Origin of the sequence: Pseudomonas rustica (assembly GCF_049959085.1) — a bacterium.
Taxonomy (GTDB): Bacteria; Pseudomonadota; Gammaproteobacteria; order Pseudomonadales; family Pseudomonadaceae; genus Aquipseudomonas; species Aquipseudomonas rustica.
In genome coordinates, this window is record NZ_CP188200.1 from 57,957 (window position 1) to 102,500 (window position 44,544).

A 44,544-nucleotide genomic window follows, 5' to 3' on the forward strand; every position below is an offset into this window, starting at 1 on the left:
AACAAAACCCCGATGCCTTGCAACGCGCCGCTGCTGACTTTCCACCCCGGCGGCATAGTCACCAGACCACTGCTGAATACCGCACCGGCAATGGTCATGTAGCCAAACCAGTTGGTCGCCAGGCTCAGCCCGAGAATCTTGGCGATGTTGCCTTTACTCACGCCCAACCGTGAATACAGCCGATAACGCATGGCGATGCCGCCGACCCACGCGCTCAGGTTCAGATTGAACGCGTAGCTGATAATCCCCACCGGCAGAATCTGTTTCCAGGTCAGATCCTGACGAATGTAGGTGCGGCCGATCAGGTCGAAACTGGCGTACACCAGAAAGCTCAGCAGCGTCAGGCTGGCGGCAATGATCAGCGTGCGCACCTTGAAGTCGGCGAGGGTTTCCAGCACTTCTTTCCATTCGATGCGCGTGGCGAACATCGTCAGCAGCACGATCAGTGCGAGGAAAAACAGCAGCGTCAGCGGACGTTTCCAGCGGCTCCATTTCGAGTGCGTCGCTGGCGCCGCGTGACCGCTCGGGTGCGCTTCGGAATGGCTCATGAGCGGTTACCTCGAAACGGCTTGAGCCGCGGTTTGTGCGCCGGCAACCAACCCGCCATCGCCGGGAAATGCCGCAGAAAGTGGAACACCAGAAAGCCCACGGTCATGTGCCAGATACGTCCGCGCGGCGACTTGCTGGCGTCCATGGCTTTGCAGTGGTTTTGGCTGAGGTCTTCGAGGCGCTCGAACAAGTGCTGATTAAACGCGCGATCGCGGATCAGCACGTTGGCTTCCAGGTTCAGCGACAGACTCAGCGGATCGAGATTGCTCGAACCGACGGTGCTCCATTCTTCATCGACCAGCGCGACTTTGCCGTGTAGCGGACGCTGGCAATACTCATGAATCTGCACGCCAGCCTTGAGCAAATAATCGTAGGTCATGCGCGCCGCGAGTTTCGCCACCAGCATGTCTGGCTGGCCTTGCAGGATCAGCCGCACATCGACACCGCGCCGGGCGGCATTGCGCATTTCACGCAGCAAGCGGTAACCGGGGAAGAAGTAGGCGTTGGCGATCACTACACGGCGTTTGGCGCGGCGCAGCACTTGCAGATAAACGTCTTCGATATCAGTGCTGTGTTGGTCGTTGTCGCGGAACACCAGACGCACCTGACCGTCATGATCATCGAAGGCCATTTCCGCGCGACGCTGGCGCCGGCGTTGCCACCAGAACCGCGCGCGACCCGGGCGACCACTTTGCAACAGGGCGAAATGATGGATGTCGGCGACCGCCGGGCCCTGAATTTCCACCGAATAATCCTGCTTGGCTTCGGGGCCGAAATCGGCCAGATGATCGCCAGAAAAATTGATCCCGCCGATGAACGCGACCATGCCGTCGACTACGACGATTTTGCGGTGCAAGCGGCGGAACCAGTTGGTACGAATGCCGAGGCGTTTCGGCGCTGGATCGAAAATCTGCAAATGCACGCCGGCCTCGCTCAATGCGGCGAGATAACCGGTGGTCAACTCGCCACAACCGAAGCCGTCGAGGCTGACGGTGGTGCGCACGCCGCGCTTGGCCGCATCAATCAGAATCTCCTGCAGCTCGGCGCCGACCTTGTCTTCGAAAACGATGAAGGTCTCGAGAATGATTTCACTCTTCGCCGCACGCATTGCTTCAAACACACGCGGGAAATATTCCTCGCCGTTTTCCAGCAATTGCACATGGTTGCCGCCCTGCCAGCGGTACTCGACGTCGACCTGGCCGGGCTCGCGCACCGGCGGGGTAATGCTGATGGGTTCCACGGCGGATTTCTCCAGCGGCGCGCTGTTCATAGTTCGATCTCCACCGATAACGGTGCGTGGTCGGAAAGGTGAGACCAGGGCCGGTTGGCAAGGACTTTCGGCTGGCTGGCTTTGAGGTTACGGACATAAATACGGTCGAGGCGCAGCGTCGGCAGACGTGCGGGGAAACTGCGCGCCGGTTTGCCGTGGTGCTCGGCAAAGACTTCGCGCAGGCCGCAGGGTTTGAGCAACGCATCGGCGCGCTGGCGCCAGTCATTGAAGTCACCGGCGACGATCACCGGTGCGTCGTCGGGCAATTCGGCAAGACGTTCGCCAAGCAGCTTCAACTGGGCGTTGCGATGACTTTCGCGTAGACCCAGATGCACGCAAATTGCATGGATTTCGGCGCCGTCGCCGGGCAGACGCAGCACGCAATGCAGCAGACCACGGTTCTCGTGGCCGCTGATCGACACGTCGAGATTGTCGTGGCGGATGATCTGGAATTTCGACAACAACGCATTACCGTGATCGCCGTCCGGGTACACCGCGTTGCGCCCATAGGCGAATTGCGGCCAGAGGCTGTCGGCGAGGAATTCGTACTGCGGCATCGTCGGCCAATTGCTGTAGCGCTTGTGATGATGTTCGTGGGTGCCGTGGACTTCCTGCAGGAACACCACGTCGGCGGCGACGCTGCGTACTGCTTCGCGCAGTTCCGGGAGGATGAAACGCCGATTCAGTGCGGTAAAACCTTTGTGGGTATTGACCGTCAGCACGGTGAATGTGCGCACCGACGGCGCGACGACCGAGCCTTCATCGGTGAAGCCGACCGGTTCTGAAATACTCATGCCAGCACTCCTTCGCCAGCGGGTTCGCCGGGGGTGGTGGCGAGGTCTTTATCCAGCTCGAAACGGTGCAGCAGATCACGGGCGTCGTAGGGCGCGCGGACTTTGATGTCGTTGTCGAAATAGCAGAACACTTCGCGGGATTTGCGTGCGCGCGGCTTCAAGCGCGGGGCGATCAGATGGGCATCTTTCGGTTGCTCGCCGTGGTGCCAGGCGTCGATGCGCTCGGCCCAGCGCTTGAGGGCTGGCGCGGTGTAGCCGCTGGCGTAGAGTTCTTCGGCGCCGTGAAGGCGCAGGTAGACGAAGTCGCTGGTGAGGTCTTCGCGGTAGGGCCATTTATCGGCGGTGTCGGCGATTACCAGCGCGGTGTTGTACCGCTTCAGTAACCGCACAAATTCGGGATCGAGGAAGCTGTCGTTGCGGATTTCCACGGCATGGCGCAGCGGCTTTTTGCGCCAGGCTTTCATGCTCGCGTGGCCGTGCAGGTGGGAGTCGTGTTGGTGGGCGAGGGCGGCGGCCGCCTCGGTGTCGTGCGGCAATAGCGCGAGGAAATGTTCGAAACGCTCGGGCTCGAATTTGAAGTTCGGCGGGAATTGCCAAAGGATCGGCCCGAGTTTCTCCTTGAGTTCCAGAATCCCCGACGCGAAGAAATTCGCCAGCGGTTTTTCGATATCGCGCAAACGGCGGATATGGGTGATGAAGCGCGGGGCTTTGACGCTGAAGACGAAGTCGTCGGGTGTTTCGGCGTACCACTGCGCATAGCGTTCGGGGCGTTGCAGGGCGTAGAACGATCCGTTGATTTCGATGCTGTTGACCGCCCTCGACGCGAACTGCAGTTCGCGCTTTTGCGCCAGTCCCTTGGGGTAGAAGTCCCCGCGCCACGGTTCGTAGCGCCAGCCGGAAATACCGATGTGAATCGTCGCCATGCCACCCTCCCGTTGAAAGCCCTCGTGTTGCCGCTGTCTTTTGATGACTGCGGGCGGATCGGGAAAGTTTCGGCGGTATTACGGACGGTCAGCCAATAGGGGTGACCGAGCCTTTGTAGGAGCAGAGCTTGCTCGCGAAAGCGGCGGATCATCCAGCATCAATGTTCAATGAAAGGACGCCTTCGCGAGCAAGCTCTGCTCCTACAGAACCACAGGACACGGGCATAGGGGGAGGGGCTCGTGAACTTGCCGGCCAATTATCGATCAGTTCCTTACAGGTTCAGCCACGGGAGATCGGAGTTTTGGTCAAGTTCAGGATCGCCATTCTGCTGGGAGCATTGCTGTTTCTCGGTGCCAGTGAAATCGACGCCGCCGCGCTGCCGGGTGTTCCGGCCGCTGCCGAGGAACCGGCCAAACCCGAGCCGCTGGTGCAGGGCGGTCTGCTCGGTGCGATCAGTTCGAGCATCGACGACGTCCAGGACAAACTCGACATCAACGAGCATCTGGTCGACGCCTGGCGCCTGCGCGCCGACCGTGCGGCCGATGAAGTCGACAAATTGGTCAACCAGCCGTCGAACCGCTCAGGCTGGAGTGTCGCCGGAGATTTCCTCACGCTGTCCGGCACTTGGCTCGGCAGTTTTGCGCTGCTCACCGTACTCGGCAGTTTGTTGGCCAACCGTATGCGTGGAGGCCGCTGGTTACGCACCCGCCAGCGCAGTCAGGATCTGATCGGCTACTTGCTGCCGTACACCCTTCCGGCACTGATCTGCCTGCCGTTGACCCTGTATGTCAGTCATTTTCTGCAAGCTTCGGTGGGGCGCGCGCTGGCGCTGTGTCTGGCCTACGCCACCAGCAGCGGCATTTTTTCCACTTCGATGTTGTTATGCGTGGTGGTGATGTTCAACGTCGGGCACAAACGTCCCGCCGCACGCATCATCCGCAATTATTGTCCGCGACCGTTGTTCCTGATCGGCTTCCTCGCCGCCCTCAGCGATGCGCTGACCAGCCCGCAAATCGCCCGGCAACTGGGCGGCAATATCACCAGCAGCGTTGCCGTGTTTACCGGCCTGATCGCCTCGGTGATTTTCGGATTGTTGGTGATTCGTCTGCGCCGTCCAGTGGCGCATCTGATCCGCAACCGCTCGCTGGCTCAACGTTTGAAACAGCCCTCCTTGCAGGAGTCACTGCGGATTTTTTCCGGGCTGTGGTATTGGCCGATTGTGTTGATGGTGCTGGTCTCGGCGGTCAACCTCATCGGCATCGGCGAGGACAATCAAAAAGCCCTGCGCTGCGCGTTGTTCACCACGGTGCTGCTGATCGGCACGGTATTTCTCAGCACTATTCTGCAGCACTTGTTCAAGTCACGAAAAGCCGAAGCGATCCAGCGCAGCAGCGCCTACAAGGAACGCTTCCTGAGCCTGCTGCACGCCTTGCTGCGCATCGTGATCGCCATCGCCTTCATCGATATTCTCGGACGGATCTGGGGCGTGTCGCTGCTCGATTTCGCCCAGAGCAGCACGGTCGGGCGAGCAATCAGTAACGCGCTGAGCAGCATTGGTCTGATCTTTCTGGTGACGTGGTTGCTGTGGGTGGTACTCGACACGGCGATTCAGGAAGCGTTGAAGCCAGCGGTCAGCAAACGCGCGGCGCGCCAGCCGAGCACACGGGTGAAAACCATCCTGCCGCTGCTGCGCAACGCGATCAAAATCATCCTCGTGGTGATCTGCGCGATCACCACCATGGCCAACCTGGGGATCAACGTTGCGCCGCTGCTGGCGGGTGCCGGTGTGGTCGGTCTGGCCATCGGTTTCGGTTCGCAGCAACTGGTGCAGGACGTGATTACCGGGCTGTTCATCATTATCGAAGACACCCTGTCGATTGGTGATTGGGTGGTGCTTGATTCCGGGCATGCCGGTACGGTCGAAGGGCTGACCATTCGCACGCTGCGGCTGCGTGACGGCAAGGGTTTTGTGCACTCGGTGCCGTTTGGCCAGATCAAGGCTGTGACCAACCAGTCGCGGCAGTTCGCTTATGCGTTTTTCTCGGTGCAGTTCACCTATGACACGGACGTGGACAAGGCCATTGAGTTGATTCGCGAGACCGGCGATTCGATCCGCGAAGACCCGTTCCTCAAGTACAACCTGCAAGGGCCGCTGGATGTGTTTGGCGTGGATCGGATGGATTTGAATGGCGTGGTGCTGACGGCGCAATTCAGAACGGTGTCGGGCGGGCAGTATGCGGTGAGCCGGGCGTTTAACCAGCGTTTGAAGAAGCTTGTGGATAACACCGAGACGGTGCATTTCGCGCAGACTTATCCACAGCAGGTTTTGTTGCCGAAGCGGCAGGTGCAGGAGGGAGAGGTGGTGGCGACCGAGGTGCCGCAGGGGTCGCGGACATAGCGCAATTTCAGGTGTAGGGCTGCTGACGCCTTCGCGAGCAGGCTCGCTCCCACAGTTTGATCGCGCCCCCCCTGTGGGAGCGAGCCTGCTCGCGAAGAGGCCGGTGGGAACAACCTCAATGCCGAATCAGCTTGCCGCGCACCTGCTCCATATCGATCTGATCCAGCTCCAGCCAGAACTGCTGCTTGCCGGCAATCTCCGCCGCCGCCGGCAACCCATCCCGATACACCAATCGATTGCTCACCAGCGCCGGCACTTTCACCCCCGGCAACAACGTCCCGGCCAGGTTCAACGGATCAACCCCACACACCGCCACCAGACTGCCGTCATGCGGCCGCCGCCGTACTTCGCGCAACAGTGGAATGGCTTCGGGCAAGGCAAACTGTTCCCCCGCCAAACCACTGACAAACCGCCCGCCACGAATCTCGCCGCGCGCTTCCAGCCGATGAAACGTACGCAGCAATTCCCGCCAACTCGGCAGCCAATCCGCTTCACGCTCCAGCAAGCGCCAGAACACCACGCCGTAACGGCGCAGCAAGGTCATCGCGACATGCTCCAGGGTTTCGCTGTTATCCACAGCCGCCCCGCGCCGCAGCAACGCCCAGCGCCCGGCATCATCCATGCCGCCAACAAACGCCCCGCGTCCACGCCGACTGCTGCGCTGCTGGCGCTTGCTCGCCGGGGTGATCAACGCACGCAGGCCGGCGAAGCTGTCGGCGTTCACCAGCCCGGCACCGACCAGTTCCTGCAGAGCGATTTCCAGTTCGGAGCGCAGCAAATGCGCTTCATGAATCAGCTCATCGAAAAACAGCGCACCGTGCTGACTAAGCGCTTCAAAGACCTTCTGGGTTTTCGGCGAGAGTTCGCTCACGGGCGTCTGTTCGGCCAGCGCGCTCCATAAGCCAACCTGACTGCGCGGCAGCAACACAATCGGCGTACTGCGCAACGCCGTGCCGCTGACTTTTTGCCGGGCACTGAGGCGCGTCCACACCAGTTTGCCGTTGCGGCACAGGTCATCCAGCCAGCTCGGCGAATAGTCCTTGAGCCGCGCCGGGAGGATATCGCTGTCCCACGCCGAAGCGGCTGCTGCGTAGCCTTCGAACTGACCGACAATCGACGGCAACACCGCACTGCCTTGGCCACGAGTCGAGGGCGAAAGATGCTGCCAGTCGAACAGAAAGCGCATGAAATCCTGCAACGCCACCGGTTCGATTTCCCGGCGCAGACGCTTGACCGTGTAGCGATGAATGCGCGCGAGCAGGTGGCGTTCGCACCATTCTTCGATGTTCAGTTTCGGCGTGAACTGGCCGCGCAGCACGTAGCCTTCACGCTCCAGTTGGGCGAGAGCCTGATTGACTTGAGCGGTCGGCAGCGCGAGCGGTTCAGCTATGGCAGGTAACGGCAGTGGGCCGAACGCACCGAGGCGCGCACGGATTACTTCGACCAACGCCTCGTCGAACGGCCAGACCTCATCGAATCCCGGCAACGCCTCCAGCTCAGGTTGCACTTTGGCCTGTGGATAAAGCGCTTGCAGGCAAGTCAGACGTTCGCGGGCCAGCCATAAACAATGCTCGGCATTGATCTGCAATCGGCAGGCGCGGCCGCTGCTGGCCAGGGTTTCCAGCCATTCACGCCAGCCTTCGTTCGCTTGCACCTCATCCTCGCTGATGCATGCCAGACTCATCAGCGCCTCATGCATTTCATCCACAGCATTCGGCGTCGGCCACGCCTCTTCGCGCACAGCCGTAATCGCGTCGGCATCCAGCGCACCGAGATCATCAGTCGATTGCGGATCGCTCCAGCGGCGGTTGATCACCGCTTGGGTACGACGTTCTTCCAGCGGTGCATCGTCGAGAAAAGCGTACGGCCGAGCACTGAGAATTTCCGCCGCGAGCGGTGAGGGCGCCGGCAGATCGCGGCTGATCAAACGCACTTCGCCACGCTCCATGCGCCGCAGCAGATTGAGCCAGCCTTCGCTGTCCATGGCCTCGTGCAGGCAGTCGTCGAGGGTTTGCTCGATCAGCGGATGCTCGGGAATTTCCCGTTCGCCAGCGAGATTTTCCAGACAGGCGATCTGATCGGGAAACACGCTGGCAATCAGGTCTTCGCTTTTCATCCGCTGCAACTGCGGCGCGACTTTGCGCCCGCCGGTAAAACGCGGCAATGCCAGCGCCACGCCGGCATTCCAGCGCCAGCGCACGCCGAACAGCGGCGCATCGAGCACCGCTTGAATGAGGATGTGCTCGGCGCTGTTGCTGTGCAGGTAGCGCCAGATTTCATCCAGTTCAAAACTGTGGCTGGTGGACAGCGATAGGACGATGGCGTCCTCGCTGGCCGCCGCCTGCAATTCGAAATTGAACGTACGGCAGAAACGCTTGCGCAGGGCCAAACCCCAGGCGCGGTTGATGCGGCTGCCGAACGGTGAATGGATGATCAGTTGCGTGCCGCCGGACTCATCGAAAAACCGCTCCATCAGCAAGGTATCTTGCGAGGGCAGGGCGCCGAGGGTTTGCCGGGCGCGGGCAAGGTATTCGACCAGTTGTTCGGCGCTGGCGCGGTTGAGGCCGAGGGTCTGCGTCAGCCAGTCGAGGGCTGGTTGCAAGTCTCCGGGGCTGGCGCCGAGCAACGCGTCGAGTTGCGCTTGCAGGCGCGCCACGGCGAACGACAGTTCATCGCTGCGCCCCGGTGCTTCGCCGAGCCAGAACGGAATGGTCGGCGGCTGACCGTGGGCATCCTCGACGCGCACCTTGCCGGTTTCCACACGGAGGATGCGGTAGGAGGTATTGCCGAGCTGGAACACATCGCCGGCAATGCTTTCCACGGCGAAGTCTTCGTTGACGCTGCCAATGTTCAGGCCTTGCGGCTCGAGCATCACGCTGTAATCGGCGTTGTCGGGGATGGTGCCGCCGCTGGTCACGGCAGCGAGTTTCGCGCCACGCCGACCACGCAAGGTGCGGCTGACGGCGTCGCGGTGCAGGTAGGCGCTGCGAATGCCTTGGCGACCGTTGTAACCTTCGGCGAGCATGCTCAGCAGGGCTTGATAGTGTTTTTCGTCGAGGTCGCGATAGGGCGAAGCCTGGCGGAACATCGCCAGCAAGGCATCTTCTGACCATTCCTGACAGCTGACTTCGGCGATGATTTGCTGGGCGAGTACATCCAGCGGCGCGACGGGGATATGCAGCGTATCGAGTTCGCCACGGCGTACGCAGTCGAGCAGGGCGGCGCATTCGATCAAATCGTCGCGGGTGGTGGCGAACAAGCGACCTTTCGGTGTGCCACCGACCTGGTGCCCAGAGCGACCGACCCTTTGCAGAAACCCGGCGATGGAGCGCGGTGAAGCGATCTGACAGACCAGATCGACTTCGCCGATATCGATGCCCAGTTCCAGCGAAGCGGTGGCGATCAACACCTGCAACTCGCCACGCTTGAGGCGTTGTTCGGCGTCGAGACGAAACTCCTTGGCCAGACTGCCGTGATGCGCCGCCACTGCGTGCTTGCCGAGGCGCTCGCTGAGGTGGCGGCTCAGGCGTTCGGCCAGACGCCGGGTGTTGACGAAAATCAGTGTGGTGCGGTGCTCGCGTGCGAGTTCGGCGAGGCGGTCGTAGACCAATTCCCAGACATCGTTGGCCATGACGGCCGACAACGGCACGGGCGGCACTTCGATGCCTAGATCCCGTGGCCGGGCGTGACCGATGTCGATGATTTCGCAGGGGCGATCATGGCCGACGAGGAACTGCGCCACGGCTTCGACCGGTTTTTGAGTGGCGGAAAGACCGATGCGGGTCAGCGGTTCGGCGCACAGCGCTTGCAGGCGCTCAAGGCTCAAGGCCAAGTGGCTGCCGCGTTTGCCGGCGGCCATGGCGTGGATTTCATCGATGATCACCGTGCGCGTGGTGCCGAGCATTTTTCGTCCGGATTCCGAGCCGAGCAGCACGTAGAGCGACTCCGGCGTGGTCACCAGAATGTGCGGCGCGGTTTTGCGCATGGCGGCGCGGTCTTTTTGCGGGGTGTCGCCGGTGCGTACGGCGGTGGTGATGTGGATTTCCGGCAGGTTCATCTGCCGCAGCTGTTCGGTGATCCCGGCAAGTGGATTTTGCAGGTTGATGCGGATGTCGTTGGACAGGGCTTTGAGCGGCGAAACGTAGACGACCAGGGTTTCGTCGGGCAGACCGTCGGGGTTTTCCAGGCCACGGTGGACGAGGTCGTCGAGTACGGCGAGGAACGCGGTCAGGGTTTTGCCCGAGCCGGTGGGCGCGGCGATCAGTGTTGAGCGGCGCTGGCGGATCAACGGCCAAGCGCGGGCCTGGGCGGCGGTGACCGTCGGGAAGGTCTTGCGGAACCAGGCGCTGACGGCGGGGTGAAAGCCTGCCAGAGCGCTGTCGGCGGGGAGGGGCAGATTCATGGCTTAAGTTATGCGGTCGCAGGGGGGAAGATGCAAGTACCGCTCAGGATCTTCAGTGTCTGGTCGGGCCTCTTCGCGAGCAGGCTCGCTCCCACAGTGGATTTATGTGCGCCGCGCATCCCTTGTGGGAGCGAGCCTGCTCGCGAAGGGGCCAGATGCCACGACACAAATCCCGGGGATGTACACTTTACGGATGACGGTTGCGCACTAAACCCGCAAAATGCAACGATTCCGGCAATTATCGGCGACGCTTCCACAAGATCCGTCGCTCAAGCCATCGTTCCAATCAGACTGGGCCTGCTGACTCTATGCGAATGCGCCTTATGTTACTGGGCGGCGGAAATGCCCTTGGGCAGGCGCTGATTCGCCTCGGTGCGGAGGAAGACATCGGTTTCCTCGCCCCCCGCCCGCCCGAAAACGGCTGGGATGCCGCGAGCCTGACCCAATTGCTCGACGACACCCGTCCCGATGCGTTGATCAACCTCGCCTACTATTTCGACTGGTTCCAGGCCGAAACGGTCAGCGAAAGCCGTATGGCCGGGCAGGAACGCGCGATCGAGCGTCTGGCCGAATTGTGCCAGCACCACAACATCGTCCTCGTGCAGCCCTCCAGTTATCGGGTGTTCGACGGCTCGCGCGCCACCGCCTACAGCGAAAAAGATGAACCAGTGCCGCTGGGCCTGCGCGGTCAAGCGCTGTGGCGCATTGAGCAGAGCGTTCGCGCGACATGCCCGCAGCATGTGTTGCTGCGTTTCGGCTGGCTGCTCGATGACAGCGCCGACGGCACCCTCGGCCGTTTCCTCGCCCGCGCCGAGCAACCGGAAGAATTGCTCTTGGCCGATGACCGCCGTGGCAATCCGACCCCGGTCGACGACGCTGCGCGGGTGATCATCTCGGTGCTCAAGCAACTCGATTGCGCGGCGCCGCTGTGGGGCACTTATCACTACGCCGGCCACGAGGCGACCACGCCGCTGGCGCTGGGGCAGGCGATTCTGACCGAAGCGCGCAGCCTGCACGCCCTGGCCATCGAAGCGCCGACCGCTCAGGCTCACGCCGCGCGCCCGGACGCTGCCGAAGAACCGCAACACGCGGTGCTGGCCTGCAAGAAAATTCTGCACACTTTCGGGATCAAGCCGCGCGCCTGGCGTGCCGCGCTCCCGGCTTTACTGGATAGGTTTTATCGTCATGGCTGAAGGCCCTGTTTTAATCACCGGCGGCGCCGGTTTCATCGGCTCGCACCTGACTGACGCGTTGCTCGCCAAGGGCCATTCGGTGCGGATTCTCGATGACCTGTCGACCGGCAAACGCGCCAATCTGCCGCTGGACAATCCCAAGGTCGAACTGGTTGTCGGCGATGTTGCCGATGCGGCGCTGGTCGCTCAGGCGATGCAGGGTTGCAGCGCCGTGGCGCATCTGGCCGCTGTGGCCTCGGTGCAGGCTTCGGTGGATGATCCGGTGAAGACTCACCAGAGCAATTTCATTGGCACGCTGAATGTTTGCGAAGCCATGCGTCAGGCCGGAGTTAAACGTGTGCTGTTCGCCTCCAGCGCGGCGGTGTATGGCAACAACGGTGAAGGCGAGTCGATCGACGAAGACACGCCGAAAGCACCGCTGACACCGTATGCCTCGGACAAATTGGCCGGTGAGCATTACTTCGATTTCTATCGTCGCCAGCACGGTCTGGAGCCGGCGATTTTCCGCTTCTTCAACATCTTCGGCCCGCGTCAGGATCCGTCCTCGCCGTACTCCGGGGTGATCAGCATCTTCAGCGAACGCGCGCAGAAAGGGTTGCCGATCACCGTGTTTGGTGATGGCGAGCAGACGCGGGATTTCCTTTATGTCGAGGATCTGGTCGACGTGCTGGTGCAGGCGATTGAAAAGCCTGAAGTGGAAGCCGGCGCGGTGAATGTTGGCTGGAATCAGTCGATGAACCTCAAGCAAATGCTCGCGGCGTTGCAGACAGTGGTGGGTGAGTTGCCGCCGATCAGTTATGGGCCGGCGCGGTCGGGGGATATTCGGCATTCCCGGGCGAATAATCAGCGCTTGCTGGCGCGGTTTAAGCTGCCACCGCAGACGCCGATGAGTGTTGGTTTGGCGCGGTTGTTGGGGCGTTCCTGAGAAGAGCCCCTCACCCTAGCCCTCTCCCGGAGGGAGAGGGGACTGATTGCGGTGGATGGTCGAGTTACGCCGACCTGAACTATCTGGCTGAACTCCAATTTGGAAAAGCATGAAGATCGGCTCCCTTTCCTCCTCTCCCTGAGGGAGAGGGCTGGGGTGAGGGGGTTGGATTTCAGCCACCCAACAATTCCAGCAGACATGAAAAAGGCGCCCTTCAACAGGCGCCTTTTTCACGGCCGGAATGTACCGCTATCCCTTGTGGCGAGGGGATTTAACGAATCGTCGCACCGCCCCGATCAACTGCATGGCAGTCGCCTTCAGATTCAAGTCTGCCCACCACCAAGCCTCATCCACCACCACGCGAATGTTCCTTAGAACTTGTAACCCAACCCCACCATGTACACAAACGGGTCGACATCCACATTCACCCGTGCCCGAGTGCCCGGCGCCACTGCGTTGTTCTCCACTGTCGCGCGAGTATCGATGTCGATATAACGCACTTGGGCGTTGATCATCACCTTGTCAGTCAGCATGTAATCGGCACCGACCTGCCACGCCAGACCCCAGGAGTTTTTCGCCTTGAAGTTGCTGAAGCCTGCAGTCTGCGCTTCGCTGCCGACGTGTTCGTCATAGATCCAGGTGTAGTTGATGCCGCCGCCCACATACGGTTGGAAGGCCGACTTCGAATCTAGCGGGTAGTAAACGACGCTGAGGGTCGGCGGCAGGTGTTTCAGGGTGCCGAGTTTGCCGTTGGCTGCTGGCAGGGCCGTGTTTTTCAGCTTCACGTCATGTTCGAACGGCGAGGCCGCCAGCAACTCGATACCGATGTTGTTGGTGATCATGTAGGCGAAGTTGAGACCCAATTGAGTGTCGCTGCTCATGGTCGCCTTGCCGCCCAGGTTGGCGCCGCTCAGCGGACCCTGATCGACCTTGACGCTGGAGCTGTCGGCCTTCGGGTTGACGGTGATTGCACCGGCGCGAACGATGATGTCACCGGCATCGTGGGCGTGGGCGAGCGGGGCTGCGAGCGCGAGGGCAAACAACGAAGCGCTGAGCAAGGACTTGTTCATGGGGGCTCCAAAGGACGTTAAAAATTTCTGATGTCCTATGGTACGAAGCCAACTGATACGGTCTTTTGACGCAGCTCAATGAAACAGTGAAGTCCGCAAAAGATCGCAGCCTTCGGCAGCTCCTACAGAGAAACATGATCCCCTGTAGGAGCTGCCGAAGGCTGCGATCTTTTGATCTTGAAACTACCGGGATTTACTCCGGCAGCTCATACACATAAATCTTGTCCGCCTCCATCTGATACCCGGCATCCGCCAGCTCGCTGCTCGACGCCTTGACCTGCAACGGCCCCTCGATCCAGTACGGCTGATACAGCTCATCCAGCTTCACACCCAACTCGCTTTTCACATGCACGATCTGGTTCGACGGCGGTGGCGGCACATGGATGCACGCGCCGAAATACGGCACCAGCAAGAAGTCCGTGGTGCGCCCCTCTTCATTGACTTCCAGCGGCACGATATAGCCCGGCAACCGAATGTTCTGGCCATCGAGCGCCTGCACCACCGGCGCGTTCGGCAGATCCTGCTTCGCCGCTGGCGCTGACTCCGCCGACAGCGCATCGCTCATTTTCGACATGTCGTGCAGCGGGGTCATGTTCGGCACTTCCGGTGCGGCGTCCGGCGGGATCATTTCCGACCATGTCAGGTCTTTTGGCGCCGCGGCCCACACGGGCAGGGCAACCAGCAACAGCAGCGCAAGTACGGCGCGGGGCATGGTGAACATCCTCATAAACGGATCGACAGGCCATCGGCCAACGATTGGCGATAAGCGCGCCAGGCCGGCACGCTGCCCATCAGCAGCGCGGCCGCCAGAATGCCACCGAGCAGCGTCCATTCATACTCGCTCGGCCAGGCCAGCGGCAGAAACAAACCGTAATTGGCCTGCACGTAACCCTGCGCAGCGGCGATGCCGATGTACAGCAACGCAACGCCGGCGATCACCCCGGTCAGCGCCAGAGCGAACGCTTCCAGCACCAGCAGACTCGCGATGTGCCACGGTCGCGCACCGACCGAACGCAGAATCGCCATCTCACGACGACGTTCGTTGAGGCTGGTGAGAATCGCCGTGAGCATGCCGATCAAACCGGTCAGCACGACGAACAGCGAAACCACGAACAGCGCTTTTTCAGCAGTGCTCATCAGGCTCCACAACTCCTGCAACGCCACGCCCGGCAGGATCGCCAGCATTGGCTCGCCACGGAATTCGTTGATCTCGCGTTGCAGCGCAAAAGTGGAAATCTTGCTGTTGAGACCGAGCATGAACGCGGTGATCGCTTGCGGCGTCAGATCCATGTTGCGCGCCTGATCCGCCGTGATTCGGCCATTGCCACGTGCCGGCACGCCGTTGTGCCAGTCGATGTGAATCGCCTCCATGCCACCGAGGCTGATGTGCAACGTGCGATCGACCGGCGTACCGGTGCGCTTGAGAATGCCGACCACGGTGAACGGTTTGTCGTCATGCTTGACCAGACTGATCGCCGCCACACCGTGGGCCAGCACCAGTTGGTCGCCGAGTTTGTAATGCAGTGCATCGGCGACTTCGGCGCCGAGCACCACTTCAAACGGATCGGTGGCAAATGCACGACCGTCGGCCAACTCCAGATGCTGCTTGCGACCGTACTGGTAGTGCTCGAAATACGCTTCAGTGGTGCCCATCACGCGATAGCCGCGATGGGAATCGCCGAGGGACATCGGGATCGCCCACTTCACTTTCGGGTTGTTGGCGAAGTGTTCGAAGCTGTCCCAGCGAATGTTGTTGGTGGCGTTGCCGATGCGGAACACCGAGTACAGCAATAGATTCACCGAACCGGAGCGCGCGCCGACGATCAGGTCGGTGCCGCTGATGGTGCTGGCGAAACTGGCTTTGGCTTCGGTGCGCACCCGTTCAACAGCGAGCAGCAGGCACACTGACAAGGCAATCGCGAACGCGGTGAGGAGGGCGGTAAAGCGGCGGTTAGCCAGGCTGGCCATGGCCAGACGAAACAGATACATCTCAGACCTCGGCAGACGTGGCGGCGCGATTGAGTTCGGCCAGGGACAGATGACGGTCGAACAACGGCGCCAGGCTCTGATCGTGGCTGACGAACAGCAGACTCGATCCGGCTTCGCGGCACTCGGCGAACAACAGACGAATGAAGTTTTCCCGGGCGTCGTAATCCAGCGCCGAGGTCGGTTCGTCGGCGATAACCAGTTCGGGCTGGCCGATCAAGGCACGCGCGGCGGCCACACGTTGTTGCTGACCAATCGACAACGAATCAGCGCGACGGCTGAGAATGCTTTCATCCTTCAAACCCAAGTGCGCGAGCAGGGTAGCGGCGGCTTGATCAACGCTGCCGTGACGCTGTTTCGCCCGTTGCGCACGCAGTTTGGAGAAGTGGCATGGCAGCTCAACGTTCTCGCGCACCGAGAGAAACGGCAGCAAGTTGAACTGCTGAAAAATGTAGCCGGTATGATCGACGCGGAAGGTGTCGCGGGCGCCGGCGGAGAGTTCGGTCAGTTCCTGGCCGAGCAAACGAATGCTGCCGCGATCAGGTTTCTGCACACCGCCGAGCAGGCCGAGCAGGGTGGTTTTGCCGCTGCCGCTCGGGCCTTTGAGAAACAGGGTTTCGCCCGGTTCCAGACGAAACGCCGGGATGTCCAGCAGCGGCGGGTGACCGGGCCAACTGAAGCCCAGGTCGGACAGTTCGATGAGTGCTTGGGTCATGGCACCAATATCATGAGTTTTCATAGCCCTGTAGGAGCTGCCGAAGGCTGCGATCTTTTGATCCTGATCTTCTTAAAGCAAGATCAAAAGATCGCAGCCTTCGGCAGCTCCTACAGGGGGATTTTCGGTGTGGTCAGAATTTCAGGGAGGCAGCCTTCGCCGTCACTTCAGCACCTTGCTGGCCGCTCGCGCTGATCAGTTGTACCTGAATTTTCTGGGTCGCCGGGAAGGTATTGAAGATGTTCGCCAGATCCAGCGTCTTCAACGCGCCGGGCGTTGCGCACTTGATCTGGTAGTGCGCGTGGATTTCGCTGTGGTCGTGGTGATGTTCGTGACCGTCCTTGTCCGCTTCATCTTCGTCATGATCGTCGGCATCCGGTTTGTCGCCAAACAACGGACTCTCGAGTTCCTGACCGACGACTTTGCAACCGGCAGCGGCTGGCAGACTGAACAGCGCCAATGGTTTTTCCAGCTGCGCACGGGCGGCGGCGACTTTGGCTTTATCGGCATCCGTGGTCGCGAGGTGTTCGAAACCCACGAGGTTCATCGCCGGGCTTTCCAGCTCCAGTTCAAGGGTCTGACCGTCGAGCGCGGCGTTCAGGCGACCGACACCGTGCTCATGTGCGCCGAGGCTGCCGTGTTCATGATCGTGGTCGTGCTCATCGGCAGCATGGGCGACGGCCAGCGGCAACAGGGCAAACGGCAAAGCGAGCAGCAGACGGCGCATGGCGAACTCCGGGAGTAAAGTGAAGAGTTTGTTATGTAATCTTATAACGAAAGTCCGCAGAGTTTGCCCGTGCGCTTGGCGTTGCACAAGTCCCGTGGGAGCATGCAGGTCAGAAAAGTGCAGGAGCGAACTCAATGTTGCGGATACGCGGAACCGTCGGTGACCTGCCGGTGGATTTGACGGTGGAACTGGATGACAGCGACTGGGCACGGCTTGGCTCGGCCCTGAATGGGCAAGTGCAGACGGCGCAGCCTGAAGTGGCCCCGTCGGCGCCAGCGGCGAAACCGCTGAATCAGGATGATGCGTTGTGGCAGGTGGCGCGGGATCTATTGCGCAAGGCCGGGCAACTCAGCGGACCGGATCTGCTCGATCAGCTTGAAGGGCTGACCGGCAGCTCGGTGGCGGGCAAGCGCTTGCTGGTGCGTTTGCGCCACAGTTCGGACGTGAAAGTGGTGAGTGGCGGGGATACGCCGCTCTACAGCTGGATCGAGTGAATCGCAAAAGATCGCAGCCTGCGGCAGCTCCTACAGGGATGTACACGATCCCAATGTAGGAGCTGCCGAAGGCTGCGATCTTTTGATTTTAATAAAGCGCAGCAAACATCTTCCGGCGGTAAACGCTGACCAGCGGATGATCATTGCCCAGCAGCTCAAACACCTGCAGCAACGTCTTGTGCGGCAACCCTTCGGCATAATTGCGATTGCGGATAAACAGCTTGAGCATCGCCTCCAGCGCGGCTTCGTACTGTTGACGCGCCAGTTGCTGGATCGCCAGTTGATACACCGCCTCATCGTCCTGCGGATCTTTTGCCAAACGCGCTTTTAATTCAGCCGCATCCGGCAGATCGCGCGCCAGACCGAGAAACTTGATCTGCGCCTTGGCCCCGGCCAGCGCGGCTTTGTGCTCGTCGCTTTTGACCGCATCCAGCACGGTCTGCGCTTCGCCCAGTTCACCACGTTCTGTCAGGCAACGCGCATAGAGAATCAGCGCTTTGGCGTTGGTGTTGTCTTCATTGAGCATCACCACCAGCGCCGCTTCGGCATCGGCATAACGGCCGTCATCGAACAACGCTTGAGCCTGTTCGAATGGATCGGCTTCGGCCGGCGGTGGCATCTGCACATGCGGCTCAAGCAGGGTGCGCACGGCGGATTCCGGTTGCGCGCCGGCAAAACCGTCGACCGGTTGACCGTCCTTGAACAGCACCACGGTCGGCAGGCTGCGAATGCCGAAACGGGCAACGATGTCCTGCTCGATGTCGCAGTTGACCTTGGCCAGCAGCAACTCGCCCTGGTAACTCTCGGCAATGGTTTGCAGCATCGGCATCAGCGCCTTGCACGGCGCACACCATTCGGCCCAGAAATCCACCAGCACCGGTTTGCTGAAAGAAGCCTCGATCACCGACTGGTCGAAATCGGCCGTCGTGGCGTCGAAGATGTACGGCGTTTGCTCACTCATGGGGGATCTCGTCAAAGCGTTAATGAACGCACTATAAGCGGTGGCGCAAAAGATCGCAGCCTTCGGCAGCTCCTACACGCGGATGCGCATTGCACCTGTAGGAGCTGCCGAAGGCTACGATCTTTTAACGATCTCAATCACGCCGCGCATGGTAAAGGCTGACATGCCGAAATTCCTCAGGCTCTGCGAGATCCGGCAAGGTCATCGCCTCAAGCATTTCAATGCGCGGATACAACGGATGGCGAAAATCCCGCACCCGCGAATCCGCCACCAACGCCTCACGGCCACGGCTCAAAAACGCATCCAGCAGCGGCAGGTTCGCCCGGTCATACAACACGTCCGCCACCAGAATCAGATCAAAGCGGTCGGCCTCGGCAAAGAAATCCGTCGAATAACCCATCTCGACATCATTCAACGCGGCGTTCGCCCGGCAGGCGGAAATCGCCAGTGGATCGAGATCGCACGCCACCACCTCCAGCGCTCCAGCCTTCACCGCCGCAATCCCGGCAATCCCCGAGCCGGCGCCGAAATCCAGCACGCGTTTACCGCGCACCCACTCGGGAAACTCCGCCAGATAACGCGCCACCGCCAGACCGCTGGCCCAGCAGAATCCCCAGTAGGGCGGCTCATGCAGAATTCGCTGGATTTCTTCCTGACTGAATTGCCGATCCATGTTGTCGCCGTCGATCAGCCATAGCTGTAAATCAGTGTCGGGCAACGCGCAGACCTTGAGTCTGGCGTCGCCGAGCAATTCACCTAACGCTAGTTGCAGGTCGAGCGGTGCCGTCATGGTGCTTTGACAAATTGCAACTGGCCCAGCGCCTGAGTGGTCGGCTGGCTGATGGTTTGCGAAGGCAAATGCAGGATCAACTGGCCGGACTGGCTGGCGCGGCCACGCAGTTCAACCCGCGCACCGGCCGGGAAGGCGTCCGGGTTGAAGCGCAGACGGAACGGCAGGATCTGGTTGTTGCCGATCAGGCTGGAACTGGCGAGCAATTGCTGCGGGCGATCCTTCTCATCGATCACCAGCAACGCCAGTTCGACTTCGGCGCCGGCCGGCACGCCTTGCAGGGTGCCACTCAGTTCACGCTGATAGGCCGGCAGCGGGCCGAGCTCGGCAGCTTCTTTGGCTTTTTTCTGCGCCTGTTGTGGCGCCGGCCCCGGAGTCGGCGGCTGCGGCTTGGGTGCATCGCTGCCACAGGCCACCAGCAGGCTGAAAAGACTGAGCAAAACGAGCGGACGTAACGGCATTGGAGGCTCCGGCAAAATGAAATCCATGGATCAAACGATCATGCCGTTCTGTATACCGCAAACCCTATGGCTTGTCTTGCCACCGGGATGCGCTACCATGGCCCTCCCTTTTTTTGTTGCCAGCCACCATGCACTGTCCCTTCTGCGGTGCCAACGACACCAAGGTCATCGACTCGCGTCTGGTCGCCGAGGGCGAACAGGTGCGCCGCCGGCGTGAATGCCTGGCCTGCGGCGAGCGTTTCACGACGTTCGAGACGGCCGAACTGGTGTTACCGCGCCTGATCAAAACTGACGGCAGCCGCCAACCGTTCGACGAAGAAAAACTCCGCGCCGGCATGCAACGCGCCCTGGAGAAACGTCCAGTGAGCGTCGAGCGCCTCGAATCCTCTCTGGTTCACATCAAGCACAAGCTGCGCGCCACCGGCGAGCGCGAGGTCAAATCCCTCGTGGTCGGCGAACTGGTCATGGCCGAATTGCAGAAGCTTGATGAAGTCGCCTACATCCGCTTCGCTTCGGTGTACAAGCGCTTCCAGGATCTCAATGAATTCCGCGAAGAAATCGACCGCCTCGCCCGCGAACCGGTGAAAGAATGACCACCGTCGCCGAGCAGGCCATCCTCGACGCCCACTTTATGGCGCGTGCGCTGGAACTGGCGCGCAAAGGTCACTACACCACCCATCCCAATCCTCGGGTCGGCTGTGTGGTGGTGCGCGACGGGCAGATTGTCGGCGAAGGCTGGCACGAACGCGCCGGCGAACCCCACGCTGAAGTCCACGCCCTGCGCGCCGCCGGTGAACTGGCCCGGGGCGCCACTGCTTATGTGACCTTGGAGCCGTGCAGCCACCATGGCCGCACGCCGCCGTGTGCCGATGCGCTGGTGAATGCCGGGGTTGCTCGGGTCGTTGCGGCAATGCGTGACCCGAATCCGCAAGTTGCCGGACGTGGTTTGCAGCGTCTGGCCGATGCCGGCATCGCCACCGAAAGCGGTGTGCTCGAAGCCGAGGCGCGCAAGCTCAACCAGGGTTTCCTGAAACGCATGGAACACGGCTTGCCGTTCGTGCGGGTCAAGTTGGCCATGAGCCTCGACGGTCGCACGGCGATGGAAAACGGCGAGAGCCAATGGATCACCGGCCCGGCCGCGCGTTCGGCGGTGCAGCGTTTGCGCGCTCAGGCCGCCGTGGTGCTGACCGGCGCTGACACCGTGCTGGCCGATGGCGCGCGTTTAACTGTGCGCGCCGACGAGTTGGGTCTGGATGGCGAACAAACCGCGCTGGCCATGAGCCGTCCGCCGTTGCGCGTGCTGATCGACGGGCGCCTGCGCGTGCCGCTCGATGCACCGTTCTTCAAGGCCGGCCCGGCGTTGGTTGCCACTTGCATGGCGGTCGAAGAGCAATACGCCAATGGCCCGGAATGCCTGATCGTGCCGGGTGATGACGGTCAGGTCGATCTGCATCAATTGCTGATCGAACTGGCCAATCGCGGCGTCAACGAAGTGCTGGTCGAGGCTGGCCCACGTTTGGCCGGCGCCTTCGCTCAGCTCGGTCTGGTGGATGAATTCGTGATCTTCATCGCCGGCAAGTTTCTCGGCTCCACGGCGCGGCCGTTGCTGGACTGGCCGCTGGCCCATATGAAGGATGCTCCCGAGCTGAAAATCAGTGAAATTCGTGCGGTGGGCGATGACTGGCGAGTCACTGCCATCCCTGTGCCATCGGCGAGCGTATAATTCCCGGCCATCGCGTTAGCGCTGGCTTAGTTCTCAAGGAGAACCCCATGTTTACCGGCATCATCGAATCCATCGGCAGTATCCGCGCACTGACCCCAAAGGGCGGTGATGTGCGGGTACACGTCGCAACCGGCAAGCTCGACCTGAGCGACGTCAAACTCGGCGACAGCATCGCAGTCAACGGCGTGTGCCTGACGGCGGTCGAGTTGCCGGGCGACGGCTTTGCCGCCGACGTCAGCCGCGAAACGCTGGACTGCACCGCCATGAATGACCTGAAAAGCGGCAGCCCGGTCAATCTGGAAAAAGCCCTGACCCCGACCACTCGTCTCGGCGGGCATCTGGTCAGCGGCCACGTCGACGGCGTCGGCGAAATCGTCTCGCGCTCCGACAATGCCCGCGCCGTGGAATTTCGCATCCGCGCGCCGAAAGAACTGGCCAAGTACATCGCCCACAAAGGCTCGATCACCGTCGACGGCACCAGCCTGACCGTGAACGAAGTCGATGGCGCCGAATTCATGCTGACGATCATTCCGCACACCCTGAGCGAAACCATCATGGCGTCGTACAAGCCGGGTCGCCGGGTGAATCTGGAAGTCGATTTGCTGGCGCGCTATCTGGAGCGTCTGCTGCTCGGTGACAAGGCTGCAGAGCCAAACGCTGGCGGCATCACTGAAAGCTTTCTGGCCGCCAATGGCTATCTCAAATCCTGACTGAAGGGGGTGCCTTGTGGCGCTCAATAGCATCGAAGAACTGGTTGAAGACATCCGCCAAGGCAAGATGGTCATCCTCATGGATGACGAAGACCGCGAGAATGAAGGCGACCTGATCATGGCCGCCGAATGCTGCCAGGCCGAGCACATCAACTTCATGGCCAAGCACGCCCGTGGCCTGATCTGCATGCCGATGAGCCGCGAGCGCTGCGAACTGTTGAAGCTGCCGCTGATGGCACCGCGCAACGGTTCCGGTTTCGGCACCAAGTTCACCGTTTCGATCGAAGCGGCCGAAGGCGTCACCACCGGCATCTCCGCTGCTGACCGTGCGCGCACCGTGCAAGCGGCGGCGGCCAAAGATGCCAAGGCTGAAGATATCGTCAGTCCGGGCCACATCTTCCCGCTGATGGCTCAGGCTGGCGGCACCCTCGCTCGCGCTGGCCACACCGAAGCCGCCTGCGACCTCGCGCGCATGGCCGGTTTCGAGCCGAGCGGGGTGATCTGCGAAGTGATGAACGACGACGGCACCATGTCCCGTCGCGCCGAACTGGAAGCTTTTGCTGCCGAACACAACATCAAGATCGGCACCATTGCCGACCTGATTCACTACCGGATGATCCACGAACGTACCGTTCAGCGGATTGCCGAGCAGCCACTCGACAGCGAACTGGGCCAATTCAACCTGGTGACCTATCGTGATTCGGTGGAAGGCGACGTGCACATGGCACTGACCTTGGGCACTGTTTGCGCCGAAGAGCCAACGCTGGTTCGCGTGCACAACATGGACCCGCTGCGCGACCTGCTGATGGTCAAGCAACCGGGCCGCTGGAGCCTGCGCGCCGCGATGGCTGCGGTTGCCGAGGCGGGCAGCGGTGTTGTTCTGTTGCTCGGTCACCCGCTCGATGGCGACGTGTTGCTGGCGCATATCCGTGAAACCGGTGATCAGCCAGCGCCGAAAAAACCGACCACCTACAGCATTGTCGGTGCCGGTTCGCAGATCCTGCGTGACCTTGGTGTACGCAAAATGCGCCTGATGTCTGCGCCAATGAAATTTAATGCGATATCCGGTTTCGATCTGGAAGTTGTAGAATACGTGCCCTCCGAATAATGACCGGTCGTTTCCGGCATTGTTGACATGGATTCTTGTGGTGAGGGGATTCATCCCCGACGGGCTGCGCAGCGGCCCCTGTTTTTGGGACTGCTGCGCAGTCCATCGGGGATGAATCCCCTCGCCACAGTTTGTAATCAGTCAGCAATGCGGATTTTTCCGGCCATGTGTTCGTGGCTAATATCACTGAGGGATGCGTACGAGACGCGTCCCGGCTCTTTAAGAGATCTGACGAATGACCCTGAAGACCATCGAAGGTACCTTCATCGCCCCAAAAGGCCGCTACGCTTTGGTAGTAGGCCGTTTCAACAGCTTTGTTGTTGAAAGCCTGGTCAGCGGTGCAGTTGATGCCCTGGTTCGCCACGGCGTGAGCGAAAGCGACATCACCATCATCCGCGCGCCTGGCGCCTTCGAAATCCCGCTGGTTGCGCAGAAAGTCGCTCAGAAAGGCGAGTTCGCAGCCATCATCGCCCTCGGCGCGGTCATTCGTGGCGGTACTCCGCACTTCGAATACGTGGCTGGCGAATGCACCAAGGGTCTGGCCCAGGTGTCCATGGAGTTCGGCGTGTCGGTCGCTTTCGGCGTCCTGACCGTTGATTCCATCGAGCAAGCCATCGAACGTTCCGGCACCAAGGCCGGTAACAAAGGTGCCGAAGCTGCCCTGTCCGCTCTGGAAATGGTCAGCCTGCTGGCACAGTTGGAGGCCAAGTGATTAGCGACGAAAGCGATCGTTTCAACCCGCGCGAGCCGCGTCCAACCGACGCCGGCAAGCCTTCGAAAAGTGAAAAGCGCCGCGCTGCCCGTCAGTTGGCGACGCAAGCGTTGTACCAGCGCCACATGGCCGGTGCTTCGCTGAACGAAATCGAAGCGCAGTTTCGCGTCGATAATGACTTCACCTTCGCCGACCAGAGCTACTTCCACGACATCCTGCACGGTGTTCCGGCCAGTCTGACCGAGATCGACACCGCGCTGGCGCCGTGCCTGGACCTGACCATCGAAGAGCTCGACCCGGTTGAACTGTGCGTACTGCGCCTGTCGACCTGGGAACTGCTCAAGCGCGTCGACGTGCCGTACCGCGTTGTGATCAACGAAGGCATCGAACTGGCGAAAGTCTACGGTTCCACCGACGGGCACAAGTTCGTCAACGGTGTGCTCGACAAGCTGGCCCCGCGCCTGCGTGAAGCTGAAGTGAAGGCGTTCAAGCGCTGAAACGCGCTTGATACTTCAATGGGCGAGTTTGAGCTGATCCGCAATTTCTTCGCCGCCGCGCCTTGTGCGCAGGGCGGCGAAGGCGTTGCTCTCGGGATTGGCGATGACTGCGCCTTGCTCGCTGTTCCCTCCGGGGAACAGCTGGCAATTTCCACCGATACGCTGGTGGCCGGTGTGCATTTCGCCGACCCCTGCGATCCGTTTCTGCTCGGTCAGCGCTCGCTGGCCGTTGCGGTCAGCGATCTGGCCGCCATGGGCGCCACGCCCGTTGCCTTTACCCTTGCCCTGACTGTACCGACGGTGACCGCCGATTGGCTGCAAGCCTATGCCCGCGGTTTGAACCGCATGGCGCAGAGCTGCGGCGTTGCGCTGGTCGGCGGCGATACCACGCGCGGGCCGATGAGCCTGACGGTGACTGTGTTTGGTCGCGTTCCTGCCGGTCAGGCGTTGACCCGCAGCGGCGCGCAACCGGGCGACTTGCTCTGTGTCGGCGGCGAGTTGGGCAATGCTGCCGGCGCGCTGCCGCTGGTGCTCGGTCAGCGTGATGCCGAACCTCATATCGCCCAACCGCTGCTCGATCACTACTGGTCGCCGCAACCGCAACTCGCCCTCGGTCAGGCCCTGCGCGGCAAAGCCACGTCGGCGCTGGATATCTCCGATGGCCTGCTCGCCGACTGCGGCCACATCGCGTTGGCGTCTCAGGTGCGACTTGAGATTGAACGCGAGCGCGTACCGTTGTCGGATGCTTTAGTGGCGTTTCTCGGTCAACGGGGTGCCGAGCGCGCGGCGTTGAGCGGTGGCGATGATTACGTGCTGGCGTTCACCCTGCCGTCCGTCGAGTTGTCGGCGCTGCTGGCCAATGGCTGGCCGATCCATGTGATCGGTCGCGTGGCCGAAGGGCAGGGCGTGGTGCTGCTGGATCGCGAAGGGCACGACATCACCCCGCAAACCCGGGGCTATCAACATTTTCAGGAGACACCGTGACAGATCACCCGAAACAGGTTCCGGCCGAATTCGTTCCGCCGTCGGTCTGGCGCAATCCCTGGCATTTCCTCGCGTTCGGCTTCGGTTCCGGCACGCTGCCGAAAGCGCCGGGAACGTGGGGCTCGTTAGTTGCGCTACCCTTTATCCCGTTGTGGCAGATGCTGCCCGACTGGGGTTACTGGCTGATGCTCGGGATCACCATGCTGTTCGGCTTCTGGCTGTGCGGCAAAGTCGCCGACGATCTGCGGGTACACGACCACGAAGGCATCGTCTGGGACGAAATGGTCGGGATGTGGATCACTCTGTGGCTGGTGCCGGAAGGCTGGTACTGGTTGCTCGCGGGTTTTCTGGTGTTCCGCTTCTTCGACATTCTCAAGCCGTGGCCGATTCGCTGGATCGACCGGCATGTTCACGGCGGCGTCGGCATCATGCTCGACGACGTGCTGGCCGGCGTGTTCGCCTGGCTGGCCATGCAGGGACTGGTGTGGATTTTCGCCTGATCCGCGCCGTACAGGGTTAAGTGAGGACACTAGGGATGGCTCGACGCTGGCTGGCGCTGCTGATGTTGACCTTGTTGAGCACTGTCGTCAGTGCTCAGGAAGCTGTGCATGCGCCGGCGGTGATTCATCTGGCCAGCGAAGACTGGGAAGACTACACCGCCGCCGACGGCCACGGACTCGCCTGGGATGTGCTGCGCAAGGTCTTTGAGCCGATCGGCGTCAAAGTCGAGATCCGCAGCGTGCCGTACACCCGCTCGATCGGTTTGGTGCAGTTGAAGGAAGTCGACGCGCTGGTCGGTTCCTATCGTGATGAAGCCGAGCAAGTGCTGTATCCGCACTGGAATTTCGATTCCGATCACATCTACGCGCTGGGTCTGGCGAGCAACCCGCCGCCGACCTTGGCGACCCTCGGCAAATACCGACTGGCGTGGGTGCGCGGTTATCGCTACGAAAACTACCTGCCGAACGTCAAACGCTACAACCAGATCGAGCGCCGCACCGGCATCCTGCCGATGCTCAAGCAGGGGCGGGCGGATTACTACATCGACGCGCTGACCGAGATTGAAGCGGTGATGCGCAGTGCGGCGGATCCGGCGCAGTATCGCTATTCGCACCTGGTCGAGCTGCCGTTGTACCTCGGCTTCGCCGACACCCCGCAAGCTCGTGCACTGATGGCGCTATTCGATCAGCGCATGGAGCAACTGGTGAAGAGCGGCGAGTTGAAGCCGATCTTCGAGAAGTGGAAGCAACCCTACCCCTTCGCCACAAATCCCCTGTAGGAGCTACGGCACGCTGCGATCTTTTGATCCTGATTCTAAAAAACAGATCAAAAGATCGCAGCCTCGTTTCACTCGACAGCTCCTACAGGGATCCATGTCGACCGGGTAGTTATCAAACTTTTTGATCGTTATCCCCGATAATTCAGCCTAAGCGCCGGTAGGAACCTGCTGTTACAATGCCGGCCTGCGAATTTTCAGACTCTTTAGATCAGGAGCACACCGGTGCCTGTCGTCTTTGTCGCCGCTTCCAAGCTGCCAACGCCTTTTGCGCAATTCACCATGCACGGTTTTCTCGATGAAGCCACCGGCCGCGAGCACGTTGTGCTGAGCCTCGGCGAGTTTACCGACGGTGCCCCGGTACTCGGCCGCTTGCACTCCGAATGCCTGACCGGCGATGCCTTGTTCAGCCAGCGTTGCGACTGCGGCTCGCAACTCGAAGGCGCACTCAAAGCCATCGCTCGCGAAGGCCGAGGCGTGTTGCTGTACCTGCGCCAGGAAGGTCGCGGCATTGGTCTGTTGAACAAGATTCGTGCTTACGAGTTGCAGGACGGCGGCGCCGACACCGTTGAAGCCAACGAACGTCTAGGTTTCGCCGCCGATCAGCGTGACTACGCCATGTGCCTGCCGATGCTCGAGCATCTGGGCGTGAAATCCCTGCGGCTGATGACCAACAACCCGCGCAAGGTCAAAGCCTTGACCGACATGGGCATCACCGTCGCCGAGCGCGTGCCACTGCACACCGGCCACAACCCGCACAACAAACTCTATCTGGCGACCAAGGCCAGCAAGCTCGACCACATGATGGGCAACGAGCATCAGGGCGAGGTAGACCGGGCGTGACCCGTGGTCAGGTGCGGCGCCGATTGTCCGTCGCCTGGTGGAAATACCTCGCGCTGGCACTGGTGCCGCTGTTCGTGATCAACGCCCTGTTCGGTCAGAGCGAGGGCATTTTGCCGGTGCTGGCGATGCCGCTGTTCATTGCCGGCGTGGCGTCGATGTTTGTCAGCCTGAAGTTTTTCGGTCGCTACAAACACGCACTGATCGCCACGCAAAAAGCCCTCGATACCCCTGAAGAACCCGGCGCGTGGATTGCCCTTGCGGCGAACCGTCGCTCGGCGTTTCTCGCGGCAGCCTTGCCAGCGTGGATCGGCGCACTGGCGGTATTCGTCGGTCTCGAAGCAGTACCGTTGATGCTGCTGGCGCTGTCCACCGCCGTGCTGTTTTATCTCTACCGCATCCCGCGTCAACTCGGCTGATGCGCCGTCTCTGGCTGGCGGTTCTGCTGCTGGCCGTCAGCGGCCCGGTGCTGGCAAACCTGCGGGTGGTCAGCCTGGCGCCGTCGCTTTCTGAAATTGTCGTTGAGCTGGATTCGGCCGACCTGTTGGTCGGGGTGCTGGATGCTGGTGAGCGTCCTGCGGAAATTGCCAACGTCCCGTCGGTGGGTCGTTACGGCCAGCTCGACATGGAACAGTTGCTCAGCCTCAAACCTGATTTGTTGTTGCTTTGGCCCGGCAGTGTCGGCCCGGCGCAACGGGATCAGTTGAAGCGTCTGGGCATTCCGACTTTCGTCGCCGAACCGCATTCTTTAGATCAACTCTCCACGCAGATTGAAGCCATTGCCAAGCAATTGGGCAGGCCTGAGCGTGGGGTGAAACTGGCAGCGGATCTGCGGCAAAAACTCGCGGATCTACGCCAGCGCTATCACCGGGAAGTGCCGTTGCGGGTGTTTTATCAGGTGTGGGACAAGCCGCTGTACACCGTTGGTGGCGGGCAGATCATCAGCGATGCGCTGCAAGTGTGCGGGGCGCGGAATGTGTTCAGTGATCTGACCTTGCCTGCGCCGCAAGTCAGCATCGAGGCGGTGTTGCAGCGTAATCCCGAAGTCATTCTGGGCAGCGACCAGTCCCAGCTCAACGCCTGGAAAAACTGGCCGCAGGTCGCCGCTGTAAAACAGCAGCAATTACTGCTGGTTACCGACAAAGGCCTCGAACGCCCAAGCGGCCAGATGATCGACGCCACCGCCAAACTCTGCCAACTCATCCAGCCGCACCGATAACCCCTGTAGGAGCTGCCGAAGGCTGCGATCTGTTGATCTTGCTTTGGGGCTGAGTCGGGATTGCCGAAGATCAAAAGGTCGCAGCCTGCGGCAGCTCCTACAGGGTGTCGGGGGATATCCAGATCCGGGGTCTTAGCGGATTTCGGGTGTCCAGGTGACACCAAACATCCACATCCGACCTTCCTCGCGATAACCATACTGACCGCCGTCATAGCTGTAATTCGCTCGGCTGTAACCCTTGTCGAAAACGTTATCGACCTTCAGATCCAGCTTGATCTCGCGGTTCAGCGCCCAACTGCTGCGCAAGCCGAACAATGCGTAGCCACCCAGCGATTGATTGTTGTCGCGATCGTCATAACTGCTGCTTACCGCCTGCCAGCTCGCACCGACACTGATCCGATCAAACTGCCGATCCAGATCCCAGCTCAACGTCCGCCGCGCACGACGCGCCAGGGTATGCCCGGAATCGCGATCGCGCGGATCAATGATCGACACGCCCAGGTTGCTCTGCCAGTCGAACAGTTCCTGTTTCAGCGCCGCTTCAAAACCGTTGATTCGCGCCGAAGCGACGTTCTCTGGACGTGAGTTGCTGCCGAAGATAATCGCGTCCTGCAGATCCGTACGGTAAATAGACGCTTCCAGACGGCTGCTGTCGCTCAACTGGCTGCGCCATTGCAGCTCGTAGCTCTTCGACGTTTCTGGTTTCAGATCCGGGTTGCTGAAGTCCGGGTAGTACAGGTCGTTAAAGGTCGGCGCGCGGAAGCCTTCGCTATAACTCAGCAACAGATCGTTATCCGGATTCAGCGGCAGGGTGAACGTGCCGCTCCAGGTATTCTGGCTGCCGAATTGCTGATTATCGTCGTGGCGCAGGCCGAGTTCAGTGGAGAAGCTGTCGGCCTGATAACGATGCTGGATAAACGCCGCGCGGTTCCAGCGGCTGTCCTCGTCAAACGCGGTGCTGCTGTTGACGCGATCCTCGTACCAGTCGCCGCCGAGGATCAAGCTGTTGCGCGCGTTCAAGGTCAGGTCGTTCTGCCAGTTCACCGAATCGCGATAGGTGTTGAACACCGTGCGCTCGTCGCTGAGTTTATCCAGGGTCTTCTCGCGGTTCTCGGTATGGCCGAACTCGACGCGGGTTTTCCAGAGGTCGTTGACCCGGGCGTCGAAGTAACTGCTGACGCTGCTGACGTTAAAATCGCTGTAAGGCTGCTGCTGCACCGACTCGAAGGTGTTCATGTCGAAGCGGCCGAACGGGTTGTCGAACTCGCTCTTGCCACGGTTATCCAGCAGATTGGCGCCGATTTCGATGTCATCGGTCAGCGCATGGCTGAGGCTCAGGCTGATGGATTTGTTGCGATAGGCATCGTGATCGGCATCGCTTGGATACGACTCGTGCGTACGATCAATCCCGGCGGTTTCATCAAGGCTGGCGCCGAGATTGAAGCGGGTTTTGTCATCGCCGCCGGACAAACCGAGGCTGCGTTCCCACGTCTGGTTGCTGCCGAAACCGATGTGCATGCGTGGCTGCAAACCCTGCTCAGTACCGCGTCGGGTGAAAATCTGAATCACACCGCCAATCGCATCACTGCCGTAAATCACCGAACGCGAGCCGCGCAGCACTTCCACACGCTCGATCTGCTCGATGTTCAGGTGCTGCAGATTGCTGTCGCCCGAAGTCGAGTTGCCGATGCGCTGACCATCGACCAACACCAGACTCTGCGCCGATTGCGTGCCGCGAATATAGATCCCCGGCAGACTGCCGCGCCCGCCAGTCTGCGCCACTTGCACGCCGGGCACGCGACGCAGCAAGTCCGGCACGTCGCTCGGTTGCAGGCGGTCTATGTCTTCACGGGTGAATACGGTGTTGGCGGCGCTGCTGTCGTTGCGTGCTTCGACCTGGCGGTTGGCGGAGATCAACGTGTCCGGCAGCTTCAACGCCTGATCACGCTCGAAGTTATCGGCGAGGGCATTAGTGGACGGCAGCAAGAAGAAGGGCAGGGCGAGGCGCGAGAGTTTCATGGCAATCCATGGTTTGTGCAAAACCCTGTAGGAGCTGCCGAAGGCTGCGATCTTTTGATTTTGCTTTTTTGAAAGGTCTGGAGCCGCCTAGAAGCAGGATCAAAAGATCGCAGCCTTCGGCAGCTCCTACAGGGGGGAACGCTTAGCGGTTGAGTAGGGCCAGACGCTGACGAATCGACGCTTCGATCCCGGCCTCATCCAGCCCACATTCCGCCAGCATTTGCGCAGGCTTGGCGTGTTCGACGTAGATGTCCGGCAAGCCCAGATGCAGCATCGACTTGAGGATGTTCTCCCGCGCCAGGAACTCGCTGACCGCGCCACCGGCGCCGCCCATGATCGTGTTCTCCTCGATGGTCACCAGCAACTCGTGGCTGCCGGCAATCTCGCGCACCAGTTCTTCATCCAGCGGTTTGACGAAACGCATGTCGACCACGGTGGCATCCAGCTTCTCGGCGACTTTCAGCGCCTCGGTCAGTTGCACGCCGAACACCAGCAGGGCGACTTTGTTGCCCTGACGGCGGACGATGCCCTTGCCGATTTCCACCGGTTCGAGATCTTTTTCGATGGTCGCATTCGGGCCGTTTCCGCGCGGATAACGCACCGCCGCCGGGCCGTTGTAGAGGTGGCCGGTGGTGAGCATTTTGCGCAGTTCGTTTTCATCGCTCGGGGTCATGATGACCATGCCCGGGATGCAGCGCAGGTACGACAGGTCGAAGCTGCCAGCGTGGGTCGGGCCGTCTTCGCCGACCAGACCGGCACGGTCGATGGCGAACAGCACGTCGAGGTTCTGCACGGCAACGTCATGCACCAACTGGTCGTAACCACGCTGCAGGAACGTCGAGTAAATCGCCACCACCGGTTTCGCGCCTTCGCAGGCCATGCCGGCGGCGAACGTCACCGCGTGCTGTTCGGCAATCGCCACGTCGAAATAGCGCAGCGGGAAGCGTTCGCTGAACGCCACCAGATCCGAGCCTTCCTTCATCGCCGGGGTGATCCCGACCAAGCGTGGATCCGCCGCCGCCATGTCGCACAACCACTCGCCGAACACCGCCGAATACTTCGGCCCGCTGGCTTGCTTCGGCGCAGCGGCCGGAGCGTCCAGGGGTTCGAGTTTGGTGATGGCGTGGTAACCGATCGGGTCGACTTCCGCCGGGGCGAAGCCTTTGCCTTTCTTGGTGACGATGTGCAGAAACTGCGGGCCTTTCAGGTCACGCATGTTGCGCAGCGTGGCGATCAGGGTCGGCAGGTCGTGGCCGTCAATCGGGCCGATGTAGTTCCAGCCCAGCTCTTCGAACAGGGTGCCGGGAACCAGCATGCCTTTGGCGTATTCTTCGGTACGACGGGCGATTTCCCACGCGCCGGGCAGGCGCGACAGGACTTTCTTGCTGCCTTCACGCATGCTCGCGTAAGTGCGGCTGGACAGGATCTTCGCCAGATAATTGGACAGACCGCCAACGTTGCGAGAGATCGACATGTCGTTGTCGTTGAGGATCACCAGCATGTTGGCGTTCACTTCCGGCGCGTGGTTCAGCGCCTCGAAGGCCATGCCGGCAGTCAACGCGCCGTCGCCGATCACCGCGATCGCCTTGCGATCACTGTTTTGCAGGCGGGCGGCAATCGCCATGCCCAGCGCTGCACTGATCGAGGTGCTGGAGTGGCCGACGCCAAAGGTGTCGTACTCGCTCTCGGCGCGGCGCGGGAACGCCGCGATGCCGTCCTTCTGACGCAGCGTGCCCATGCGCTCGCGACGACCGGTGAGGATCTTGTGCGGATAAGCCTGATGACCAACGTCCCACAGCAACCGGTCATCCGGCGTGTCGAAGACGTAATGCAGCGCGATGGTCAGCTCGATCACGCCCAGGCCTGCGCCGAAATGCCCACCGGTCTGACCGACCGTGTAGAGCAATTCCAGGCGCAACTCATCGGCCAGGGTTTCCAGCTCGGCTTCGCCTAACCGGCGCAGGCCGTCCGGCGTATTCGCGCGGTCGAGCAGGGGCGTGGTCGGGCGCTTGCGGGGAATCTCATGAAACGTCGTGGGCATCAGGCGAATCGTTATAGGTATAAAAGATGCGGCAGTTTACCTGATGCATCGCCCCCTGCCCACGCGTTGGTATTTTTTGGCTGCTCGGCGCTTAGTTGCGCCGCTCAACGATATACCGGGCCAGCTCACGCAGAGGCTCAGCCGCCGCGTCAAACGGTCGCAGCGCATGCAGAGCCTGATCGCGCAATTCCAGAGCGTAGGCCTTGGCGGCGTCGAGGCCGAGCAAAGCCGGGTAGGTTGGTTTGTCACGAGCGATGTCAGCGCCCTGGCGTTTGCCGAGGGTTTCGGTGTCGCTTTCGACGTCAAGGATGTCGTCCTGCACCTGAAACGCCAGGCCGATGGCCTGTGCATAAGTCTGCAGGGCACGCAGTTCGTCTTTCTCGGCACGGCCGCTGGCGAGGGCGCCGAGCCTGACGCTGACTTCGATCAGCGCGCCGGTCTTGTGCCGGTGCATCTGTTCGAGGGCTTTTTGATCGAGCTTGAGGCCGACCGAGCCGAGGTCGATGGCCTGGCCGCCAACCATGCCCGCCGGGCCGGCAGCCTGCGCCAGCGCGGTGACCATTTGCAGACGGATATCGCTGCTGCAATCGCTCAGGCGCGGATCGAGCAGGGCGCTGAAGGCCAGGCTCTGCAAACCGTCACCGGCGAGAATCGCGCAAGCTTCATCGAATTTTTTGTGGGTGGTCGGCTGGCCGCGACGCAGATCGTCATCGTCCATCGCCGGCAAATCGTCGTGAACCAGCGAATAAGCGTGGATCAACTCAACCGCGCAAGCCGCGCCGTTGGCTTGCTCAGCCTTGCCGCCCAACGCTTCGCAGGCAGCGTAAGCCAGCAGCGGACGTACGCGTTTGCCGCCGTTCATCACGCTGTAGCGCATGGCTTCATAGAGGCGTGCGAGCTCTGGCAGCGGCGCATTGAACAGGGTCTCCAGAGCCGCATTGACGCGGTTCTGGCTGGTCGCCGTGTACGCTGCAATCATTCTGGCTGTTCCGCGTCGAAGGGTTCCTCGGCGAGTTCGCCATCACGCTCCAGCAGCACTTGCACCTTCTGCTCGGCTTGCGCCAGCGCTGCCTGGCAATCACGGGTCAGACCGATGCCCTGCTCGAAAGCGGTCAGCGAGTCTTCCAGCGACAATTCACCATTCTCCAGACGCTCGACCAATGTTTGCAGGTCGGCGAGGGACTGTTCGAAATCCAGTGCAGCTTTTTTGCGGGCCATGGCGGCGATTTCCGGTTGACGTTAAACCGGCGCGACACTAGCAGATAGGGGGGTTGTGGGCAAATGAGCAGGGCGATGCGCGCCAGAACAAATGATCCTTTGTGCAGGATAAAGATCCCCTCTGAATGAAAAGATCCCTTGTGCAGAACAAAGATCGGATCGGAATACAAAGATCCCTTGTGAGAACAAAGATCCAATGTGGCGAGGGGATTTATCCCCGTTCGGCTGCGCAGCAGTCGTAATCAATGCTGACTCGGTAGACCTGAAAATAGGTGCTCGTAGCTTTTGGGGCTGCTGCGCAGCCGAACGGGGATAAATCCCCTCGCCACAGGTGGGTATTGTCAGTGCTAATCCGGATAGCGGATTTGATAGCGCGTGCTCCGGCCACCTCCCGGCAGACGCTGCAAGCATTCTTTCTCCAGCAACTCCGCAAGATGCCGGGTCGCCGTGGCCTTCGACACTTTCGCCACCGTCTGATACTGCCCGGCACTGATACCGAGCTCAAAACCCCGCTCACCGCCGTCGAGCAAACGATTGAGTACTTTGACCTGCTCCACCGACAGTCCGGACTCGCGATGCGCCTGCCAGAACCGCGTCTTGCCCAGCACACTTTCAATCCGCGTGATGGCTTGTTGCAGACTGCGCAGCAACGTTTGCAGAAACCACGTCAGCCATTCAGTGATATCCAGCGAAGCTTTCTGGCTCGACTCCAGCACTCTGTAATACCCGGAGCGATCATCCAGAATGCTCGCCGACATAGCGTAGAAACGAATGGCTTGCGCCTCGCCTTGAGCCAGCGCCAGATCAGTGATCGTGCGGGTCAGACGACCGTTGCCATCGTCGAACGGATGCAAGGTGACAAACCAGAAATGCGCGATGCCCGCCCGCAACATCGGATCCAGCGCTGTTTGATGCTGGCTGGCCTCAAACCACTGCAGAAATTGTTCAAGTTGCTCTTCAAGTCCCTCGCGCGGTGGGGCTTCGAAATGTACCGTCGGACGATCAATTCTTCCTGACACCACCTGCATCGGCTCATCCCCGCGTAGCGCGCCGACGCGCAATGATCTTGAAGTGAGCTCGGTGTCCTGGTCAGGAAACAACCATCTGTGCCATTCCAGCAATCGCTCTGAGCTTAGCGGTTCTGCGAATCGCCGGGTGGCATCCAGCATCAATTGCGCCAGACCTTCACTGCGTTGGCTGACGTTATCACCATCGATCAACGCCACGCCCAAACGTCTGGCCAGCGACGAACGCACCGAGCCGACGTTCAGTTGCTCCCCCTCAATCGCCGAGGAGGTCACGATGTTTTGCAGCAAGGCATCCAGCTCAGCCTGCGCCCCCAAGGCGTTACTCACCGAACCGGCCATGCCCATTAACTGACCTTGCGCCTGCACACACTCGCGCAACAGTGACGCCAGGCGCTCTGCCTGCCAGATAAAGTCGGGCCAGTCGGGCTGCTGCCAGATCCACTGAGTTGCCATTTGTGACTTGTCCTCAAATGCGTGAGCCGAATAGAAAGGCTATTCGGCTCATTTTGTGAGCCGAATATGATCCCTAATCGGCTCACCGTCCACCGTTTGGCCAGTTTCCTACAGCTATCGCACCTGTATCCGATTGTTAAAAAACCACCAAATGGCTAATCTTCGCGCCTTCTACGACCCGACAGTCACGGGTCTTTCAGACGAAACGCAGTTTCACCGCTGTGAAGTACCGAGGATCGGGTGCAAGGTTTCGTTCAGGCATGGCAGGAGGCATTACATGCGTTCACTTCTTTTGCTGTTGATCGGTCTGGCCTGCGCGCCAGTGCTGTGGGCCGCGCCGACTGCCGAACTGTCTGAACCGGTCGGTGGCTGGCGCTATCACGGCTTGCTCGATCGTACGGAAAACCCGCAAGTCGCCTACCCGACGCCGCCGATCGATCGCGGCATCCAGCGCAATCGCACGATGATCCAGGGTCAGCTCAAAGCTCTCGGGCATCAGCGCCCGCCACACAGCCTTGCGGTAAATGGCAATCCACTGAATCTGTACACCGACGACCAGGGGCGTTTCGCCCGGCCGTATGCGTTCGGCGCCGGCTCCAACAGCGTCGAGGTGATCAGCGCCGAAGGCCAGTCGCTCAAGCGTGTGCAATTTTATGAAGCAAACAATTTGCGCACGCCGGCGCGAATTCGTCTTGTCTTGGGATGGGACGATCCGAAAGCCGAACTCGATCTGCACATTGTCACGCCCGACGGTCAGCATGCGTTCTGGGCGCAGCCGGCGCTGAGCAATGGCGGCGGGCTCGACCCGGATGGCGTCGATGGCCCCGGCCCGGAAATGTTCACCATGACCGCGCCGTTGCATGGCACCTATCTGGTTTACGTCAACTATTGGGGCAACTTCGGTAACGGCGGCTATAACTTCGAGGAGGCCAGCAATCAGAACGAGGTGATCACCTCGCAAATCACGCTGGTGCTCAACGAAAACACCGTCGACGAAAAACGAGAAACGTTCATCGTGCCCCTGCGGGCGATCGGTGATCTGCTGCTGGTAAAGACTTTCAACTATTAATAAGCATCCCGCTGCACGGATGAAATCGGGCTTTGAAAAGATGAGCGAAAACACTGTGACTTCGGCTGTCGACACGCCAACGGCGAAACCCTCGCGGCGCTGGCCATTGCTGCTGGCCGGGTTGTGCCTGGTGGCCGGCGTGGCGGGTGGTTTTGGCTGGCTGTTGCTCAAACCCAAGGCGCCGCCAGCAGAATTGGCCAGTGACAAGCTCGGCCTGAGCCGCCCGGACGCGCTGCTCGAAACACATTCCCTGAGCCAGTTGCCCAAAGACTTGCTGACCGTGCCGTTCCTCAAAGCCACGCTCACCGAAGATTTCGTCTTCTATTACGAAACCCACGCCGATCGTCTCGGCCTGATCGGTAGCCTGCGCCGGATCATCTACGAGCATGATCTGAAGTTGCAGGACAGCCTGATCGAAGCGCTTTTCGATCAACCGGCCGACGTGGCGCTGTGGCGTGGGGCGGATGGTCGCCTGAAGGATTTTCTGTTGGTGATGGATCGCGGCGGTCTGGCCAAATTGCTCGAGCCGCTGGCGAAGGTTGCACTGGATGACACGCAACTCAGCCAGATTGCCGAAATCAAGGTCGGTGGCGACACCGTGCCCCTCTATCAACTGACTTACAACGCGAGCAAAGCCCTGCTGTTCGCTTCTCACGGCGACAAACTGGTGGTGCTGTCCAACCCGGCCAAGTACTACGACCCGGAAAGCGGCGCCTCCGAAGAATCGGGTCACGTTTCACCGCAGGCATTCGCGGCGCTGCTCAACGGTGAAAAACTGTTCCCCGAAGCCTTCGGTCTGCCAGCGAAAACCCCGGAAATCAAACAGCGCTTGTCGGTCAATTCCAGCGTCCTCGCCATGGGTTATCAGCGTTTCATCCCGAACTTCGCCGGGCTGCGTTTCGACATGGACGACAAGGGCTGGCACAGCTACCTCGCGATGGACGAACTGGAAAACCAGCCGGACTTCGATTTCAAACCGGTCTGGCAGGCGATGCCGCTCGGTGCCAGTGCCTGCGTGACCTTGCCGGTCGCGGCCGAACCGCAAAAACCGCTGCTGGTAAAACTCGGTGCCGAAGAAGCCGTGGCGCAAACCCTCACCGAACACGTCGCGGGTGCAGCGGGCCTGTGCTGGTATGCCGATTCGCGTTTGTACACGCCGCTGTTGGTCGCCAGTCTGAAAGATGAAGACAGCGGCAAACTCGACGGCGACCTCGGCAAATTGTTCGGCTCGATGGTTGGCGCGTTTGAGTCCAATGTCGAAGAAAAGGTCTTCCCCGTGGTCGAGAAACAGGAAGGCCAGAACCACGTCTGGCAGCGTCAGGTCAGCTCCAACTTCGGCCCTTACGCAGCCAAAGATGCCGAGAACCCGGAGGCTATTTCCGGCAAGGCCTTCATGAAGGTCAGCCTCGCGCGACACGGTTCGACGCTGCTGTTCTCCCTTGATGACAAACTCGTCGACAAGGCCCTCGGCACCCTCGACAAACGCTTCCCGCCGATGGCCGACGTGCTGCCCAAAGATGTGCTGATGCCGATCTACTTCGGCCCGGATTCGATGGCGCAACTGATGCAGCAGGAAACCCTCGACAGCCTGCCGCAGGACATGGAACCGGTGTTTTACAACGCCGCGCAAACCTACCTGATCCCGAAACTGCGCACCCTCGGCGGTTACGGCAAATACGCGCTGACCTTGCCCGAAGGCAGCGAGCCTGACGGTCACTGGCAATGGCTGCCGCTGGAGTGGAAAGCGCTGTGACGACACTGATCCGCAGTCTCGGCTTGCTCGCGCTGTTACTCAGTGCGGGTGCCCGGGCCGTCGAGGCGCCGGCGCTTGATCCGGCACAGTCCCAAGTGTTTCGCGCTTGGTTCGTGCGCATCGCTCAGGAGCAACTGAGCCAAGGCCCGAGCCCGCGCTGGTATCAACAGGATTGCGCCGGGCTGGTACGTTTTGCCGCCAACGAAGCGCTGAAAGTCCACGACGACAAATGGCTGCGCAGCAATGGCCTGTCCAATCGTTATCTGCCGCCGGAGCTGTCGCTGACCGATGACCAGCGCAAGCTCGCCCAGCAATGGCAGCAGGGCGGCGGCAAGGTCGGGCCGTATGTCAACGCGATCAAACTGATTCAGTTCAACAGCCATCTGGTCAGCCGCGACGTGTCGCAGGCGCGGCCCGGTGATTTGATGTTTTTCGATCAGGGCGACGACCAGCACCTGATGATCTGGATGGGCCGCTACATCGCCTATCACACCGGCACCACCACCCCGACTGACAACGGCATGCGTTCGGCAAGCCTGCAGCAACTCATGACATGGAAGGACACCCGATGGATACCCGACGCAGCCAACCCCAACTTCATCGGCGTCTATCGACTGAACTTTCTCTCCCAATGACCGGTGCCCGCATGTTGCGCTTTCTGCCCCTACTGTTGGTATTAGCCCTGCCTTTTTCGGAGGTGAATGCCGAAGATACCGTCGAGCCGAGCGGCTATACGCCGGTCTCCGGTGAAAGCTTTTTCCTGCTCGCCGACAGCAGTTTCGCCAGTGATGAACAGGCAATGGTTCGCCTCGAAGCGCCGGGCCGCGATTACCGTCGATTCCGCATGGAGCCGTATGGCGGCGCCGACATTCGTGTGTACCGCATCGACAAGCCGCTGGACTTCCTCAAGCGCCAAAAGAACCTGCATCGCGTGGTCAGCGACGGTCAGTTCAAGGGTGAAGGCCTGTCCAACACTCTCGCGTACCTGTGGGATAACTGGTACCGCAAATCCCGTCGGGTGATGCAGCGCGCGTTCTCTTATGAGTCGCGCAAACAGGTCACCGAAGAAGTGCCGGAACTGAAGATGGGCAACGCCATCGCCGCACCGACGCCGTACGACGCGCAGCCGCAATTTGCGTTGATTCCGGGTCTGCCGGTGGTCAGCCAGTTCCGCTATCCGTTGTGGCAGGCCAAGCCGATTCAGCCACCGGAAGGGGTGAATCTGGCGGGGTCTTCCAGTGATTTCGTCAGCGTCGCACCGGGCAACGTTTACATCCCGTTGGGCAATCTGAAACCCGGTCTGTATCTGGTCGAAGCGCTGATCGGCAAGTACCGCGCGACCACCATGGTCTTCGTTTCCAACACGGTGGCAGTGAGCAAAATTGCCGGCGATGAATTGCTGGTCTGGGCCGCACGCAAACATGAAGGCAGCTCGGTGCCGAAGGTCAATGTGCTGTGGACGGATGGCCTCGGTGTGATGAGCAGCGGCGCGACCGACACTGATGGTTTGCTGCGCCTGAAACACGTCAGCCCTGAGCGCTCGTTCGTCATCGGCGAGGACGAAGAGGGCGGGGTGTTTGTCTCCGAAAACTTCTATTACGACAGCGAAATCTACGACACCAAACTCTATGCCTTCACCGACCGGCCGCTGTATCGCCCGGGTGATTGGGTGTCGTTGAAGATCGTTGGCCGTGAGTTCAAGAATGCGCGGGATTCGGTGTTGCCGGGGGCGGCGGATGTCAGCGTCGCGGTGCTGGATGCGACGGGCACCGAGTTGCAGCACCTCGATTTGAAACTCGATTCGAAGGCCGGCACTCAGGGCCGCTTCCAGTTGCCGGACAACGCGTTGGCGGGCGGTTACGAGATTCGTTTCAACTACAAGGATCAGGCCTACAGCAGCGCTTTCCGTGTAGCCGAGTACATCAAGCCGCACTTCGAGATTTCGCTGAACCTGGCCAAACAGGATTACCGCACCGGCGAACCGGTGAAGGGCAGTCTGGTGCTGCTGTACCCGGACGGCAAACCGGTGGCCAACGCCAAACTCACTCTGAGTCTGCGCGCGCAACAACTGTCGATGGTCGACAACGAACTGCAATACCTCGGGCAATTCCCCGTGGAACTGACCAGCACCGAACTGACCACCGACAGCAAGGGCAACGCGACCCTCGACCTGCCGGCCGCCGACAAACCGAGCCGCTACATGCTCACCGTGTTTGCCAGCGATGGCGCGGCGTATCGGGTCAAGACCACCAAGGAAATCCTGATTGACCGTGGCGCCGCAAGCTTCCGCTTGAGCGCGCCGCAACGCTTTAGCGCGGTCGGCGACAAGGTTGCGTTCAGCTACGCCAACGAGGGCGGCAGCGAGCAGAGCAAAGCGGTGACGCCGAGCACTTATGGCTGGGTGCGTCTGGAAGACCAGAGCACGGGCGAAGGCAAACTCGCGGCGACGGACAAGGGCTTCAGTCTGGCCTTCGATCGTCCAGGCACTTACAACCTGACCTTGAAAGACCAACACAGTCGCGTGCTCGGTGCCACCGGGCATTCGGTCACCGGCGATGGCGTGAAAGCAGTGCCAGGCACCGTGGAAATCGTCCTCGACAAACCTGAGTACAAGGCTGGCGATGAAGCGCTGGCGCTGATCACATTCCCTGAACCGGTCAGCGATGCCTTGCTGTCGCTGGAACGCGACAAAGTCGAAGCCACCGCGCTGCTGGCTAAGGGCGGTGATTGGCTGAAACTGGAAAAACTCAGCGACACCCAATACCGCGCGCGCATCCCGGTGAAAGACAACTTCGCGCCGAACCTGACCTTCTCCGTGCTCTACACCAAGGGTGGTCAGTACAGTTTCCAGAACGCCGGGATCAAAGTCATCGCGCCGCAAATCGACGTGGCGATCAGCACTGACAAACAGGTCTATCTGCCGGGCGACACCGTCACGGTTGACCTGACCACGCAGTTCGCCGGCAAAGCGGTACCGGCGCATCTGACCGTCAGTGTTGTCGACGAGATGGTTTACGCGCTGCAACCGGAAGTCGCGCCGACCATCGACCAGTTCTTCTATCACCCGCGCCGCAACAACGTGCGCACCAGCGCCAGCCTGTCGTTCATCAGTTATGACGTCGCGCTGCCGGGCAGTCCGGGTGCGCCGGGCAAAGCCAACCGCAGCGAACGAGGAGTGAAAGTGCTGGAGCGTCCGCGTCGTGAAGACGTCGACACAGCCGCTTGGCAACCGGAGTTATTGACCGGTGCCGACGGCAAAACCCGCTTCACCTTCAAGATGCCAGACTCGCTGACTCGCTGGCGCATCACCGCCCGCGCGATCGCCGACGACGGTCAGGTCGGGCAGAAGAAGCAGTTCGTGCGCTCGGAAAAACCGCTGTACCTGAAGTGGAGCGGGCCGAGCAAATTCCGCAAAGGTGATCAGCCACAGCTTGGTGTGTTCGCGTTCAGTCAGGCCGAGAAACCGGTGAAGGCTGAATTGGTCACTCACTACGCTGGCACCGAACAGCGTCTGCCGGTGACTTTGAACAACGGCATCAATTACCTGCCACTGCCAGGGTTCGCATTGGCTTCCGGCGAATGGACTGCGGAACTGGTGCAGGACGGTAAAACTGCTGATGCCTTGGCTGTACGCCTCAGCGCGACGGGTGATGGCTGGCAAGTGACGCAGACGCAAAGTCTCGACGTCGCCAGCGGCGATACGCCGTTAAACCTGCCAGCGGATGCCACCGATATTCGCCTGCGCCTGGATGACAGTCCGCAAGCGCTGTTCCGCTCAGCGCTCGATGATCTGCTCAGCTATCCGTACGGCGGCGTCGAACAAACGGCCAGCCGCTTGCTGCCGTTGAGCATCGCTTATCCATCGCTGGCGTCGAACCCGCAGATCCGCGATCGCTTGCGCCTGATCATGCAAAACAGCCGCCTGCGTCTGGTGCAAATGGCCGGGCCATCGGCGAGCTTCACTTGGTGGGGCTACGACGGTGAGCCGGATGCGTTCCTCACCGCTTACGCTTATTACGCCGACTTTAACGCCAGCCAGGTACTGGAACTGACCTTGCCGCCGGAGCACTGGCAGCGAGTGTTGGAGGTTTACGCCAAACAAGCGCCGAACACGCCGTTGCTGCAGCGCGCGTTGATTCTGTCGTTCGCCAAGCAGATGCATCTGCCGGTGAATACGTTGCTGACAGGATTGATGGAGGATCTGGCCAAGGCTGGTGAAGGCAATGCCGAAACCATGCTCGACGATGGCCAGGACAGTCTGGTGATGAGCGATCCGGATTCGGCGCTCGGTCTGGCGGCGGCGCGGGCGTTGACCGCCGCGTTGGCTGCGCAGTCGAAAGTGACCTTGCCGGAAGCATTCAATCGTCAGGTGGGCGCTGCGCAACAGCGTCTGTCGGTGAGTTCGCAGCCATTTGCCGAAGCGCTGAATGTGTCGCTGCAACCGTTCGATCAGGCGCGCGCGCAGGCTTTGTTGCAACGTCTGTTACCGCAGCAATCGACCTTGGAGCGAGCGCTGGCGCTGACCTGGCTACAACGCAGCATCGCTCAAGCCTCGCCGACCATCGCGCTGACGCCGGGTGAAGGCTGGAAGAAAAACTACGGTGCAACCGGTGAGATGTATTGGACATGGCAGGGCGCGACGCCGGTGCCAAGCGTATTGACGGTTTCCGGTGCTCAGGAGCGTCCATTGCGCGCGGCGCTGAGCTTCCAGACTCAGCAACCGGCGGTCGATCCGATGGCCGTGACCATCACCCGTCGTCTGTCGCGACTGGTGCCGGGCGACGAAGCCTTCACCTTCAAACTGGAGCCGGTCGGCAACAAGCCGTTGTCCAGCGACAGCCTGTATCTGGACGAAGTGATCCTCACCAGCAAAGCGCCGAAGCCGCTGCGTTACGGCATGCTCGAAGTGCCGTTGCCGCCGGGTGCCGATGTTGAGCGCACAACGTGGGGGATCAAGTTGCAGGGCAAGGAAGGCACCGAACCGACCGCACTGGAGAAGGCGCGCTTCGAGCCGGGACAGTTGGCTTACGCGGTGCCGGTGGATGCGCTGAGCGGCGAGTTGCGTCTGCGTCATCTGGTGCGTTTCTCGCAGAAAGGCCAGTTCAACCTGCCGCCGGTGCGTTTCACCCAGATTTACGCCCCGCAGCGTCAGGCCCAGGAAGCGAAAGTCGCGCTCGGTCAGGTCACGGTCAACTGACATGATCCGCTCGCTGCTGTGGCTGATGTTGTGTGTGATGCCTGCGCTGGCGACGGCGCAGGATGAGCCGCTGCGTCTGGCTTATAAAGGCGAGTTGTTGTCGCTGAATCACACGCAGTTGATTGCTCGCGAACCGTTGCCACCGACGCTGGACACGCCCCTGGGCAGTCTGTGGAAGTTGTTCGTCTATGCGTGGCTGGTGGAGACCGACGCGCAGGAACCGGCATATGAATGTCGCGGGCAGTCGAAGGAAGAGGTTTATTGCTGCACGGCGGGCGGCAAGATCGAACGTGATCAGGCGTTGGTGAAATCTTGCGGGTTGTATTTCGAGCCTTCGCGGTTGGGGATCGCGGCTGGGGATTGGCGTGCTTATTGGCAGGCGCGGCAGGCGCCGTCGTGGTTGCTGGATTTGCCATCGGTGCAGCCCGCTCAACGAGTTTCTGTAATTGAGTTGCTAAACGTGTTGGCGACTTTGCCGGCGCAGGATCAGGCGCGGCGGGTACTGCTCGATGTGCTGCTTAATGCAGCGGACGGCAATGTCGTCGGTGAACTGGGCGGACGTCTACGGGTGAAAACCTGGAGTTGGCTCGGCGATCGGGATCCCCAGTCACGGCAGGGTGGATTTGCGGGGTGGACGGCTGACGGCTCGCCGATCTGGGCGGGCGGGCGCGGCACCAGTCAGATGGTCTTGCGTCATTACGCGCAAGCGCTGTCGACGGTGTTGCCAATTACATGGCCGGCGGAAGCGGGGCGCTGTGTAGAAGTCGGCCTGTTTTCGAAATATCCGGTTTCGAGGGTTTTGACGGGGAAGCGTATCGCGGCATCGGGTTCATTAAAGGGCGACTACCGTGTCGAGTTCGCCAACGGCAACGCGTTGGATATCCACAGCGACGGCGAACTGTTTCTGCTCAACGACAAACTCGTCGCCCGCGTGGATCGCGAAGAATACGTCGCCCGAGTCCTCGAGCGCGAAGCCAAAGCCGACCCCGCCGAAGCTGCCAAAGCACTTGCCGTCGCCATCCGCACCTATCTATTGCA

General features: G+C 60.8%; 39 protein-coding genes (2 of these 39 running past the window's edge). 21 read left to right on the forward strand and 18 right to left on the reverse strand.

Annotated elements, in window-relative coordinates:
* The 4 genes in view from ACP3TY_RS00350 to ACP3TY_RS00365 are tightly spaced (each overlapping or abutting the next) and all read right to left on the reverse strand, a layout consistent with a single transcriptional unit that may run on beyond the window.
* Nucleotides 1–548 carry the 5' portion of a lysylphosphatidylglycerol synthase domain-containing protein gene (locus ACP3TY_RS00350; protein WP_426619034.1) on the reverse strand. The gene continues 442 nt to the left of window position 1, outside the view, so the window shows 548 of its 990 coding nt (coding positions 1–548); it begins with the start codon at nt 546–548; the stop codon falls past the left edge of the window.
* Nucleotides 545–1,819 (reverse strand): cardiolipin synthase ClsB, encoded by a 1,275-nt coding sequence (clsB, locus tag ACP3TY_RS00355; RefSeq protein WP_212551335.1) that lies wholly within the window; start codon nt 1,817–1,819, stop codon nt 545–547. Before clsB ends, ACP3TY_RS00350 begins: the two co-directional genes overlap by 4 nt.
* Nucleotides 1,816–2,613, reverse strand: a complete 798-nt coding sequence (locus ACP3TY_RS00360; RefSeq protein WP_053124281.1) for an endonuclease/exonuclease/phosphatase family protein — start codon at nt 2,611–2,613, stop codon at nt 1,816–1,818. The genes clsB and ACP3TY_RS00360 overlap by 4 nt, the downstream gene beginning before the upstream one ends.
* On the reverse strand, nt 2,610–3,536 hold the full coding sequence (locus tag ACP3TY_RS00365) for a DUF72 domain-containing protein (protein ID WP_159815621.1): 927 nt from the start codon (nt 3,534–3,536) through the stop codon (nt 2,610–2,612). Before ACP3TY_RS00365 ends, ACP3TY_RS00360 begins: the two co-directional genes overlap by 4 nt.
* A gap of 302 nt (nt 3,537–3,838) precedes the next feature.
* On the opposite strand from ACP3TY_RS00365, the gene ACP3TY_RS00370 reads away from it, so the two are divergent.
* A complete protein-coding gene (locus ACP3TY_RS00370; RefSeq protein ID WP_426619035.1) occupies nt 3,839–5,935 on the forward strand; it encodes a mechanosensitive ion channel domain-containing protein in 2,097 nt (698 codons plus the stop codon).
* 115 nt (nt 5,936–6,050) lie between these two features.
* On the opposite strand, the gene ACP3TY_RS00375 is transcribed toward ACP3TY_RS00370, so the two are convergent.
* On the reverse strand, nt 6,051–10,337 hold the full coding sequence (locus ACP3TY_RS00375; protein ID WP_426619036.1) for a DEAD/DEAH box helicase: 4,287 nt from the start codon (nt 10,335–10,337) through the stop codon (nt 6,051–6,053).
* Nucleotides 10,338–10,645: 308 nt separating this feature from the next.
* Here ACP3TY_RS00375 and ACP3TY_RS00380 point away from each other — a divergent pair, with 308 nt between their 5' ends.
* Together ACP3TY_RS00380 and ACP3TY_RS00385 are read left to right on the forward strand one after the other, a co-directional pair.
* Nucleotides 10,646–11,530 (forward strand): sugar nucleotide-binding protein, encoded by an 885-nt coding sequence (locus tag ACP3TY_RS00380; protein ID WP_201231465.1) that lies wholly within the window; start codon nt 10,646–10,648, stop codon nt 11,528–11,530.
* A complete protein-coding gene (locus ACP3TY_RS00385) occupies nt 11,523–12,455 on the forward strand; it encodes an NAD-dependent epimerase/dehydratase family protein (RefSeq protein ID WP_426619037.1) in 933 nt (310 codons plus the stop codon). The genes ACP3TY_RS00380 and ACP3TY_RS00385 overlap by 8 nt, the downstream gene beginning before the upstream one ends.
* Before the next feature lie 371 nt (nt 12,456–12,826).
* On the opposite strand, the gene ACP3TY_RS00390 is transcribed toward ACP3TY_RS00385, so the two are convergent.
* The 5 genes from ACP3TY_RS00390 to ACP3TY_RS00410 all read right to left on the reverse strand — a co-directional run bounded on the left by ACP3TY_RS00390 (nt 12,827) and on the right by ACP3TY_RS00410 (nt 16,953).
* Nucleotides 12,827–13,525: an OmpW/AlkL family protein gene (locus tag ACP3TY_RS00390; RefSeq protein WP_053124272.1), complete on the reverse strand. Its 699-nt coding sequence runs from the start codon at nt 13,523–13,525 to the stop codon at nt 12,827–12,829.
* A 193-nt stretch (nt 13,526–13,718) separates the two neighbouring features.
* Entirely contained in the window at nt 13,719–14,237 is a 519-nt protein-coding gene (locus tag ACP3TY_RS00395; protein WP_053124335.1) for a DUF3299 domain-containing protein, read from the reverse strand.
* An 11-nt stretch (nt 14,238–14,248) separates the two neighbouring features.
* The gene (locus tag ACP3TY_RS00400; RefSeq protein WP_053124270.1) at nt 14,249–15,514 is read right to left on the reverse strand and encodes an ABC transporter permease; all 1,266 of its coding nucleotides are present in this window, start codon (nt 15,512–15,514) and stop codon (nt 14,249–14,251) included.
* 1 nt (nt 15,515) lies between these two features.
* On the reverse strand, nt 15,516–16,226 hold the full coding sequence (locus ACP3TY_RS00405) for an ABC transporter ATP-binding protein (RefSeq protein ID WP_053124268.1): 711 nt from the start codon (nt 16,224–16,226) through the stop codon (nt 15,516–15,518).
* A 133-nt stretch (nt 16,227–16,359) separates the two neighbouring features.
* Entirely contained in the window at nt 16,360–16,953 is a 594-nt protein-coding gene (locus ACP3TY_RS00410; RefSeq protein ID WP_212546248.1) for a DUF2796 domain-containing protein, read from the reverse strand.
* A 134-nt stretch (nt 16,954–17,087) separates the two neighbouring features.
* On the opposite strand from ACP3TY_RS00410, the gene ACP3TY_RS00415 reads away from it, so the two are divergent.
* A complete protein-coding gene (locus tag ACP3TY_RS00415; protein ID WP_426619038.1) occupies nt 17,088–17,447 on the forward strand; it encodes a hypothetical protein in 360 nt (119 codons plus the stop codon).
* An 88-nt stretch (nt 17,448–17,535) separates the two neighbouring features.
* On the opposite strand, the gene trxA is transcribed toward ACP3TY_RS00415, so the two are convergent.
* From trxA to ACP3TY_RS00430, 3 genes are all read right to left on the reverse strand, one after another.
* On the reverse strand, nt 17,536–18,408 hold the full coding sequence (gene trxA, locus ACP3TY_RS00420) for a thioredoxin (protein WP_426619039.1): 873 nt from the start codon (nt 18,406–18,408) through the stop codon (nt 17,536–17,538).
* Between the two features lie 133 nt (nt 18,409–18,541).
* A complete protein-coding gene (locus ACP3TY_RS00425) occupies nt 18,542–19,198 on the reverse strand; it encodes a class I SAM-dependent methyltransferase (protein WP_426619040.1) in 657 nt (218 codons plus the stop codon).
* The gene (locus ACP3TY_RS00430; RefSeq protein ID WP_053124259.1) at nt 19,195–19,659 is read right to left on the reverse strand and encodes a YbaY family lipoprotein; all 465 of its coding nucleotides are present in this window, start codon (nt 19,657–19,659) and stop codon (nt 19,195–19,197) included. The genes ACP3TY_RS00425 and ACP3TY_RS00430 overlap by 4 nt, the downstream gene beginning before the upstream one ends.
* 128 nt (nt 19,660–19,787) lie before the next feature.
* Between ACP3TY_RS00430 and nrdR the strand changes: the two genes are divergently transcribed.
* The 12 genes from nrdR (at nt 19,788) to ACP3TY_RS00490 (ending at nt 28,728) form a co-directional block, all read left to right on the forward strand.
* Nucleotides 19,788–20,252, forward strand: coding sequence for a transcriptional regulator NrdR (gene nrdR, locus ACP3TY_RS00435; protein WP_007910946.1), 465 nt, complete (start codon nt 19,788–19,790; stop codon nt 20,250–20,252).
* The gene (gene ribD / locus ACP3TY_RS00440; protein WP_053124257.1) at nt 20,249–21,382 is read left to right on the forward strand and encodes a bifunctional diaminohydroxyphosphoribosylaminopyrimidine deaminase/5-amino-6-(5-phosphoribosylamino)uracil reductase RibD; all 1,134 of its coding nucleotides are present in this window, start codon (nt 20,249–20,251) and stop codon (nt 21,380–21,382) included. The genes nrdR and ribD overlap by 4 nt, the downstream gene beginning before the upstream one ends.
* A gap of 47 nt (nt 21,383–21,429) precedes the next feature.
* Nucleotides 21,430–22,092 (forward strand): riboflavin synthase, encoded by a 663-nt coding sequence (locus ACP3TY_RS00445; RefSeq protein WP_426619041.1) that lies wholly within the window; start codon nt 21,430–21,432, stop codon nt 22,090–22,092.
* A gap of 16 nt (nt 22,093–22,108) precedes the next feature.
* Entirely contained in the window at nt 22,109–23,200 is a 1,092-nt protein-coding gene (gene ribBA / locus ACP3TY_RS00450) for a bifunctional 3,4-dihydroxy-2-butanone-4-phosphate synthase/GTP cyclohydrolase II (RefSeq protein WP_008081846.1), read from the forward strand.
* Between the two features lie 235 nt (nt 23,201–23,435).
* Entirely contained in the window at nt 23,436–23,912 is a 477-nt protein-coding gene (gene ribH / locus ACP3TY_RS00455) for a 6,7-dimethyl-8-ribityllumazine synthase (protein WP_426619042.1), read from the forward strand.
* On the forward strand, nt 23,909–24,409 hold the full coding sequence (gene nusB, locus ACP3TY_RS00460; RefSeq protein WP_053124252.1) for a transcription antitermination factor NusB: 501 nt from the start codon (nt 23,909–23,911) through the stop codon (nt 24,407–24,409). Before ribH ends, nusB begins: the two co-directional genes overlap by 4 nt.
* Nucleotides 24,410–24,427: 18 nt before the next feature.
* Nucleotides 24,428–25,393 (forward strand): thiamine-phosphate kinase, encoded by a 966-nt coding sequence (thiL, locus tag ACP3TY_RS00465; protein WP_426619043.1) that lies wholly within the window; start codon nt 24,428–24,430, stop codon nt 25,391–25,393.
* Nucleotides 25,390–25,893, forward strand: coding sequence for a phosphatidylglycerophosphatase A family protein (locus ACP3TY_RS00470; RefSeq protein WP_007910933.1), 504 nt, complete (start codon nt 25,390–25,392; stop codon nt 25,891–25,893). Before thiL ends, ACP3TY_RS00470 begins: the two co-directional genes overlap by 4 nt.
* A 35-nt stretch (nt 25,894–25,928) precedes the next feature.
* Nucleotides 25,929–26,672, forward strand: coding sequence for a substrate-binding periplasmic protein (locus ACP3TY_RS00475; RefSeq protein ID WP_426619044.1), 744 nt, complete (start codon nt 25,929–25,931; stop codon nt 26,670–26,672).
* A 222-nt stretch (nt 26,673–26,894) separates the two neighbouring features.
* The gene (gene ribA, locus ACP3TY_RS00480) at nt 26,895–27,512 is read left to right on the forward strand and encodes a GTP cyclohydrolase II (protein WP_053124247.1); all 618 of its coding nucleotides are present in this window, start codon (nt 26,895–26,897) and stop codon (nt 27,510–27,512) included.
* A complete protein-coding gene (locus ACP3TY_RS00485) occupies nt 27,509–27,928 on the forward strand; it encodes an MFS transporter (protein ID WP_426619045.1) in 420 nt (139 codons plus the stop codon). The genes ribA and ACP3TY_RS00485 overlap by 4 nt, the downstream gene beginning before the upstream one ends.
* A complete protein-coding gene (locus ACP3TY_RS00490) occupies nt 27,928–28,728 on the forward strand; it encodes a cobalamin-binding protein (protein WP_426619046.1) in 801 nt (266 codons plus the stop codon). Before ACP3TY_RS00485 ends, ACP3TY_RS00490 begins: the two co-directional genes overlap by 1 nt.
* Before the next feature lie 132 nt (nt 28,729–28,860).
* Here the strand turns inward: ACP3TY_RS00490 and ACP3TY_RS00495 are convergent, their stop codons facing one another.
* The 5 genes from ACP3TY_RS00495 to ACP3TY_RS00515 form a co-directional block, all read right to left on the reverse strand.
* Nucleotides 28,861–30,747, reverse strand: a complete 1,887-nt coding sequence (locus tag ACP3TY_RS00495) for a TonB-dependent receptor domain-containing protein (protein ID WP_426619047.1) — start codon at nt 30,745–30,747, stop codon at nt 28,861–28,863.
* Between the two features lie 142 nt (nt 30,748–30,889).
* Nucleotides 30,890–32,788 (reverse strand): 1-deoxy-D-xylulose-5-phosphate synthase, encoded by a 1,899-nt coding sequence (gene dxs, locus ACP3TY_RS00500; RefSeq protein WP_426619048.1) that lies wholly within the window; start codon nt 32,786–32,788, stop codon nt 30,890–30,892.
* Between the two features lie 91 nt (nt 32,789–32,879).
* Nucleotides 32,880–33,767, reverse strand: coding sequence for a (2E,6E)-farnesyl diphosphate synthase (gene ispA, locus ACP3TY_RS00505; RefSeq protein WP_400649358.1), 888 nt, complete (start codon nt 33,765–33,767; stop codon nt 32,880–32,882).
* Nucleotides 33,764–34,006: an exodeoxyribonuclease VII small subunit gene (locus ACP3TY_RS00510; protein ID WP_003228627.1), complete on the reverse strand. Its 243-nt coding sequence runs from the start codon at nt 34,004–34,006 to the stop codon at nt 33,764–33,766. The genes ispA and ACP3TY_RS00510 overlap by 4 nt, the downstream gene beginning before the upstream one ends.
* A gap of 347 nt (nt 34,007–34,353) precedes the next feature.
* Nucleotides 34,354–35,487 carry a Fic family protein gene (locus ACP3TY_RS00515; RefSeq protein WP_426619049.1) on the reverse strand — a complete coding sequence of 378 codons (1,134 nt, stop codon included), beginning with the start codon at nt 35,485–35,487 and terminating at the stop codon, nt 34,354–34,356.
* A gap of 277 nt (nt 35,488–35,764) precedes the next feature.
* Here ACP3TY_RS00515 and ACP3TY_RS00520 point away from each other — a divergent pair, with 277 nt between their 5' ends.
* The 5 genes in view from ACP3TY_RS00520 to ACP3TY_RS00540 are tightly spaced (at most 40 nt apart) and all read left to right on the forward strand, a layout consistent with a single transcriptional unit that may run on beyond the window.
* Complete coding sequence (locus tag ACP3TY_RS00520) at nt 35,765–36,556, forward strand: YfaP family protein (protein ID WP_426619050.1); 792 nt, start codon at nt 35,765–35,767, stop codon at nt 36,554–36,556.
* Between the two features lie 40 nt (nt 36,557–36,596).
* A complete protein-coding gene (locus ACP3TY_RS00525; RefSeq protein WP_426619051.1) occupies nt 36,597–38,309 on the forward strand; it encodes a DUF2138 domain-containing protein in 1,713 nt (570 codons plus the stop codon).
* Nucleotides 38,279–38,944 (forward strand): DUF1175 domain-containing protein, encoded by a 666-nt coding sequence (locus tag ACP3TY_RS00530; protein ID WP_178124219.1) that lies wholly within the window; start codon nt 38,279–38,281, stop codon nt 38,942–38,944. Before ACP3TY_RS00525 ends, ACP3TY_RS00530 begins: the two co-directional genes overlap by 31 nt.
* Nucleotides 38,941–43,506: an alpha-2-macroglobulin family protein gene (locus ACP3TY_RS00535; RefSeq protein WP_426619052.1), complete on the forward strand. Its 4,566-nt coding sequence runs from the start codon at nt 38,941–38,943 to the stop codon at nt 43,504–43,506. The genes ACP3TY_RS00530 and ACP3TY_RS00535 overlap by 4 nt, the downstream gene beginning before the upstream one ends.
* A 1-nt stretch (nt 43,507) precedes the next feature.
* On the forward strand, nt 43,508–44,544 hold the 5' portion of the coding sequence (locus ACP3TY_RS00540; RefSeq protein WP_426619053.1) for a DUF2300 domain-containing protein. It continues 583 nt past the right edge of the window; 1,037 of the gene's 1,620 nt are visible here — the first part of the coding sequence; the start codon lies at nt 43,508–43,510; the stop codon falls past the right edge of the window.

Excerpts from the sequence above, each read along its gene's own strand:
- clsB (WP_212551335.1), bottom strand. The coding sequence starts at position 1,819 with ATGAACAGCGCGCCGCTGGAGAAATCCGCCGTGGAACCCATCAGCATT.
- ACP3TY_RS00360 (WP_053124281.1), bottom strand. The coding sequence starts at position 2,613 with ATGAGTATTTCAGAACCGGTCGGCTTCACCGATGAAGGCTCGGTCGTC.
- ACP3TY_RS00365 (WP_159815621.1), bottom strand. The coding sequence starts at position 3,536 with ATGGCGACGATTCACATCGGTATTTCCGGCTGGCGCTACGAACCGTGG.
- ACP3TY_RS00375 (WP_426619036.1), bottom strand. The coding sequence starts at position 10,337 with ATGAATCTGCCCCTCCCCGCCGACAGCGCTCTGGCAGGCTTTCACCCC.
- ACP3TY_RS00380 (WP_201231465.1), top strand. The coding sequence starts at position 10,646 with ATGCGAATGCGCCTTATGTTACTGGGCGGCGGAAATGCCCTTGGGCAG.
- ACP3TY_RS00385 (WP_426619037.1), top strand. The coding sequence starts at position 11,523 with ATGGCTGAAGGCCCTGTTTTAATCACCGGCGGCGCCGGTTTCATCGGC.
- ACP3TY_RS00390 (WP_053124272.1), bottom strand. The coding sequence starts at position 13,525 with ATGAACAAGTCCTTGCTCAGCGCTTCGTTGTTTGCCCTCGCGCTCGCA.
- ACP3TY_RS00395 (WP_053124335.1), bottom strand. The coding sequence starts at position 14,237 with ATGCCCCGCGCCGTACTTGCGCTGCTGTTGCTGGTTGCCCTGCCCGTG.
- ACP3TY_RS00400 (WP_053124270.1), bottom strand. The coding sequence starts at position 15,514 with ATGTATCTGTTTCGTCTGGCCATGGCCAGCCTGGCTAACCGCCGCTTT.
- ACP3TY_RS00405 (WP_053124268.1), bottom strand. The coding sequence starts at position 16,226 with ATGACCCAAGCACTCATCGAACTGTCCGACCTGGGCTTCAGTTGGCCC.
- ACP3TY_RS00410 (WP_212546248.1), bottom strand. The coding sequence starts at position 16,953 with ATGCGCCGTCTGCTGCTCGCTTTGCCGTTTGCCCTGTTGCCGCTGGCC.
- ACP3TY_RS00415 (WP_426619038.1), top strand. The coding sequence starts at position 17,088 with ATGTTGCGGATACGCGGAACCGTCGGTGACCTGCCGGTGGATTTGACG.
- trxA (WP_426619039.1), bottom strand. The coding sequence starts at position 18,408 with ATGAGTGAGCAAACGCCGTACATCTTCGACGCCACGACGGCCGATTTC.
- ACP3TY_RS00425 (WP_426619040.1), bottom strand. The coding sequence starts at position 19,198 with ATGACGGCACCGCTCGACCTGCAACTAGCGTTAGGTGAATTGCTCGGC.
- ACP3TY_RS00430 (WP_053124259.1), bottom strand. The coding sequence starts at position 19,659 with ATGCCGTTACGTCCGCTCGTTTTGCTCAGTCTTTTCAGCCTGCTGGTG.
- nrdR (WP_007910946.1), top strand. The coding sequence starts at position 19,788 with ATGCACTGTCCCTTCTGCGGTGCCAACGACACCAAGGTCATCGACTCG.
- ribD (WP_053124257.1), top strand. The coding sequence starts at position 20,249 with ATGACCACCGTCGCCGAGCAGGCCATCCTCGACGCCCACTTTATGGCG.
- ACP3TY_RS00445 (WP_426619041.1), top strand. The coding sequence starts at position 21,430 with ATGTTTACCGGCATCATCGAATCCATCGGCAGTATCCGCGCACTGACC.
- ribH (WP_426619042.1), top strand. The coding sequence starts at position 23,436 with ATGACCCTGAAGACCATCGAAGGTACCTTCATCGCCCCAAAAGGCCGC.
- thiL (WP_426619043.1), top strand. The coding sequence starts at position 24,428 with ATGGGCGAGTTTGAGCTGATCCGCAATTTCTTCGCCGCCGCGCCTTGT.
- ACP3TY_RS00475 (WP_426619044.1), top strand. The coding sequence starts at position 25,929 with ATGGCTCGACGCTGGCTGGCGCTGCTGATGTTGACCTTGTTGAGCACT.
- ACP3TY_RS00490 (WP_426619046.1), top strand. The coding sequence starts at position 27,928 with ATGCGCCGTCTCTGGCTGGCGGTTCTGCTGCTGGCCGTCAGCGGCCCG.
- ACP3TY_RS00495 (WP_426619047.1), bottom strand. The coding sequence starts at position 30,747 with ATGAAACTCTCGCGCCTCGCCCTGCCCTTCTTCTTGCTGCCGTCCACT.
- dxs (WP_426619048.1), bottom strand. The coding sequence starts at position 32,788 with ATGCCCACGACGTTTCATGAGATTCCCCGCAAGCGCCCGACCACGCCC.
- ispA (WP_400649358.1), bottom strand. The coding sequence starts at position 33,767 with ATGATTGCAGCGTACACGGCGACCAGCCAGAACCGCGTCAATGCGGCT.
- ACP3TY_RS00510 (WP_003228627.1), bottom strand. The coding sequence starts at position 34,006 with ATGGCCCGCAAAAAAGCTGCACTGGATTTCGAACAGTCCCTCGCCGAC.
- ACP3TY_RS00515 (WP_426619049.1), bottom strand. The coding sequence starts at position 35,487 with ATGGCAACTCAGTGGATCTGGCAGCAGCCCGACTGGCCCGACTTTATC.
- ACP3TY_RS00520 (WP_426619050.1), top strand. The coding sequence starts at position 35,765 with ATGCGTTCACTTCTTTTGCTGTTGATCGGTCTGGCCTGCGCGCCAGTG.
- ACP3TY_RS00525 (WP_426619051.1), top strand. The coding sequence starts at position 36,597 with ATGAGCGAAAACACTGTGACTTCGGCTGTCGACACGCCAACGGCGAAA.
- ACP3TY_RS00530 (WP_178124219.1), top strand. The coding sequence starts at position 38,279 with ATGGCTGCCGCTGGAGTGGAAAGCGCTGTGACGACACTGATCCGCAGT.
- ACP3TY_RS00535 (WP_426619052.1), top strand. The coding sequence starts at position 38,941 with ATGACCGGTGCCCGCATGTTGCGCTTTCTGCCCCTACTGTTGGTATTA.